This window comes from Saccharomonospora sp. NPDC046836, from assembly GCF_040645195.1.
In the GTDB taxonomy this organism is placed as follows: Bacteria; Actinomycetota; Actinomycetes; order Mycobacteriales; family Pseudonocardiaceae; genus Prauserella_A.
Genome location: NZ_JBEYXW010000032.1, coordinates 1 through 56,679, shown reverse-complemented (window position 1 = coordinate 56,679; position 56,679 = coordinate 1). Strand labels below are relative to the sequence as shown.

General features: G+C 66.4%; 53 protein-coding genes and 1 pseudogene (1 of these 54 only partly in view). 33 read left to right on the top strand and 21 right to left on the bottom strand.

All coding sequences use genetic code 11. From position 1 onward, the window contains the following. The 6 genes from ABZ863_RS27805 to fabG all read left to right on the top strand — a co-directional run. Positions 1–1,319, top strand: partial view of an AMP-binding protein gene (locus ABZ863_RS27805; protein WP_358541429.1) — the 3' portion only. 652 nt of this gene lie to the left of the window's left edge; the window shows 1,319 of its 1,971 coding nt (coding positions 653–1,971); the start codon falls outside the window, past its left edge; its stop codon occupies positions 1,317–1,319. Beyond that, positions 1,282–2,640 carry a CoA transferase gene (locus tag ABZ863_RS27800; RefSeq protein WP_358541428.1) on the top strand — a complete coding sequence of 453 codons (1,359 nt, stop codon included), beginning with the start codon at positions 1,282–1,284 and terminating at the stop codon, positions 2,638–2,640. The genes ABZ863_RS27805 and ABZ863_RS27800 overlap by 38 nt, the downstream gene beginning before the upstream one ends. Before the next feature lie 108 nt (positions 2,641–2,748). Beyond that, positions 2,749–3,405: a GntR family transcriptional regulator gene (locus ABZ863_RS27795; RefSeq protein ID WP_358541426.1), complete on the top strand. Its 657-nt coding sequence runs from the start codon at positions 2,749–2,751 to the stop codon at positions 3,403–3,405. Between the two features lie 100 nt (positions 3,406–3,505). After that, complete coding sequence (locus tag ABZ863_RS27790; RefSeq protein ID WP_358541423.1) at positions 3,506–3,925, top strand: carboxymuconolactone decarboxylase family protein; 420 nt, start codon at positions 3,506–3,508, stop codon at positions 3,923–3,925. Beyond that, positions 3,925–4,062: a hypothetical protein gene (locus ABZ863_RS27785; RefSeq protein WP_358541421.1), complete on the top strand. Its 138-nt coding sequence runs from the start codon at positions 3,925–3,927 to the stop codon at positions 4,060–4,062. Before ABZ863_RS27790 ends, ABZ863_RS27785 begins: the two co-directional genes overlap by 1 nt. A gap of 40 nt (positions 4,063–4,102) precedes the next feature. After that, the gene (gene fabG, locus ABZ863_RS27780; RefSeq protein ID WP_358541418.1) at positions 4,103–4,837 is read left to right on the top strand and encodes a 3-oxoacyl-ACP reductase FabG; all 735 of its coding nucleotides are present in this window, start codon (positions 4,103–4,105) and stop codon (positions 4,835–4,837) included. 162 nt (positions 4,838–4,999) lie between these two features. Here the strand turns inward: fabG and ABZ863_RS27775 are convergent, their stop codons facing one another. Continuing rightward, positions 5,000–6,190, bottom strand: a complete 1,191-nt coding sequence (locus tag ABZ863_RS27775; RefSeq protein ID WP_358541415.1) for an MFS transporter — start codon at positions 6,188–6,190, stop codon at positions 5,000–5,002. 821 nt (positions 6,191–7,011) lie between these two features. On the opposite strand from ABZ863_RS27775, the gene ABZ863_RS27770 reads away from it, so the two are divergent. The 3 genes and pseudogenes from ABZ863_RS27770 to ABZ863_RS27760 all read left to right on the top strand — a co-directional run bounded on the left by ABZ863_RS27770 (position 7,012) and on the right by ABZ863_RS27760 (position 8,831). Then, positions 7,012–8,202, top strand: a complete 1,191-nt coding sequence (locus ABZ863_RS27770) for a thiolase family protein (RefSeq protein WP_358541412.1) — start codon at positions 7,012–7,014, stop codon at positions 8,200–8,202. 210 nt (positions 8,203–8,412) lie between these two features. Then, a pseudogene (locus tag ABZ863_RS27765) lies at positions 8,413–8,589 on the top strand (SDR family NAD(P)-dependent oxidoreductase); the annotation flags it as partial. Further along, positions 8,562–8,831 carry an SDR family NAD(P)-dependent oxidoreductase gene (locus ABZ863_RS27760; RefSeq protein ID WP_358541409.1) on the top strand — a complete coding sequence of 90 codons (270 nt, stop codon included), beginning with the start codon at positions 8,562–8,564 and terminating at the stop codon, positions 8,829–8,831. The pseudogene ABZ863_RS27765 and the gene ABZ863_RS27760, both read left to right, overlap by 28 nt. Before the next feature lie 262 nt (positions 8,832–9,093). On the opposite strand, the gene ABZ863_RS27755 is transcribed toward ABZ863_RS27760, so the two are convergent. After that, complete coding sequence (locus tag ABZ863_RS27755) at positions 9,094–10,515, bottom strand: MmgE/PrpD family protein (protein ID WP_358541406.1); 1,422 nt, start codon at positions 10,513–10,515, stop codon at positions 9,094–9,096. A gap of 238 nt (positions 10,516–10,753) precedes the next feature. On the opposite strand from ABZ863_RS27755, the gene ABZ863_RS27750 reads away from it, so the two are divergent. After that, complete coding sequence (locus ABZ863_RS27750) at positions 10,754–11,656, top strand: NAD(P)-dependent oxidoreductase (RefSeq protein ID WP_358541403.1); 903 nt, start codon at positions 10,754–10,756, stop codon at positions 11,654–11,656. A gap of 787 nt (positions 11,657–12,443) precedes the next feature. Here the strand turns inward: ABZ863_RS27750 and ABZ863_RS27745 are convergent. The 8 genes from ABZ863_RS27745 to ABZ863_RS27710 are packed head-to-tail and all read right to left on the bottom strand — an operon-like array spanning position 12,444 to position 20,338. Continuing rightward, positions 12,444–13,040 (bottom strand): hypothetical protein, encoded by a 597-nt coding sequence (locus tag ABZ863_RS27745; RefSeq protein WP_358541400.1) that lies wholly within the window; start codon positions 13,038–13,040, stop codon positions 12,444–12,446. A gap of 6 nt (positions 13,041–13,046) precedes the next feature. Then, entirely contained in the window at positions 13,047–13,937 is an 891-nt protein-coding gene (locus ABZ863_RS27740) for a carbohydrate ABC transporter permease (protein WP_358541397.1), read from the bottom strand. Beyond that, positions 13,934–14,887: a sugar ABC transporter permease gene (locus ABZ863_RS27735; protein WP_358541394.1), complete on the bottom strand. Its 954-nt coding sequence runs from the start codon at positions 14,885–14,887 to the stop codon at positions 13,934–13,936. The genes ABZ863_RS27740 and ABZ863_RS27735 overlap by 4 nt, the downstream gene beginning before the upstream one ends. Continuing rightward, the gene (locus ABZ863_RS27730; RefSeq protein WP_358541391.1) at positions 14,884–16,182 is read right to left on the bottom strand and encodes an ABC transporter substrate-binding protein; all 1,299 of its coding nucleotides are present in this window, start codon (positions 16,180–16,182) and stop codon (positions 14,884–14,886) included. Before ABZ863_RS27730 ends, ABZ863_RS27735 begins: the two co-directional genes overlap by 4 nt. 29 nt (positions 16,183–16,211) lie before the next feature. Next, a complete protein-coding gene (locus tag ABZ863_RS27725; protein WP_358541388.1) occupies positions 16,212–17,810 on the bottom strand; it encodes a DUF4038 domain-containing protein in 1,599 nt (532 codons plus the stop codon). Next, entirely contained in the window at positions 17,803–18,504 is a 702-nt protein-coding gene (locus ABZ863_RS27720; RefSeq protein WP_358541448.1) for a GntR family transcriptional regulator, read from the bottom strand. The genes ABZ863_RS27725 and ABZ863_RS27720 overlap by 8 nt, the downstream gene beginning before the upstream one ends. A gap of 7 nt (positions 18,505–18,511) precedes the next feature. After that, complete coding sequence (locus tag ABZ863_RS27715; RefSeq protein ID WP_358541385.1) at positions 18,512–19,372, bottom strand: TIM barrel protein; 861 nt, start codon at positions 19,370–19,372, stop codon at positions 18,512–18,514. A 3-nt stretch (positions 19,373–19,375) separates the two neighbouring features. Further along, positions 19,376–20,338, bottom strand: coding sequence for a sugar phosphate isomerase/epimerase family protein (locus ABZ863_RS27710; RefSeq protein ID WP_358541382.1), 963 nt, complete (start codon positions 20,336–20,338; stop codon positions 19,376–19,378). A gap of 320 nt (positions 20,339–20,658) precedes the next feature. Here ABZ863_RS27710 and ABZ863_RS27705 point away from each other — a divergent pair, with 320 nt between their 5' ends. From ABZ863_RS27705 to ABZ863_RS27695, 3 genes are all read left to right on the top strand, one after another. Continuing rightward, positions 20,659–21,765: an alcohol dehydrogenase catalytic domain-containing protein gene (locus ABZ863_RS27705; protein ID WP_358541379.1), complete on the top strand. Its 1,107-nt coding sequence runs from the start codon at positions 20,659–20,661 to the stop codon at positions 21,763–21,765. 35 nt (positions 21,766–21,800) lie between these two features. Further along, positions 21,801–22,565: a glucose 1-dehydrogenase gene (locus tag ABZ863_RS27700; protein WP_358541376.1), complete on the top strand. Its 765-nt coding sequence runs from the start codon at positions 21,801–21,803 to the stop codon at positions 22,563–22,565. A gap of 399 nt (positions 22,566–22,964) precedes the next feature. Continuing rightward, on the top strand, positions 22,965–23,807 hold the full coding sequence (locus tag ABZ863_RS27695) for a 3-hydroxyacyl-CoA dehydrogenase family protein (protein ID WP_358541373.1): 843 nt from the start codon (positions 22,965–22,967) through the stop codon (positions 23,805–23,807). 59 nt (positions 23,808–23,866) lie between these two features. On the opposite strand, the gene ABZ863_RS27690 is transcribed toward ABZ863_RS27695, so the two are convergent. Both ABZ863_RS27690 and ABZ863_RS27685 read right to left on the bottom strand, forming a co-directional pair. After that, a complete protein-coding gene (locus tag ABZ863_RS27690; RefSeq protein ID WP_358541370.1) occupies positions 23,867–25,342 on the bottom strand; it encodes an aldehyde dehydrogenase in 1,476 nt (491 codons plus the stop codon). Positions 25,343–25,443: 101 nt separating this feature from the next. Further along, the gene (locus ABZ863_RS27685; RefSeq protein ID WP_358541368.1) at positions 25,444–25,833 is read right to left on the bottom strand and encodes a cupin domain-containing protein; all 390 of its coding nucleotides are present in this window, start codon (positions 25,831–25,833) and stop codon (positions 25,444–25,446) included. Positions 25,834–25,927: 94 nt separating this feature from the next. Between ABZ863_RS27685 and ABZ863_RS27680 the strand changes: the two genes are divergently transcribed. The 3 genes from ABZ863_RS27680 (at position 25,928) to ABZ863_RS27670 (ending at position 29,730) form a co-directional block, all read left to right on the top strand. Continuing rightward, on the top strand, positions 25,928–27,157 hold the full coding sequence (locus tag ABZ863_RS27680; protein ID WP_358541365.1) for a CoA transferase: 1,230 nt from the start codon (positions 25,928–25,930) through the stop codon (positions 27,155–27,157). Further along, positions 27,150–28,835 carry an AMP-binding protein gene (locus tag ABZ863_RS27675; protein WP_358541362.1) on the top strand — a complete coding sequence of 562 codons (1,686 nt, stop codon included), beginning with the start codon at positions 27,150–27,152 and terminating at the stop codon, positions 28,833–28,835. Before ABZ863_RS27680 ends, ABZ863_RS27675 begins: the two co-directional genes overlap by 8 nt. A gap of 118 nt (positions 28,836–28,953) precedes the next feature. Continuing rightward, positions 28,954–29,730 carry a FadR/GntR family transcriptional regulator gene (locus ABZ863_RS27670; protein ID WP_358541359.1) on the top strand — a complete coding sequence of 259 codons (777 nt, stop codon included), beginning with the start codon at positions 28,954–28,956 and terminating at the stop codon, positions 29,728–29,730. Positions 29,731–29,842: 112 nt separating this feature from the next. Here the strand turns inward: ABZ863_RS27670 and ABZ863_RS27665 are convergent, their stop codons facing one another. The 3 genes from ABZ863_RS27665 to ABZ863_RS27655 form a co-directional block, all read right to left on the bottom strand. Then, positions 29,843–30,694, bottom strand: a complete 852-nt coding sequence (locus tag ABZ863_RS27665) for an enoyl-CoA hydratase-related protein (RefSeq protein ID WP_358541356.1) — start codon at positions 30,692–30,694, stop codon at positions 29,843–29,845. Then, on the bottom strand, positions 30,691–31,479 hold the full coding sequence (locus ABZ863_RS27660) for an SDR family oxidoreductase (protein ID WP_358541353.1): 789 nt from the start codon (positions 31,477–31,479) through the stop codon (positions 30,691–30,693). Before ABZ863_RS27660 ends, ABZ863_RS27665 begins: the two co-directional genes overlap by 4 nt. 211 nt (positions 31,480–31,690) lie before the next feature. Next, a complete protein-coding gene (locus tag ABZ863_RS27655; RefSeq protein WP_358541350.1) occupies positions 31,691–32,425 on the bottom strand; it encodes an enoyl-CoA hydratase/isomerase family protein in 735 nt (244 codons plus the stop codon). A 70-nt stretch (positions 32,426–32,495) separates the two neighbouring features. On the opposite strand from ABZ863_RS27655, the gene ABZ863_RS27650 reads away from it, so the two are divergent. The 8 genes from ABZ863_RS27650 (at position 32,496) to ABZ863_RS27615 (ending at position 40,267) form a co-directional block, all read left to right on the top strand. Continuing rightward, positions 32,496–33,851: an acyl-CoA dehydrogenase family protein gene (locus ABZ863_RS27650; RefSeq protein WP_358541347.1), complete on the top strand. Its 1,356-nt coding sequence runs from the start codon at positions 32,496–32,498 to the stop codon at positions 33,849–33,851. A 40-nt stretch (positions 33,852–33,891) separates the two neighbouring features. Continuing rightward, positions 33,892–34,470: a hypothetical protein gene (locus tag ABZ863_RS27645; RefSeq protein WP_358541344.1), complete on the top strand. Its 579-nt coding sequence runs from the start codon at positions 33,892–33,894 to the stop codon at positions 34,468–34,470. 66 nt (positions 34,471–34,536) lie between these two features. Continuing rightward, a complete protein-coding gene (locus ABZ863_RS27640; RefSeq protein ID WP_358541341.1) occupies positions 34,537–35,706 on the top strand; it encodes a thiolase family protein in 1,170 nt (389 codons plus the stop codon). Positions 35,707–35,719: 13 nt separating this feature from the next. Beyond that, a complete protein-coding gene (locus tag ABZ863_RS27635; protein WP_358541338.1) occupies positions 35,720–36,139 on the top strand; it encodes a Zn-ribbon domain-containing OB-fold protein in 420 nt (139 codons plus the stop codon). Then, positions 36,136–37,416 carry a CoA transferase gene (locus ABZ863_RS27630; protein ID WP_358541335.1) on the top strand — a complete coding sequence of 427 codons (1,281 nt, stop codon included), beginning with the start codon at positions 36,136–36,138 and terminating at the stop codon, positions 37,414–37,416. Before ABZ863_RS27635 ends, ABZ863_RS27630 begins: the two co-directional genes overlap by 4 nt. 3 nt (positions 37,417–37,419) lie before the next feature. Then, positions 37,420–37,872 carry a MaoC/PaaZ C-terminal domain-containing protein gene (locus ABZ863_RS27625; protein ID WP_358541332.1) on the top strand — a complete coding sequence of 151 codons (453 nt, stop codon included), beginning with the start codon at positions 37,420–37,422 and terminating at the stop codon, positions 37,870–37,872. Between the two features lie 41 nt (positions 37,873–37,913). Then, on the top strand, positions 37,914–38,915 hold the full coding sequence (locus ABZ863_RS27620; RefSeq protein ID WP_358541329.1) for a DUF6282 family protein: 1,002 nt from the start codon (positions 37,914–37,916) through the stop codon (positions 38,913–38,915). An 89-nt stretch (positions 38,916–39,004) separates the two neighbouring features. Next, positions 39,005–40,267: an MFS transporter gene (locus ABZ863_RS27615; protein ID WP_358541326.1), complete on the top strand. Its 1,263-nt coding sequence runs from the start codon at positions 39,005–39,007 to the stop codon at positions 40,265–40,267. Between the two features lie 89 nt (positions 40,268–40,356). Here the strand turns inward: ABZ863_RS27615 and ABZ863_RS27610 are convergent, their stop codons facing one another. From ABZ863_RS27610 to ABZ863_RS27600, 3 genes are all read right to left on the bottom strand, one after another. Next, positions 40,357–41,754 (bottom strand): MFS transporter, encoded by a 1,398-nt coding sequence (locus tag ABZ863_RS27610; RefSeq protein ID WP_358541323.1) that lies wholly within the window; start codon positions 41,752–41,754, stop codon positions 40,357–40,359. Next, positions 41,751–42,203, bottom strand: a complete 453-nt coding sequence (locus ABZ863_RS27605; RefSeq protein WP_358541320.1) for a MarR family transcriptional regulator — start codon at positions 42,201–42,203, stop codon at positions 41,751–41,753. Before ABZ863_RS27605 ends, ABZ863_RS27610 begins: the two co-directional genes overlap by 4 nt. A gap of 119 nt (positions 42,204–42,322) precedes the next feature. Beyond that, on the bottom strand, positions 42,323–43,453 hold the full coding sequence (locus ABZ863_RS27600) for an alcohol dehydrogenase catalytic domain-containing protein (RefSeq protein ID WP_358541317.1): 1,131 nt from the start codon (positions 43,451–43,453) through the stop codon (positions 42,323–42,325). A gap of 83 nt (positions 43,454–43,536) precedes the next feature. On the opposite strand from ABZ863_RS27600, the gene ABZ863_RS27595 reads away from it, so the two are divergent. From ABZ863_RS27595 to ABZ863_RS27565, 7 genes are read left to right on the top strand one after another with little or no spacing between them, the layout of a single operon-like run. Further along, positions 43,537–44,352: an enoyl-CoA hydratase/isomerase family protein gene (locus ABZ863_RS27595; protein ID WP_358541314.1), complete on the top strand. Its 816-nt coding sequence runs from the start codon at positions 43,537–43,539 to the stop codon at positions 44,350–44,352. Beyond that, on the top strand, positions 44,349–45,569 hold the full coding sequence (locus ABZ863_RS27590; protein ID WP_358541311.1) for an acyl-CoA dehydrogenase family protein: 1,221 nt from the start codon (positions 44,349–44,351) through the stop codon (positions 45,567–45,569). The genes ABZ863_RS27595 and ABZ863_RS27590 overlap by 4 nt, the downstream gene beginning before the upstream one ends. Continuing rightward, entirely contained in the window at positions 45,566–46,318 is a 753-nt protein-coding gene (locus tag ABZ863_RS27585) for a 3-oxoacyl-ACP reductase family protein (protein WP_358541308.1), read from the top strand. The genes ABZ863_RS27590 and ABZ863_RS27585 overlap by 4 nt, the downstream gene beginning before the upstream one ends. A 17-nt stretch (positions 46,319–46,335) precedes the next feature. Then, positions 46,336–47,214, top strand: a complete 879-nt coding sequence (locus ABZ863_RS27580; protein WP_358541305.1) for a 3-hydroxyacyl-CoA dehydrogenase family protein — start codon at positions 46,336–46,338, stop codon at positions 47,212–47,214. Positions 47,215–47,231: 17 nt separating this feature from the next. Then, the gene (locus ABZ863_RS27575) at positions 47,232–48,095 is read left to right on the top strand and encodes a 3-hydroxyacyl-CoA dehydrogenase family protein (RefSeq protein WP_358541302.1); all 864 of its coding nucleotides are present in this window, start codon (positions 47,232–47,234) and stop codon (positions 48,093–48,095) included. Next, positions 48,092–48,868, top strand: a complete 777-nt coding sequence (locus ABZ863_RS27570; protein ID WP_358541299.1) for an enoyl-CoA hydratase-related protein — start codon at positions 48,092–48,094, stop codon at positions 48,866–48,868. The genes ABZ863_RS27575 and ABZ863_RS27570 overlap by 4 nt, the downstream gene beginning before the upstream one ends. Continuing rightward, complete coding sequence (locus tag ABZ863_RS27565; RefSeq protein WP_358541296.1) at positions 48,865–49,878, top strand: acyl-CoA dehydrogenase family protein; 1,014 nt, start codon at positions 48,865–48,867, stop codon at positions 49,876–49,878. Before ABZ863_RS27570 ends, ABZ863_RS27565 begins: the two co-directional genes overlap by 4 nt. 735 nt (positions 49,879–50,613) lie before the next feature. Here the strand turns inward: ABZ863_RS27565 and ABZ863_RS27560 are convergent. Both ABZ863_RS27560 and ABZ863_RS27555 read right to left on the bottom strand, forming a co-directional pair. Next, on the bottom strand, positions 50,614–51,420 hold the full coding sequence (locus tag ABZ863_RS27560) for a TIM barrel protein (protein WP_358541293.1): 807 nt from the start codon (positions 51,418–51,420) through the stop codon (positions 50,614–50,616). A 37-nt stretch (positions 51,421–51,457) separates the two neighbouring features. Further along, on the bottom strand, positions 51,458–52,456 hold the full coding sequence (locus ABZ863_RS27555) for a D-2-hydroxyacid dehydrogenase (protein WP_358541290.1): 999 nt from the start codon (positions 52,454–52,456) through the stop codon (positions 51,458–51,460). A gap of 167 nt (positions 52,457–52,623) precedes the next feature. Here ABZ863_RS27555 and ABZ863_RS27550 point away from each other — a divergent pair, with 167 nt between their 5' ends. Together ABZ863_RS27550 and ABZ863_RS27545 are read left to right on the top strand one after the other, a co-directional pair. Continuing rightward, on the top strand, positions 52,624–53,709 hold the full coding sequence (locus ABZ863_RS27550) for an amidohydrolase family protein (RefSeq protein ID WP_358541288.1): 1,086 nt from the start codon (positions 52,624–52,626) through the stop codon (positions 53,707–53,709). Between the two features lie 17 nt (positions 53,710–53,726). Continuing rightward, entirely contained in the window at positions 53,727–54,647 is a 921-nt protein-coding gene (locus tag ABZ863_RS27545; RefSeq protein ID WP_358541285.1) for an NAD(P)-dependent oxidoreductase, read from the top strand. Positions 54,648–55,496: 849 nt separating this feature from the next. On the opposite strand, the gene ABZ863_RS27540 is transcribed toward ABZ863_RS27545, so the two are convergent. Beyond that, positions 55,497–56,597 carry a hypothetical protein gene (locus ABZ863_RS27540; protein ID WP_358541282.1) on the bottom strand — a complete coding sequence of 367 codons (1,101 nt, stop codon included), beginning with the start codon at positions 56,595–56,597 and terminating at the stop codon, positions 55,497–55,499. Between the last annotated feature and the right edge of the window lie 82 nt (positions 56,598–56,679).

Here is a 56,679-nt window from a genome sequence, read left to right as displayed (position 1 = left end):
CAGCAGCACAGTGCCCGAAGTTGCGCCTCGTGGTGCGAGTCGCCTCCGAGCGAGACGTCCCCGAGATGCCTGAGCACACGATCACTGTGCCGTGGAGTCACCTGGTGGCCGACGAGGCGGACCTTGATTACACCGATGTCGAGTCCGACCATCCGATGCTCGTGATGTTCACGTCTGGCACGACTGGCGAGCCCAAGGGCGTGGTCTTGACGCACGCCGGTTTCCTGACGAAGGTCGCCACGGAGTTCGGCATCGTATTCGCCTGGGACGAGACGGACTCGGTCCTGTGGCTCGGAGACATCGGTTGGATGGTCGGGCCTCTCCTCATGACCAGCGCTCTCCTGCTCGGGGCAACTGCCATCCTGTACGGCGGCGCGCTCGACCGTCCCGACGACGGGCGACTCTGGGACTTGGTGCAGAAGCACCGGGTCACTGTGCTGGGAGTGTCGCCGACCGCCGTGCGTGCGCTGCAGGCAGCCGGGGACGAATGGCCCCGCAGAGCTGATCTGGCCTCGGTGCGAGCCGTCATCAGCACGGGGGAGGCCTGGAACGAGAAACCGTGGTGGTGGTTATTCGACACCGTCTTCGAGCGTCAGGTTCCCCTCCACAACTACACGGGTGGCACGGAGACGGGCGGAGGCATTCTGTCGACCTACGCGGATCGGCCGCTGCGATCGTGTGCCTTCTTCGGCCCGGTGCTCGGTATGGACGCCGACGTTGTCGACGACAACGGGAACTCGGTGCGTGGTGTCCCGGGCGAGCTCGTCGTACGGCGTGGTTGGCCCGGCATGACGCGCGGGCTCTGGGGCTCCGAAGGGCGTGAGCGGTACCTGAAGACTTACTGGAATCGCTATGAGGGCATGTGGGCCCACGGCGATCTCGCTCGGATCGACGACGACGGCCACTGGATGATCTTGGGCCGCGCGGACGACACCCTGAAGGTCGCCGGCAAGCGGGTCGGGCCCTCTGAGGTCGAGACAGCGCTTCTGTCACACCCGGCTGCCGTGTCTGCCGCGGCCATTGGCGTACCGGACCCGGACCGCGGTCAGGTCGTCGTGTGTTTCGTCGTGTCCTCGGCACCCGATGCAGACGGACTGGTGTCAGAACTGCGCCAGCGTGTCATCGACCGGCTGGGGCGGTCACTGGCCCCGGCCGAAATTCATCTTGTACCGACCTTGCCAGTCACCAAGACAGGCAAGATCATGCGGCGCCTTGTGCGCGCGGCTCATCTGGGCGAACCCACCGGTGACGTTGCCGGTCTGGAGAATCCGGACTCCCTCGATGAGATCCCGCGACTGGCAGGTGCCGACGAGTCGTGACGACATTGTTCGAAGCACGTCAGGAGGCAGGTGCATGACTGAGCAACACATCTCGGACACGGGCGCGAGGCCATCAGACTCGCCAGCAGAGCCGCTGCTCGCAGGCCTCCGTGTGCTTGACCTGACGACGGCACTTTCGGGGCCTTGGGCCACTTTGACTCTCGCTGGACTCGGCGCGGACGTCGTCAAGGTCGAGCCTCCCGGCGGGAGGGATAACGCTCGAGGGAACCCACCGTTCCTCGGACCAGATGGCTTGCATTTCGGTGCGCCGAGTGACGAGGACGTGTCCGTCACGGTGATGAACCGACACCGCGACAAGAAGAGCGTCACGCTTGATCTGAAGTCCGACCGGGGGCGCAAGATCTTCCACGACCTCGTCTCTTGGGCTGACGTCTTGGTCGAGAATTACAGCGACGGCGTCACGAAGCGCTTGGGGATCGATTACGAGACGCTTCGCGCGGTGAACCCCCGCCTGATCTACTGCTCCATCACCGGGTTCGGCGACGGGAGCCCCTACAAGCACATCAAGGCGATGGACATCGTCATCCAAGCGATGAGCGGAATCGTTGAGGTCACCGGCTTCGAGGACGGCCCGCCAACCCGTGTGGGTCTTCCCCTGGCTGACATGATTGCCCCGCTGTATGCCGTCATCGGCATTCTCGGCGCTGTGGTGAACCGGCAGCAGACGGGTGTCGGCCAGCGGATCGAAGTCAGCATGATTGATGCGCTGGCAACGCTCGTGGCCGAGGAGCATTTCGATGTGCTCCATGCGGCAGGCATGCCGTACCGCAGCGGCAACCACCTGCCACGTCTGGCTCCGTTCGGTGTCTACCCGACCAGCGACGGACACGTAGCCATCACCGGGCTTGTCGACGACTGGGCACATGCGCTCTTCAGGGCCATGGGCGCCGAGGAAATGATGACCGACCCGGCATTTGCGACACGGGGCGCGCGAGCTGCCAACTCTTACGTCCTCAACGATGCGATCGAGAAGTGGACTTCCAAGCACACGACCGACCACGTCGTGTCGCTTCTCGCGGAGTCCGCGGTCCCTGCAGTCCCCGTGCGTACCCCGCGCGAGGTCGTGGACGATCCCTACCTGCGTGCTCGAGAGAGCGTGGTCCCGCTCCAGCATCCCGACGCGGATTTGCGGCACCAGGAGCTTATGGGGAGTGGTATCCCTATCCAGTTCTCAGGTGCGGGACGGATCGTCCCGGGGCGCCCCTCGCATGTCGGGGCAGACACCGAGACGGTTCTGAAGAGCATTGCGCGCCTCAGCGATGCCGACTTGCAGCTCTTGCGTGAGGAAGGCATCGTGTGAAGCTCAGATTTGCTACTTGCTACGATATAATTCATCATTATGCTTCCGCCACAGGACAACTCCATCCTCCACTCGGCCGCGCGCGGCCCTCGCGAACTGGCCTCGCGTGTGGCGACACCGCGAACCCGCAGCAACCTCAAGGAGGACGCCGCTGCGCTGATCCGCGAGATGATCTTCGCGTCGGAGTTCAAGCCCGGCATGCGAGTGGACCAGGACCTCGTGGCCGATCACTTAGGTACCAGCAAGCTTCCCGTGAGAGAGGCGCTCATTCTTCTCGAGGGGGAGGGGCTGGTCTCGAATATTCCGCGACGGGGCGCATTCGTCGCGAACCTAACGGCGGAAGATATCCAGGACAGCTATCACGCGATCGGACAGCTCTCGGCGATCGCCACCGCCCGGGCAGCGGTTCGGTTGACGGACGAGGACCTGAAGCGGCTTCGCGAGCTCGTCGAGCGGATGGACGACCATGACTTGTCCGCCGACTCGTACAGCGAGTTCAACCACGAGTTCCACCGTGCGATACACCGTGCTGGTGCGTCTGCGAGGCTCCGGAGAGCCCTGCGTTCACTCACGAACGCGGTCCCCGATCGACTGCACACCTCTATCCGCCACCACAGCCCGGAGATTCAGGCCGAGCACTGGGAGATCCTCCAGGCACTTGAGCACCGGGATCCGGATCGAGCCGTTAGTGCGACGGTGGGCCACTTCCTCAGCGGCGCGAAGCACGCGATCGACCTGCTGGTCGACCGCGGATTCTGGGACTGACCTGTATAAGGGTCGCGAATCGACACTGAGAACTCGCGCCGGGAGCCTTGCCGTCGTTGACTGCATGGAGGTCGAGTGATGGCGCGCTTTCCTTTCGTCGATGCGCACGAGGTGGCCGAAGAATTCCAACAACCTCGCCGTGTCTCGGTTCGGTCACCTCTTGAACTCGCGACGCGTGTTGCTCAACCACCCGGAACTGCTCGATTTGTTCGCTGCCACGCCGCAGTGGTTCAAGAGCCGTTCCCGCTTGCCCGCCCGCCTTCGGGAGCTCGTGCTTCTCCAGATCGGTTGCCTCACTGGAAGCGCCTACGAGTTCAGTCATCATATCGTAATCGCTGCGGCGCATGGGGTCGATGGCGAGGACATTCGCGCAGTTATCGCTGAGACAGAGGGCAACGAGACCGATCTGTCTCTCGTCGAACGAGCCTCCTTGTCTGCGGCTCGTCGACTTACCACCGAACTGGACGTCGAAGATGTGACCTGGGCGCAGCCGAAGGCAATCTCGGGCGACAGCAACTGATGGAGCTCGTTGTCCTCATCGGGCACTACAACTTCTTCATTAGAGTGCTCTGCGCGCTCGGGGTGGAGGTCGAACCCGAGTACAACCATCACCTCGAACGCTTCGCTCCGTCCGACTCCGAACGTGGCTGGCGTTAAGGCATCCGTTTTACCGCACCTACGAGCTTGAGGATTCGTAATGCTGTTGAAGGAGAAAGTCGCGGTCGTGACGGGCGCTGCCCAAGGCATTGGCCTGGCGATCGCACGAACGTTCACCGAACACGGGGCACGCGTGGTGGTCGCAGATCTCTCGGAAGAGGGCGCTGCTGGCGCCGCGCGCGAGCTCGGCGACTCGGCGTGGGGAATCGCCTGCGATGTGAGCGACGAGGATTCAGTGCGCGCGGCCTTTTCGGGTGCCGTCGATCGTTACGGCCGCGTTGACGTTCTGGTGAACAACGCCGGCATAACGCGGGACGGGATGATGCACCGCATGTCGGTGGAGGACTTCAGGTTTGTCGTGGACGTGCATCTCCAGGGCACGTGGCTCTGCTCCCGCGAGGCGCTTCTGCACATGCGCAGTCGCGAAGGCGGGGGTTCGATCGTGAACCTCTCCTCGATCTCAGGCAAGGTCGGCAATCTCGGACAGTCGAACTACGCTGCCGCGAAGGCGGGAGTCATCGGCATGACGAAGTCCGTCGCGCGTGAAGGGGCCCGCTTCGGTGTGCGCGTGAACGCCATCCAACCCGGACTGATTCGTACGGCCATGACGGCAGCGATGCCGAAGGATGTCTTGGCCGCGAGCCTCGAGAGTGTGCCGCTCGGCCGCCCAGGGGAGCCCGTCGAGGTCGCGAGTTCGGCGCTCTTCCTCGCGAGTGACCTAGCGAGCTACGTTACGGGCGTCACCTTGGAGGTGGCTGGCGGGCGCCACATGTGAGCGGTGCCTTCCAGCCTCTAGGACAGACCCCAATTCGGTAAGGCGCCTCAGGTGGCTCGGATCCGAGACGTGACTTGGTGGCGACGTAGGCGTGCTCGGGCCTCGGCTGTGCTCGGAACCGATGGAGAGCGTCGGAGTCTGCGTCCGTGCTGTTGGCCGCGCTCAGTTCTCGCGTCGAAGCTGTCTCGGTCTGCAGTACGCAGCGATGACCAAGAGCGTAACGGCGACAGCGCCCATTGCGAGGTCAACTGACCACGCGTCGGACACTGCACCAGTCAGCGCAGCCGAGGCCGGTCGCGAACCAACGAACCCCATCATCCACATGGCCATGACTCGGCCACGAAACGGGGCAGGAACTCGTTGCTGGATCAAGCTTCCGGCGGACGCCATCGCCATCGTGAACCCGACTCCAGCGACCGTGAAGCCGACCGTGACCAGCCCCTCCGACGGAACCACTGATGATCCCGCCACGATTCCCAGTATCATCGCTGCCAATCCGAGCCCTGTCACACGGTCCTCGTGGAGCCATCGACGAGCCACAGCGGTGGCAATCATTCCGAGCATTGCCCCAGCTCCAAAGCCCGCGGCAAGTACACCAACAACGCCAGGGCCGGATCCAAGCCTCGACGCCACGGCCGGGGCGAGAGTCAGCAACGGCTCGGACGCCATGCCCAGCGCCGCGACTGCGACGAGCAACCTGAGGACGGTCCGTTCCTTGCGGACGAACTGAACCGCGGCAAGCATCGAAAGGTCGCCGTGTGTTTCAGGAGGTGCAGACGGTACGCGTATGCAGAAGACCAACAGTAGGACGAAGATGAAGTGGCCAAGCGCCGCCAACATGAACGATGGCGCTGCGCCGAGCTGAGTGAACCCGATCGCGCCGATCACCGGACCTACAACGCGTCCGATGGAGAGCGGCGCGGTGTTGAGCGTCATCGCCGTTGGCAGTTCTTCAGTCGTTACCATGCTCGGGACGACTGACTGCATCGCGGCCCCGCCGGTGACAAAGCCTAGCCCGACGATTCCGGAGAAGAACAACACTGATGCTGCTGCATCCCAGCCGTCGAGCTCGGGTCCAATAGACCACCACACGGCCAAACCGCCGGTGCCGATCGTGCAGAGAAGGCGTCCCACCAGTAGCTGGATCGCTGCATGGCCTTTGTCGGCCAAGATGCCGCTGAGAGGGCTGAGGAGCACTTGCGGCAGAAACTGCACTGCGGATACCAGCGATACGGCGAGCGCGGAGCCCGTGGCGTCGAAGACGACGATAGCTGCCACGACGCCATGGACCCAGACGCTGACGTTCGATGTCACCTTGCCCCAGAACAGGCCGCCGAAGTCGCGGTCGACCATCAAGCGCCAGATACCGCGGGCCGTTGGCGCCTTCCGTAGCGCGCTCACATCCGACTGCCGTTGCGAGTCATGAGCAACGTTCGACCAATCCGTAAGGCAAGAATATTATATATGATCTGACGGTGTACTGGCAGGTCCGGAACTGAAGGAGACGTGGTCTCTGACCATGCACCGTGCGCAGCAAGCGAGTCGACCAGCCGCTCCGCCGCGCCAGAGACGTGAGCAGGCATGAGCTCACGGGCCAGCTCAGCGGCGCAGTCGAATGGCCGCCGTGACGGCCGGGTGATCGTCGTGGACCACCGGAGTGTGGCCCTCCGGATAGTGCCGATTCGGCAACTTTCTCACCAAGTTGCCCGAGAGTGGCGCGGAACGACGAGAGCCCGCTGCGAGGTCCAGCCGCATCCCCCGCGAACTGGGCTTGGGCCCGGAAGAGGTCTCGGACGTCATCGGCGGTGAAGGTCGCTATCACGTCTCCACGGCGCGAAACGAAATCTGCGAGCCCTTCGCTTCTCGACGCAAACAGTGCTTTTCGTGCCGGACTAATGCTGGCTCCGGTCGCATTGGCGATGGGCTCCGTGCGGTTGAATTCGTCAGGTTTCAGCGCTCCTCCATGATCTGCTCTCGTGTACAGGAATGACCTCCTCTGGCAACTGGACCCCGCCGAGGTCGTCGACTGACGGGGTCAGAGCAGGTGATGTCTGTCTGGTCCTCAAGATCCACTTTGGCCCTCGCGTTCTCCCCTCTGTCGTGCGTGCCCAGGTGTCCCGACCCTGAGTACTATCTGCTACTCTAGCAGTATATTTTATATTAGGAAGGATCTTATGCGATCTGCCTTCGTGTACGCCGCAGCGCGAACCCACTTCGGACGAATCAACGGCGCCTTCGCCGGAACTCGGCCTGACGACCTCGCGGCCGTTGCGCTCGCCGGCACGCTTGCCAAGGTGCCGGAGCTCGAGGCGGCGCGCATCGACGATGTGGTCTGGGGATTGGCGAACGGAGCCGGCGAGGACAACCGCAACGTTGGTCGAATGGCTGTGCTCTTGGCCGGGCTGCCGACATCCGTGCCGGCAACCACGGTCAACCGGCTCTGCGGATCCGGCCTGGACGCCGCAATGATCGGCTCGCGCGCCATCGAGACCGGAGACGCCGAGGTGGTGGTCGCCGGTGGCGTCGAATCGATGACCCGGGCGCCTTGGGTTCTTCCGAAGCCGAATCGGGCGTTCCCAGTCGACAACATAACCGCGGTCTCGACGACGCTGGGGTGGCGGCTCGTGAACCCGGCGATGCCGAAAGGGTGGACGATCTCACTCGGCGAGTGCAACGAGATCCTTCAGTCGAAGTTCTCCATCACGAGGGAACGCCAGGACGCCTTCGCCGCGGAGTCCCACGCCAAGGCTTCGGCGGCCTGGTCTGAGGGGTTCTACGACGACTTGGTCGTTCCTACGCCGGACGTCGGCCTAACCTGTGACGAAACGATTCGGCCCGACACCACGGTCGAGAAGCTCGCGACGCTGAAGCCGGCATTCCGACCCGATGGCACAATTACCGGAGGAAACGCCTCCCCTCTCAACGATGGAGCCTCTGCGGTAGTGCTCGGGTCCGAATCCGCGTCGTCGATCATCGGCGCGTCAGCCATCGCACGTGTCGCAGGACGTGCAACGACGGCACTCGACCCCGATCTGTTCGGGTATGCGCCTGTCGAGGCCGCGAACGCTGCCCTATCGCGTGCAGGGATCAGTTGGTCGCAGGTCGGTGTAGTGGAGTTGAACGAAGCATTCGCTGTGCAATCGATCGCGTGCATCGATGCTTGGGATATCGACCCTGCGATCGTAAATATCAAGGGCGGCGCTATCGCTATTGGACATCCCCTTGGCGCTTCGGGCGGGCGGATTCTCGGTACCCTCGCCCACGTTCTCCACGAGCGTAAGGAGCGCTGGGGGGTCGCCGCGATCTGCATTGGCGTGGGCCAGGGACTCGCTGTGGTCCTGGAGAACATTCAAAGCGCACGCTGAGGCCGCTTGGAGGCCACGGATGAGCAGCGGCCACGCGCAGGTATTCGGGACGCGCGTCAGCATCGTCACGGGGTCGGCGGTGTCATCGACGCCGAGATCTCCCGGGTCCTGGTGGAGCGCGGGGGATCATGTGATCTTCACCGACCGAGACGGCAGCTCCGCTAAGGCAGACTGCTGCGTCGATCACACGAGCGGAAACTCGCTGGGACAGTGGAAGCGGTCAGCGTGGGTGTCGTCGACGATGGGGCGAACCGAGATCTGGTGCAATCGGCCGTTGTACGGTACGGCGGGCTGGACCTCGTGGTGAATAGCGCAGGCGTGCGTCAGTATCCGCCTTCCGGGGAGGTCAGTTTCGACCAGTGGTGGCGGGTCATGACGGTGAACGTCTGGGGGTGCCACGTCCCTCATACAGGCGGCCACCGGCTCATTGGAGGACACGTCCCAGCGGGGCCGTGGTCAACATGGCGACGCGAACCTGGTTGGCGGGCGGAACGACGTCGTACGCCACTTCCAAGGCCGGCGTCGTCGAACTCACGCGAGCGTTAGCCGTCGACCTGGCGCCGTGCCGCGTGAGGGTTAGCGCGGTGCCGCCGAGCTATGTCCTCGCCCCGAGCATCGAGGGGATGTAAATGCCGGCGCAGCACAATAAGCACGCTTCCCGCTCGCCGAGGCTTCGGGTGTCACGCACGCAAGGGCGTTCATCGGCGCCGCGGCAGCGCGCTTCATCACGGGCGAGGTGCTGCATGTATGTGGTGGCGGGCAGCTGGCGACCCCGGCGTTCTGACGGTGAGGCTGCCAGCTCCCTTGGAGACCGCATTCGGGATCGTAGACTGATCTGACGGGTTCTCCGCGAGCCAGCGGTGCAAGGGATGCGAACCGCCACTGAACAAGTCAACGCCTTGCGAGCCTCCCAAGGACTGCCGACACGTCGTCGACCGATTCGAGGTTCAGGATCGAATTGGCCACGCCCACCGCGTCATCGTCCGTGAGAACACCACGCGCATTGCGGAAGAACTTGTCGACGAGCTCGTCGGTGGTCATCCTGGTCACTGGGTCGTCGGACGGAGTTCCCTTGGGCACCAGGCCGTCGCCGCGGAACACCCTGCCGCGGGCATGGACCTCAATCCGGGAAGGACGGCTGCCGGGAGACTGCGCGACGATACGGGCATAGTCTGGGTGCGGCGCGAACTCGACGCGCTTCATGAGAGAGAGGACACTTTCCGAAAACACCAAGTCGGGATCGAGCCACGCAGTGCTTGGTTCGATCCGGTGCGCGCCCACAGCGAGGCCATGGGCAATGCTGTACTGCGCGTCGTGCGTCCGCTCGATTTCCGTGGCCAACCACAGCGGCTGTTGTATGACGCCCTCGCCCCACGCCCTGATCTCATCGATCTCATCAACTGCGATGTCGTGGGTGGTTACAACATCGATGAGGACATCCAGCAGCCCGTGGAGCACTCGGCAGTGTGGATAAGGCTTGTACGACTGTTCGGCGACGAACCGCCAGTCCTCTCCGAGGCGGTCCCTGATCGCGTCCGGCTCCCAGCGTTGGCTGCCGATGAAGCGCCGATACCCTACGTCGGCGTCGTCGAGAACCTGGAGGTCGCCACGGTGGCCGAGCTCGGCCATATATGCAGCCGTGTACGCGGACTGCGTCAAGGCGCCGGCAAGAAGTGCTTTGATCGTGGCGCTCGGAGCGTGGGCAATGAAGGAGCGATGCGAGTTTACGAGAGAGATGTTCGCGGCAATTGCGATCGCATCCGCCATGACGCGCGTTGAGAACGCCTTCAGGTGGCCCACTGCGGCGGTCGCGCCGAAGATCGTGGCGCTGTAGCCAAGGACCTTCGACAGTGCCACTTCACCGTTCTCCACATCCCGGAAGTAGTCCATGGCCTTACCTACCCGATACGTGAGCTCATGTGCGACAGCCAGAGCGGAGATCAGCTTCGGTCCGGAGCTCTTGAGTTGCTCGGCGGTCGCTAAGGCAGCTGGGATCACGTATGTCGAGACGTGCCCTGGTGGAAGGACAGGGTCGAAGTTCGTGGCGTTCATGAGCTCGCCGTTCGCGAAGGCGGCTCCGAAGACGGAACTCCGATCGGAGTGACCGATGATGGTGGCAGTCGTGTCAGTTCCCCCAAGAATCCGACCGTAGTTTACCCCGGCGCGCCCCTTCGGCTCGTCGCCCGCGCCAAGAGCGCAGCCGATGGTGTCGAGAAGCTGTCGCTTGACCTCGTCAGCAACTGCCAGCGGGAGATCGTCGGAGGACGCCTCCACAGCGAGGTTCGCTATCGACTCCACCAAGGTTCCAGCCATCCCATACCCTTCTAGAAAGATCCGATTCGGCGGATCGAACCTTGCTCGCCGCAGCAGCACTGCGACGGCCTTCGTGATATTATATATAGCATGATGCTAGGCGTGCCCTCTAGCGCTGTCAATGTCAGTGATGAGCGAGCTTGACGATCGGTCGGTCATCGGCGGAACGACGCGCGGGACACCCGCGTAGCAAACCTCTTCGCTGCCGTGGCAACGACCCCACGTCCAAGGAGAAAAGATGGAAATCGGCTACATCGGACTCGGCGTGATGGGCGAGCCGCTGGTTCGACGGCTGCTAGCCCACCACCGCGTACGCGTGTTCGACCTCGATCGAGGCGCCGTCGATCGACTTGTGGAACATGGCGCGGTGGCGAGTGACGGAGTAGCTGACCTGTCGCAGTCGGTCGATCTCGTCTTCCTCTGCGTACCCACCTCAGATCACGTGCGTTCAATCGTCCTCGGCGAGCACGGCGTGCTCGCTCATGCGCGACGAGGCACAGTGATCATCGATCAGACCACTGGTGATCCCACGGTTACTCGTGAACTCGCCCGAATGGCCGAGGACCATGGCCTTGGGCTGATTGATGCACCCATCAGCGGCCGGCCGGAAGAGATTCTCGAAGGAAACGTCACCATCATGGTGGGCGCGGATTCCAAGAGCTTCGAACGGACCCGCTCTGCCCTCGAATCAATCACCGACCGGATCTTCCATCTCGGTGATGTCGGAACCGGGCAAGTCATGAAGCTATCTAATAACATGTTGTCCGCGATTCAGCGCGTTGTGACCCTCGAAGCTGTCGCACTCGCTACGAAGAACGGGATCGAACCCGCGACGGCGGTCGAGGTGATGCTTGCAAGTTCCGGGCGCAACTTCTTCATGGAGAAATTCCTCAAGCCCCACATCATCACAGGTCATCTCGCTTCGGGATTCACCCTTGGACTTCAGCACAAGGACATGCGCCTCGCATGCCAGCTCGGACTCGACTCCAGTGTCGTACTTCCGTTCGGCAATCTTGTTCGCGAGTTCCTTCAGATGTGCATTAACGAGCACGGACGCGATACCCAGGTGAACGCAGCGGCCTTGGTCATGGACCGCATTCAAGGGACGCACGTTGTCCCGGAGGACTACTCGCTTGAATAGCTCGGTCGACGGGAATCTCCGGGCCGCGCCAACAATGGAGGCGAATTCCGCCCTGCAGTACGAGTCAGGCAGGTCCGGCGTCTCGAAAATCACTTGCGCCGTGTCGGTGCTGCTCGGGCGGCCGCACGGCCATGAGCTTGTCGTTCGGGCGCGCGGAGAGTGTCCCTGCGTCTGCCCGCTCCGACAGCCGCCGCGGGATTGTCCTGCACATGTACGCCGTCGTCGTACACGAGTTCGTCGAGCTGTGGGTGTCCGTTTCGGAGGATCACGTCGCTTGGACCGGCACCATACGACAGGGATTGCACCTTGTTAGTGCCGACAGGATCATCGTGCTCAACCGCCCGCGGTTGATCTGCGCCGAGCCGGTCCTGGTGACGACCGGCGGGGATTCGCTCGCCCCGGTGCCGCGTCTCACGGATCGGCGTCGGCGACCACGTCGCGATGGAGTCCGCGCGCCAACAGGTGGTGTTGACATCGGCCGCAGCTTGAATCGTCCTCCAGTTATGGTTCCGTCCCAGGCGCGGGCCCAGTGCGCCATCGAAGAGATCCGCCACTATGCCCCGCCAGGGCTACGAGTTGGGCTTCGAAGGTGACATCGTCGCCGGATTCGAAGAGATCGACCACACAGCCCGTAGATAGTTCACATAGGAAATAGGTCACCGACGAGCGCGGCTCTACACCCCCCGCACCTGAGGTACGGGGGTGGATGCACGCGAATCATCTGGTAGTCGGGCCGCGCCAGGCTTCTCTCGACACGCCCCGAGTCGCGACCCCGCCGGGCGTCGGCTTATCCGTTCCGGTCGTCCGTCGGCAGAATCGGTACGACCCGTAGCCTCCACGCCAATGCGGTGGCATGAGCAGCAAGTGCCGGGGCCGCCAGAATGGCGACCGGTGCGATCAGCACGGAGCCGACAGCCAGAGCGCCGGCGAGCGCCGCCTGCACCGTGGCGCCCGGACAGGCGACTGCGATCATTCCGGAGAGCCGCACGAGGGTGAACGGGCGCGACGCCGGGGTGTTCGCCACGACACATGGGAGCCACACCGTTGTCGCGAGGAACAATAGAACGATGGCGAGCAGGCCGACCGCCAGCACCTGCCGCCACGACTGGATCTCTGTGACGAACATCAGATCCAGCGTGAGCACGCCTCCCACCCCCAACCAAAGACAGCCGATCCGGATTGTGGCTCGGGCAGTCCGAACGAGGTGGGTGCGAAAGGTCCCACTGACGGAGGACCCAAGTCCGTCTTGAAGATCCTTCGCTGTGGCGACCATCGCTACGGTGGCGGCGGGAGCGCCCACGACGGTGACTGCCACGCCGAGCCACAGTATGTTCAACCACAGTACGTCCGTCACATGACGCAGGTACTCCGCGAGTTTGGTCACCGCGTCTCATCCCTTCAGACCGGACGTCGCGATGCCTTCCACGATCTGCCGCTGGAAGAATACGAAGATTGCAATCATCGGGACGACCGACAACGTGCTCATCGCGAGCATCGGCCCCCAAGCGGAATCGCCGGTCGTGTCGAGCAGGGTGCGAAGCGCGAGCGGCACCGTGTAGAGGCCGGTGTCGCTGATGTAGACCAGTTGAGGAAAGAAGTCGTTGTAAGTCCACAAGAAGCTGAAAAGCGCTCCCGTTACCAGAGCCGGCCGCAGGAGCGGCAGGATAATGGTCAGATAGATGCGCAGCGAACCGGCACCATCGACTCGAGCAGCCTCTTCGAGCTCAATCGGGATGCCGCGAATGAACTGAACGAACAGGAAGACAAAAAACCCATCGGTTGCGAGTAGCTTGGGTACGATCAAAGGGAGGTAGGTGTCGACCCATCCAAGATTGAAGAAAAGTGTGTACTGCGGAATCAGGGTGACGTGGTATGGCAGCATGATCGTGCCCAACATGATCGCGAACCAGAACCCGCTCGCCCTAAATCGCAATCGAGCGAAGGCGTACGCTGCCATGGAGCACGATACCAAATTCCCGGCTACCACTGCGGTGCAGAGCAGCAGTGAATTGAGGAAGAACCCGGTGAACGGCTGTCCCAGGCTGAACCAACCTTCGATGTAGTTCTGGATCTCGATGTAGCTAGGCACCAAGCCCGGATCGGCGAAGATCTCGTTCTCCGCCTTCAACGAGCTGGCGATCATCCATGCAATCGGATACAGCATTAGCAGCGCGCCGGCCGATAGTGAGAGGTGGAGCAGCAGGCGCTTCCCCGGTACGGCTCGAGTACGTGACCAGATTGATGTCGCGTGTCGTGAGGTCCACATGGGTGTGGTGCTCACCTGCCTCCGTCGTCGTAATGCACCCAATATCTACTGGTCAGGAAACTCACTGCGGTGAACAGTGCGATGACGGCAAGCAGCACCCAGGCCAGCGCTGAGGCGTAACCCATTCTGAAGTTGGTGAAGGCCTCTTGGTAGAGATAGAGAGTGAAGAAAAGCGTGGAATCTAGCGGTCCGCCGGTTCCCTCCGAAACGATAAATGCAGAATTGAATGCCTGGAAGGCATTGATGAGCTGCAAGATCAAGTTCAGGAATATAATCGGCGTCAGCAAGGGGAGCGTGATTTTGAAGAACTGTCCGAACTTCCCCGCTCCGTCGAGCGCCGATGCTTCATAGTATTCGGCCGGGATCTGGCGCAGCCCGGCAAGGAAGATTACCATAGGCGATCCGAACTCCCACACGCGCAGCAGAATCAGCGTGTAGAGGGCGGTGTCGGGATTGCCGATCCAGTTCGGGGGCGCGTCGAAACCGATACCGGTGAGAACCACGTTGAACGCGCCTTCGAGCCCGAACACCTGACGCCAGAGGACAGCGATCGCCACACTGCCGGCGAGGAGGCTCGGCAGATAGTACAGTGCGCGGTAGGCGGTCAGCCCCCGTATTCCGCGGTTGAGCAGTAGCGCTACGGCCAGGGCGAAGGCAAGCTGTAGCGGCACACCGATCACGACGTAGCGCAGCGTCACGCCCATCGACGCCCAGAAGCGATCATCGGCGAGAATCATTCGCTCGTAGTTCCGCAGTCCGACCCACTGCGGATCGGTGAGTAGCGAGTACTCCGTCATCGAGTAGTAGAGCGAGACCAACATCGGTCCCGCGGTCAACACGATGAGACCGATGAACCAGGGAGCAAGGAACAGATGGGCGGGGAGATTCTGCCGGCGGTCCCGGTACGAGATCTTGCTATGGGGCGTCGTCACATCAGCGCGCTCGATCGTTCGGCCGGTTCTCATTGCAACGTCTCCAGAGCCCGGTCCGCCGTTCGGAAGAACCAGTCAGCTGCCTCTGACGAGGAACGCCGCCCGAAGCGAACCTCCTCCACCGCGGTTTCGAACGCGGCGTTGACGTCGTTGAAGGCCGGCGGGATGTCGATGGACAAAGGAACGGGCGCGTCCCGAAGCGGACCTTGGGACATGAAGTCGATGTAGTCGATGAAATGCTGCTGCGGTGGCGGATAGGTCAGTATTGCGCGCAGTTCACGATTCGGCGGCGCCCCGAGCTCCGCGCCGAGGATCGTCGCACCCTCGGGATCGTTGAAGACAAAGTTGAGAAAGTCGGCGGCGACGCCCAGTTCGTCGGCGAGCGCGAACAGGCCTACCCAGTTGGACCCGCGTACCGACTGGCCGCTTCTCTGCGCTCCTCCGTGTACCGGCAACGGGAGGATGCGCAAACGACTCGTGGTGAGTCGCTGCATCGAGACGATGGCGTTCGAATAAGTGATGTAATTAGGTGCGAAACCCCGGATGAGGGCGGACCGCTCGAAGGAGCCGCTCGCCTCGGCCGTCACGGGTGCAGGTGTGGTGCCCCCTTCGTCGCGCATTAGCTGCCAGTAGTCCAACCAGCCGATGAGGTCTGCTTCATCGAACCCGAGTGTGCCGTCGTCCGTGAACGTCGTCTTTCCCTGCTGCAGCAGCCAGATCTTGAACATCGAGTCGAACGAGGCCGACCGGTCTTCGGTGCCCCAAAAGTCGCCACCGACCGCGCGAGTCAAGTCGACGCTGAAAGCCAGAAAGTCATCCCAGGAGTATCCCGGTTCAAGAGGTGTCTTTCCTGCAGCTGCCAGGCGATCTTCGTCGTAAACGATCCCGAACGCATTGTCGCCGTAGCTCAGGCCGGTGAGTCGATCGCCGTCCACTCCGATGCTCAGGTAATCTGGAGGAAAAGCCGAAGTGTCGAGGGCGTTCCCGACGAACTGTCTGAGGTCGGCAAGGGCATTCTGACGTGCGAAGGTCGGAAGGCTGGAGTACTGAAGGCCGAGCACCGTGGGAGCGTTGCCGCTGCTGACCTGTGTCGCGAGCTTGTCGACATAGGCGGAGTTGCTGGCTGACTCCAGCGCAAGCACGACTTCGGGATGTCGCGCGGTGAATGCACTGAAGAGGTCGCGGAAGATCCGCATGCGGCCTGCCGAACCGAACTGTGCGACGCGCACCGCTCCCTCCGGCGTGCTACTTCGAGCGCACGCCGTCATCGGCAACGTCATCATGCCGAGCGATGCGAGGCCGAGACGCAAGAAATCTCTGCGATCCATGACATCTCCTTTGATGGCAAGGTCGGGAATCAGGCTCGTAGCCGCAGCACTGTGGCCGACTGGCGCTCGGGCTCGAAGACGGTGGGGCCAGGGCCCACGGCGATCTCCGCAGCGGAGCGCTCGCCGGTGTAGGGATCGAACCAGGTTCCGGTGAACATGCCGTCCGGCAGATCCAGCTCGAACGTGGCGCCATGCTCTGAATAGACGACGTACTCGCGCGATCGGTCGGTACGCAGGTAAACCTTGCCGTCGGCGCGCAGGAGATGGTCGGCGGGATGGAGTCGCCAGTACGGAACATCCGACCAGAAGTCGGCGAGCGCAGCAAAAGCGCGATATCCAGGTGGCTCGGGAAAAGGGATGAAAAGGCTCCAGGCGGTGTTTCGGTAGTAGTAGTTCGGATATCCGCCGCCCATAATTATCTGCCATGCTCGCCGGGTGACTTCTTGCCAGTCCTGGTCGTGTGAAGGATTGTCCGAGGGCAGGTCGTCGATTCCGCTCTCGTAGCCGAACTCGACATTTATGTAGGGCCGTGCAAATCGCCGATAGCGGCTGACGGCGTCATCGTGGCAATCTGTCTCGTGGACCTGGTCCGAGATGACGTCTACAAGCGCGTCGGTAAAGTTCTTCTTTGTGGAGTGCAGTTCAAGTGCCCAGCGGGACGACGGCTCGAGCTGCAGCTCGGGATTCGCATCGTGCACGGTGATGAGGCGGCGATATCCATCATGCCCCCGAATGAGCCCTATCCGCGACCAGATGTACTCAGCCTCCTGGTACCAGGATTCCTTGGCGGTGTCCCAGAGCACGTTCGGGAATGCCTGGTACCGGGCGACGATGTAGTGCCAGTACCGGTCGTCGTCCGAGCTGGCCAGCTCTGGCCAGTTCACGTCCTTATTGTAGGTGTGAATCATCAGGTGGACGATGACGCCACGATGATGGAGCTCGAGCATCACTGCGTCCATGTGGTCGAAGAACGCAGGGTTGAGCGAGGCGTAGTTCGGTTCGTCGTTTCCGCCGACCCAGGGGGCGAGTGCCGGGACGATCCACCGCGGGTCGCCCTCCAGGTCGAGTGGCACGTACCGCCGGAACGAGTGGGCGTAGACGTTGGTGGTGACCAAGTTGAAGCCAGTTCCGGTGATCGAGTCGAGGAACTGGCGAACTCGGGCGAGTGTGTCATCGAGCTGATCGATCATGAACAACCAGTCGACCTCGTATCCCAGGGGGAAGATCCGGGTGCCATCGGCATAGCGAAAATGCCGGGGATGTTGCGGATCGACGCTCAACGCGCCGTGCGAACGATCGTGCGCTCGGTTGGAAGCGGTGAGCTTCCACGGAGTTGAATCGGTTGTCACGTCCGGTCCTGCTGGCGCCTCGACGAGCCAGGACCCTGATGCCGGAAGCGAGACCCGGGTGACGTGCCCGCGGCGCGGATCGTAGAAGGCGGGAACGGAGATCACCGAGTCGTCCGGACCGTACAGGGTGGTTCGGAGGTCGGTATCGAATGGATTAGTGCCGACCGTCCGTTCCCCCAGTTCCAGGTCAACGACCTCGTCCACTGCGACTTCGGCAGCTGACCCGGCTTCGATGCAACGAATGCGATTGCTTCCGGTCGGTGAAGGGGTCTTAGCCACGATGGTCTCCTCGGTGAGCCAGCGGGTGAGGCGTGGAGGGGGACGGCAGCGCACCTACGCGGAAGCTGGTCTGCAGGAAGGACACGGTTTTCTCTCGTACGCGGTCGAGGTGCGCTTCGTGCCTCTGCTGGGCAAGCTGTGGGTCCCCGGCGCTCATGGCCTCGAAGACGGCACGATGCTCTGCGGCGGAGATCGCGGCTCCTTCGGGGAGCACGTTGAGCGAGAGAAATCGCACGCGGTCGATGACGGTGCCGACGCGGTCGAGCATCGACGAGATTAGCTCTCGTCCGGCGAGCTCGTGCAGGAGCCGGTGGAACTTTTGGTCGCCGGCCACCCAGAGATCATCGTCACGGTGTTCGGCGGCGCGCTCCATGGTGACGACTGCCTCTTCGATCAGACGAAGATGTTCGGGAGTGATCGAGCGTGCGATCTTGCGGATGAGCAGCGGCTCCAATGCGCCTGCGATCTCGTATGCCTCCTCGACCGCGGAGACGGTCAGCGGGGGGATCCACGCCGCACGCCCGTCCTCGTAGTCGACCAGGCCGTCGGTCTTCAGGCGTGCGAGCGCAGCGCGTACCGGGGTCCGGCTCACGCCGAGATCGCGAGCCAGGCGAACACTCGTGAGCCGCTCTCCTGGATGGTATTCACCGTGTAGAACTGCATGCCGTAGCTGGTTGTAGACCTGCTCGGACACAGGTGGTTCAGTGGGCGACACGCTTCGCCTCCCCCGGAGGGCCGGGCCTGCATAGTTGACGTCGCGCTTCGGCCATCGAATCCTCCCTCCACGCTGTCTCTGTTGCGAGGGTTTTTGACTCGGTTGTCGCCCGTGGGCACCACAGCTCGAGCACGATCCCGAGCCGTCCGTCATCGACGGGCGAGACGGCGTCGAGCACGGCTGCGACGTCGGTCCGGCCTCGACCGAGCGGAGTACCGATGACTCGGGCGCCGACACCGTCGAGTTCGGGGACCAGGTCGTAGTCCTTCAGATGAACGCCCTTGGTGTGCCGGGCAAGCCGGGCGACCGTGTACTCTGGCCATTCTCCGCAGACGATCGAGTTGGCGACGTCGAGCACGGCGCCGACGGCACGACTGCCTACGCGGTCGAGGATCACCTCCAGCCGCGGGCTCGTCACGCGAAAATGGTTCTCCACGCCCAATGTCACCCCAGCTCGTTCGTAGTGTGTCGCGACGGTGCTCAGCCACTCGATTGCAGTGCTGTCCTGGGTCGCAGCGTCGCACCCGGTGTTGTCGTCCAACACGACCCGCACAAGATCTGCGCCTGTCGCGACGGCGACGTCGAGGTAGCGCATGAGAACCTCCACCGAGGAGCCGGTCGCTCCGACCTGCAGCGCGATACCCCGACGTAGCGCGTGCTCTCGCAGTGCTGTCAGGTCGTCGTCATCGGCCCCATCGAGCTCGGCGTTGTCAGATATCTGGAGCAGCCCGCACCCCAGACGTGCGGCCTCGTCGACCATGTCCGCGCACGTCATCGGACGGGTTGGGCGGAAGTCGGTCGTGCCGACCGCCCAGCGGAACGCGTAACTCCCGACACCCAGCCGCACGTCTCACTCCGCCAGCGCAGTCAGCAGGGCAGCCGTCGTCTCGGCCGGAGATCCGTTGTCGATCAGATCGCCGACCCGGTCGCGTCCGAGTTTGTCGAGCATGCGCTGTAGCGCTTCCATGGCACGGAGCGTGGAGTCGAAGGCACGTACCGGATCCCCGTGTTTGGTGAAGACGTCGTAGGCCAGCCAACCCTCCCAGCCTGTCCGCTCGAGGTAGAACAATGTCTCGACCATCTCCCAGAGGTTCACTGCACCCGGGACGATGTCCCAGTCCCAACTCCGGTTGTTGTCGTTGAAGTGCACGTAGAACAGTCGCTCTGCGTCGTGCGCCATCGTCACGCTCATCGCTGGCGTCTCCCCTGCAATGAGGGCGTGCCCCACGTCGAGCGTCACACCCAAATTGTCGGCACCGACGCGGTCACACAAGTGGAGGGTCGTTCCTACATCAGGAACCGTGATCGCCGTACGCGACTCGAACGCCTTGTATTCGATCCCCACCCGGACGTCGTCACGATGGCTGACTGCCGCCCGGAGGCCGTCGACCATCCAGCGCCAATGGGAGGCGTAGTCGACCTGAAAGCTGTAATCCCAGCCGTCCATCAGCGGACACACCGTGACGAGGTGGGCGCCGAGGTCGGCTGCCAGGTCCATCGACGTCGTCAGGTCGGAGACCGCCCGCAGACGTACCTCCGGGTCCGGATTGGTGAAGGAGCCATTGCGCCACATGGCGTCTGACTTGACATTCAGATTCACGGCCGAGACCGACAGGCCCGCGTTCTCCACCTGGGTGGCGACCTTCTGCCAATCGGTCAGGTCGCCGGGATACACCAGCTCGACCCCCTCGGCGCCGTGCAGGCTGGCCGCTTGATTGATCCGCACGTCGAGGGGTGTCGAGGGTTGGAACTCGGTGAAGCGGTCTGCATATCTGTCGAGGATGCCGACCATGATCGAGTGGTGTAACTTCATCTGGATTCCTAACTGGATCCACTTGTGAGTCCAGTTGATCATAGAGTCGAATGTCGCCCATGACAAGCAGTTCTGAAGTTTCTAGTCGCCGAACTCACGTCGGCCCACAAAGCTGGAGAAGGTTGCGTCGGCTCACTTCGCGGTCGAGACCGGCGCGGTGAGACCAACGCGGAGACGCGTCGGTGAATTGACTGACATTAAGCGAGGTGTCAATATGTTGGGGCCGGGCGGGCGTGCCCCGTCCCGGCTTCGCCCGTGGCGTCGTCCCGGATCCCCGCGAGTCGAGACCGCCACGTCGACCTCGACCGACGGGAGAGCTAGTGGTAGCGACGACCAGCCGAGCGTGGATCCTCCGGGGCGCCCGCGACCTGACGCTCGACGAGATCGAGCTGCCGGACACCCCGCCGGATGATGGCGCGGTGGTCCGGGTCGAGGGCTGCGGTCTCTGCGGTACCGATTACGAGCAGTACGCCGGACATCTCGACGCCCTCGGGCTCGCCGTGTACCCGCTCGTCATCGGGCACGAGCCGCTGGTACGAATCGAGCGCATCGCACCGGCTGCTGCGGAGCGGTGGCAGGTTTCGGAGGGCGACCGTGTCGCCGTCGAGATCCGTGCCGGGTGCGGGGTCTGTCGCCGGTGCATGGCTGGGGAACAAATCCTGTGCGCCCGCAAGCTCCAGTACGGTTTCACCCCGCTGTCGGTCGGCTCGGGGCTGTGGGGCGGCCTCGCCGAGTACATGGTGCTCCGCGGCAACACTGTCCTGCACACGATCCGCGAGGACATCCCGACCGAGGATGCCCTGATGTTCAACCCGCTCTCGGCTGGCATCGAGTGGGCCGTGCTCCGTGGCGGGGTCGGTCTCGGTGACCACGTGCTGATCCTCGGGGCCGGGCAGCGGGGGCTCGCCTGCGTGGCGGCCTCGGTGGCGGCCGGGGCCGAACGCATCATCGTGACCGGACTCGCCTCGGACCGGGACAAGCTCGAGCTGGCTCGTCGCGCCGGCGCAACCGACACGCTGGTGGTCGACCCCAACGACCCGGACAGCCTGCTCGACGTGATCGGTGCCGACTCGGTGGACCGAGTGGTCGAGGTCGTCCCACTCGCGACCCGGCCGGTGCTTGACGCCATGGAGGCCGTGCGGCCCGGTGGGCGCATCGCCCTGGGCGGCCTCAAGGGCGGCCGAGAGATCCCTGGCTTCGTCTCCGACACGATCGTGAAGAAATCGATCGACGTCGTCGGTGCATTCGGGGCGACATCAGAGGCGTACCGTCTGGCCGTGCGCGCGATCGAACGAGGTCGAGTGGATTTCACCGGGTGGCACACGCACACGCTTCCGCTGGCCGATGCCGAACATGCCGTCCAGATCCTCGGTGGAGAGCATCCCGACGAGCGCGCGCCGGTCCATGTCACCGTCCTCGGACGGTGACCGCTTCCAGAATCCACTTCTGAAGGGAGCTCCCCATGAACATCGACTACACAGGCAAAGTTGCCATCGTGACCGGCGCAGGTGCGGGAATGGGTCTCGCGAGCGCGCGGGCGTTCGCCGAGTCCGGCGCGGCGGTCGCGCTTGCCGACGTCGATGAGACGGCTGCGCAGCGAGAGGCGGGGCGGCTCGTCGAGGAGGGCCACCGGGCGATCGGGCTGCGCTGTGATGTGGCCGACGAGCAGCAGGTGGCCGACATGGTCGCGCGCACCGTCGCCGAGTTCGGCCGTCTCGATGCGGCCTACAACAATGCGGGTGTGCAGACCCCGAACGTCGAGACCGCCGATGCCGACGGCGCAGAGTTCGACCGTGTCACCGGGATCAACCTGCGCGGCGTGTGGAACTGTATGAAGTACGAGCTGGCGCAGATGCGCACCCAGGAGGAGGGGGGCGCGATCGTGAACTGTGCCTCGATCGGCGGGATGATCGGCATCGCCGGCCTCGCTATCTACCACGGGTCCAAGCACGGTGTGATCGGTCTGACCCGCAGCGCGGCACTCGAATACGCCCCGCGCGGGATCCGGATCAACGCGGTCTGCCCGGGTGTTATCGAGACGCCGATGGTGGCCCGGATGATGGAGGAGGACCCCGAGGGCATGCAGGGCTACCTGCGTGACCAGCCGATCGGCCGGCTCGGGCGTCCGGAGGAGGTTGCCAACGCCGTGCTCTGGTTGTGCAGTCCGGCCGCCGAGTTCGTGATCGGCCACCCGCTGGCCGTCGATGGCGGTTACACCGCGCGCTGACGTCGAAGGTCCCGGCCCGCACTGCGGTCGGCGGACACCCCGGTAGCAAGCCCCGGTCATGGCCGATGGGAAGCACGGGTTACCACCAATGCCCTGCGGGAGTACGCGGCACCGGACGGCCGTCGCGTGGCACGTTCCCCTGAGTGAGGGGCCTCAATGCGTCCGTCACGGCCGCTCGACATCTGGCAGGAATGCCCTGGCTCGGTGCGGGTGACGGCCAAGGCCCGGTGACATGCGCCCGCCATACCGCATACCGGCGCGACAAGTAGTTACCCTCAGTATAATGTCTGACCTTATGGTAAGGTGAATGCCTCCCGCTCGTCCAACCGGACGGTGCGTCGCGCACCGCGGGGACGTGCCGGCCGGTCCGGCCGCGCGTAGCCGCAGGAAGGAGATCCGTTGAGCCTGCCCGAACGCGTCGGAGTCGTCGGTGGTGGTCGCATGGGTGCAGGTATCGCCCATGCGTTCCTCGTCGCCGGCAGCCACGTCACCGTTCTCGAGGCCGATTCCGCCCTGGTTGGCCCGGCGGTGGAACGTGTGAACCGCTCGCTTCGTGCCTCGGCGGAGCGTGGGGCGCTCTCCTGCCCTGCCGAGGCGATCGCAACGCGGTTCGCAGTCACCGTGGAGGACCGTCAGCTGGCGGCTTGCGACCTGGTGGTTGAGGCCGTGCCCGAGGACCTGGACCTCAAACGCACCGTGCTTCGCCGCATCGAGGGGCTGTGTCCGCACGCGGACCTGGCCACCAATACCTCGAGCCTGTCGGTCGGCGGGATCGCGACAGCGCTGAAGCAGCCCGAACGGCTGGTCGGACTGCATTTCTTCAACCCGGTCCCGGCTAGCGAGCTGGTCGAGGTCGTTGTGGGCCCGCGCACGTCCGGCGAGCTGACGAAACGGGCGGGCGATTGGGTCGAGGGCTTGGGCAAGACTGGGATCACGGTCACCGACTCGCCCGGTTTCGCCAGCAGCCGGCTGGGGGTCGCCATCGCACTGGAAGCCATGCGGATGGTCGAGGACGGGGTCGCCTCAGCGGCGGACATCGACACCGCCATGACGCTTGGTTACCGGCATCCGGTCGGGCCGCTGCGTACCACCGACATCGTGGGACTCGACGTCCGTCTGGCGATCGCCGAGCACCTGGAGCGGGAGGTCGGCCCGCGGTTCGCGCCGCCGGAGATCCTGCGACGCAAGGTCGCTGCCGGCGAGTTCGGGCGGAAGACCAACCGGGGCTTCTTCGACTGGTGAGGCTGGTTGTCCGGTGGCCGCGTGCCCGACCACCGGACAGTGGGGCCTGCCGGCCGGTCTCAGGGCAGAGCGGCCAGTTCGCCCGCCAGGCCCTCGGGCAATCCGATCGACTTGAGCTCGACGAACGCGTCGAAGCCCTCCGGGCCGAACTCCCGTCCGATCCCGCTGCCCTTGAAACCGCCCATCGGGGCGTGCTGTCCCGCCGGATTGCCGTTCAGCTCGACCGTGCCGGTGCGGATCCGGCGGGCGATCGACAGGCCTCGATCCAGGTCCGTGGTGAACACCGCTCCGTTCAGGCCGTACTCGGAGTCGTTGGCCATCGCGACCGCCTCCTCCTCGTCGTCGTAGGTCAGCACCGCGAGCACCGGCCCGAAGATCTCCTCCTGGGCGATCCGCATACCGGGTCTCACTCCGGTCATGACGGTCGGCTCGACGAACCAGCCCCGGGCGAGCCCGTGCGGCCGGCCGCCGCCGAGGGCGATCTCAGCACCCTCGGCCAGGCCAATGCGGACGTAGTCCTCGACCCGATGCCGCTGGCGGCTGCTGACCAGCGGCCCGATCTGGGTGCTCTCATCCGTAGGGTCACCCACGGGCATCGACGCGATGAGGTCGCGCAGTCCGTCGACCAGCTCGGCCTCGCGCCGGCGTGAGACGAGCAACCGTGTCTTCAAGCTGCAGATCTGGCCGTTGTTGCGCAGGGAGCCGAACCGCAACGACTCGACCGTGGCATCGAGATCGGCGTCGTCGAGGATGATCGCGGCCGACTTCCCGCCCAGTTCGAGCGTGACCCGGCGCAAGTCGTTCCCGCACAATGACGCGATCCGCCGCCCGGCCGCAGTCGAACCGGTGAAGGCGACCTTGTCCACTTCGGGGCGGGTCACGAGGTGCTCGCCGGCCTCGCGGTCGGCGGGCACGATGTTGACCACTCCGGGCGGCAGCCCGGCCTCGAGCAGCATCTCGGCGAGCAGGTAGGAATCCAACGGAGTCTCGGGCGAGGGCTTCAGCACGGCCGTGCAGCCTGCGAGCAGGGCCGGGGCGAGCTTGAGCACTGCGATCATCAGCGGGACGTTCCACGGCACGATGGCTGCGACCACGCCGACCGGCTCCCGGGTCACGAGGGCGTGGCCCGTGGCGGAGGACCGGACCGCGCTGAACGGGTACTGCTCGCTCAGTTCGAGGAACGTGCGCACCGCGCGAGCCGGACCAGTCGCCTGGATGCGTCGGGACAGCGTGATCGGACATCCCATCTCGGCAGTGACGAGCGCTGCGATCTCGTCACGCCGCTGCTCGAGCTGCTCGGCGAGCCGGGTCAGGACCTCCTGCCGCTCCGACAGTGACATGCGCGGCCACGGCCCACGGTCGAACGCGGCACGTGCGGCGGCCACGGCCCGGTCGACGTCGGCGGGCGCCCCGGATGGCACGGTGGCGACCACCTCCTCGGTGTAGGGCGACACCACGTCGAGTGTGTCCGTCGTCGCCGGTTCGACCCACTCGCCACCGACGAACAGGCGGTCGTACCTGCCGTGCCACAGCATTACTCCTCCTCGCTTCCGCCGCCCCAGGGGCGACGTTGCTCGATGTCTGCGATCGTTCGCTGCGCTCGTCATCTGCGGTCCGATGGTCCCGTGATGGTCGGTCAGCCGCCCAGCGCGGCGCTGAACTGCTCCTCACTCACTGGCTCGGCCCACTCCACGCCGCCGACGGTCACCGCGGTGTGCACCAGCGGCTGCGTGTCGCACGCGCCGTGCCAATGCCGCACTCCCGGCGGCGTCCACACGGTGTCACCGGTGGTGACTCGCACCGGACCGTCGGCGTCGGCCACGAAGCCCTCTCCGGCGACGACGATCAACAGCTGGCCGCCGGGATGACTGTGCCAATGTGTTCGGGCACACGGGCTGAACACGACGCTTCCGACTGAGATGCCATCGGTTTCGGGGAGCACGGGCGACCGCAGCACGGTGCCCGTGAAGGTGTCACCCCCGCCCGCGGCGGGTCGGCCGGCGTTGCCACGGATCACGGTCAGCATTGCCGCATCATGCGGCTCGGGCGGCGATCGGTCAAGTAGTTCTCGATTGGAGCCCATCTTGACATTGGCGTTTACTGTCAGACAGTATCGGCTAATGGTCGCTCCTTCCGAAACATCCGGCTCGACGGCCGGTGGTCCGTTGGCCGGACTCCGCGTCGTCGACCTGACCACCTCCTATGCCGGACCGACGGCGTCGATGTACCTGGCCGATCTCGGTGCCGACGTGATCAAGGTCGAACGGCCGCGCTTCGGCGACGACGCCCGCGCGTGGGGGCCGCCCTTCGCCGACGGATCGTCGGCGTGGTTCGCCTCGGTCAACCGGAACAAGCGCTCGGTGGTGATCAACCTCAGGGCCCCGGAGGGGCTGGAGATCCTCTACTCCCTGCTCGCGGGCGCACACGTGTTCATGGAGAACCTGAACCCGGCCAAGCTCGGGGATCTCGGTCTCGACCCCGCCGGGCTGCGGTCGCGGTTCCCCCAGCTGATCTACTGCGCGATGTCCGGGTTCGGCCTGGACGGGCCCGATCACGACCTGCCCGGCTACGACCTCACCGCCCAAGCCCGCTCGGGACTGATGTCGGTCACCGGCGCCAGAGGCGGGTCCCCGCAGCGGGTGTCCACAGCGCTGTCGGACGTCGTGACGGGAATGTGCGCCGCGCTGGCGATCAGTGCGGCGGCGGTGCACCAGGCCAGTACGGGTGAAGGCGACCTCATCGATGTTTCGCTGCTTGACACCGACATCGCGCTGATGGCTCCCCGCATCGCGGCCTATCTCGCCGGCGAACCCGAGCCCGCGCCCAGCGGAGGCACCGACTCGGTACTGGCGTTGTACCAGTCGTTCTCCACCGCGGATCGGGATATCGTGGTCGCCGTCGGCAACGACGCGCAGTGGCGGCGCTTCTGCAAGCTCGTCGACCTGCCCGAGCTCGCCGAGAACCCGGCCCTCTCGGACAACGCGGGCCGCCGCGAGCACCGGTCCTGGCTGACCGAGATCGTCGCCGCCAAGCTGATTGAGCGTCCGGCCGAGCAGTGGCGCAAGATGCTGGGTGAAGCCGGGATCCCCTGCTCGCTCGTGCAGACACTGTCCGAGGTCGTCGAGGACCCCCAGGTCGAGGCGCGTGGCGGCATCATGCGGGTCCCCGGCAGCGCGAGCCTGTCCACCGTGCACAGCCCCTTCCGGCTCGGGTCGATTCCGCGGGCGCGGAACGAGCGGTTCCCCGCTCTGGGCAGTCACACCCGGGAGATCCTCGAGGAGTTGGGGATCGAACCGTCGCGGATCGAGGCACTGGCCGGCATCGGCGCGATTGAGTTTGGCGATGTGTGAGCACAACTGCCGGGACCACACCGAAATCCCTGAGTTCACCGAACCGGCCGGTCCCAGTCCGACGACCGACCCGGAGTTGACGGAGCGGTTCCGGGGCGAGGGGAGGTGGCAGCGACGCACAATCCGGGACGTTCTCGACCAAGCGGCCGCGGAACACCCCGATCGCGAAGCCCTGGTCGGTCACCGCACCGTCGGCGGCACTGTTCGATGGTCCTACCGGGACCTCGATCGAGAGGCCACGAAGGCGGCTTCGGCACTGGTCAGCGTCGGTGTTCGTCCGGGCGACGCCGTGGCCGTCATGCTGCCCAACTGGGTGGAGTACGTCGCGCTGATCTTCGGGACCGCTGAGCTTGGCGCGGTGTACACCGGCATCCCGGTGGCATACGGAGAGATGCAGGCGCTGGCGATCCTGCGCCGCAGCCGGGCGCGCGTCCTGGTGATACCGCGGCGCTGGCGTAGCAACTCCCACCTCGAGCTGTCCCGCAGGCTGCGCCGACAGGTGCCCACCCTCGAGCGGGTGCTGGTGGTGGACGACGACGGTGACGGTCTCGCGGACGCGGAGATCCTCTGGTCCTCGCTCGCCGGCGCACCGCGGCACGATCTGCCCCGGCCGGGCCCCGACGACCTATGCTACTTGGGGTTCACCTCCGGGACCACCGGGGAGCCGAAGGGCGCCATGCACACGCACGAGACCTTGATGCACAGCGTGCGGCAGTTCGGTGAACATCTTGGGTCCGAGGTCTTCGGCGGACCGATGCGCCAGCTGGTGGTGTCCCCGACCGGACACCACACCGGGTTCGTGTGGGGAGTGCTGTTCACCGTCCACCTGCATGGCACGGGGGTGCACGTCGATCGCTGGGACCCCGCCTGGGGTATCGATGTCATCCGGCGCGAGGCGGTCACCGCATTCTTCGGCGCACCGACCTTCCTGCAGGACATGATGCGGACCGATCTCGCTGGCGATCCCGACTGCCCGCTGCGGTGTGTGGTGATCGCGGGTTCCTCGGTGCCGAGGAACCTTCCGGAGACCGCAGCCCGCTCGCTGGGTGCGTACGTGGCTCCGGCCTGGGGGATGACCGAGTGCAGCATCATCGTGTCCTGCACCCCCGCCGAGTCGGACGAGATCCTCCGAACCGATGGGTCGGTGTTCGACGGGTCTGAGGCCCGGGTCGTGGATGCGGAGGGCTCGGACGTCGCGACCGGGCGGATCGGTGAGCTTGTCGTCCGCGGTCCTTCACTGTTCCTGGGATACCTCGACCGACCGGACGCCACCCAGGAGTCCTTCCTGCCGGGCGGCTGGTTCCGCACCGGTGATTCGGCGAGCGTCGACGAGCACGGGTGGGTTTCGCTGCGCGGTCGTACCAAGGACATCGTGATCCGCGGGGGTGAGAACATTCCGGTCACCGATGTCGAGACCGTCTTGTTCGATCATCCCGATGTGCTGAGTGCGGCAGTCGTCGGGGTCCCGGACGACCGTCTCGGCGAACGGGCCTGTGCCGTGGTCGTGTTACGGCCGGGCAGCAGCGTCGATCTCCCGTCGATGTGTGACTTCCTGGTCGGCCGGGGGCTGTCGCGGCATTACCTGCCTGAACGGCTACTCGTACTCCCGGAGATGCCGATGACGCAGAGCGGGAAGATCCAGAAGTTTCGGCTGCGCGAGATGGCCGCCGGACAATAAGCCGCTCGACAGCCGTAATCGATCGGTACGACTCCCGTAACACGCGACGGTGATGAAGTCATACAATAAACAGCGGGGCGAACCGATCGCCGATCATATGCGGGGCGTGGAGGGCAGGATGACAGCAGTTGCCGGTGACGACGACAGCCGGACCGAAGGCGCGGTGTTGGGGCAGCGTGTGCTGCGCCCCCGTCAGCAGGTGGAACAGGTGTTGCGCAAGGCAGTCCTGGGAGGACAGCTGCGTACCGGTGAACGCCTGCCGTCCGAGGCGGAGCTAAGCCGGCAGTTCAGCGTTAGCCGACCGACGATCCGGGAGGCGCTCTCGACACTGGAGAGTCAGGGGCTGATCCGCAAGATCCCGGGTGCCGGGGGCGGTAGTTTCGTGCAAACCGTCGATCACCATGCCCTCGGCTCGCTCGTGCAGGAGTCGATGCACAACATGATGCGGCTGGGGACGGTCGACTTCGAGGAGGTCGCCATGGTCCGGCAGTTCCTCGAGGTGCCCTCGGCCTCACTGGCCGCAGCGAACCGGACCGCCGCCGATCTCGACGAGCTGCGGGCCATCATCCACCAGCAGAAGACCCGGTCAGTGGACGACCCGAGCGTCCCCGAGCTGGACGCGCAGTTCCACACCGCAATCGCCCGGATGTCGGGTAATCGGGTTCTCGCGTCGCTGGTGTTCGCGCTGCACCGGGAATCCGAACCGGTGAGCTATCTCGAGCTCTCCCCGGAAGTGGGTCGGAACGCCGTCACCCAGCACCAGCGGATCTTCAAGGCGATCGAGGCCGGCGACGGTGTTGCCGCGGAGGCCGAGATCGCCGCTCACCTGACCTATCTTCGGGATCATTTCCGCGCCGCGACCGCCTCCTCGGCGACAGACGGGCAAGACGGCTGACCGCGTCGCACAGCACGGTGGACTGATGACTGGAGCCCCGTCACGACAGTTGTCGTGACGGGGCTCCAGTCATCATGAGAATCGGGGGAGGGAAGGGGAGGGCCGGGTCCGGTCAGTCTCGTTTGTGCCGACCGCGAGCCGCCCGCACGGCGGGCTCTCGCTCCGAGGCAGCGACAAAGTCCGCGGCGCGCTTCTCACGGAGCGCGCTGAGCCCCTCGCGCATCGACTCGGTGGTGTAGGCGAGCGACTGACCCAGGTTCTCGTAGGTCATCATCTCGTCGAGCGAGGACTCCAAGCTCCGGCCCATCAGCCACTTCGAGAGACCAAAACCTTCCAGCGGGAGTTCGGCCATCGCTCTGGCCTGTTCGAGGCCGCGTGCCTCGAGCTCCGCGTCCGGGACTGCTGCCGTCACCAGGCCGGCCTGCTCGGCGTCGCTCGCGCTCCAGGTGGCGTTGCCGTAGACGAACGCCTTGGTCCGGGCGAGGCCGATCAGGCGCGGCATCGTGTACATGACGCCGATGTCAGGCAGGAGGCCAAGCCGCAGGAATCCGGACACGAACGACGCCCGTTCCTGGCCCGCGAGGATCACGTCCCCTACCAGCGCGATGCCGATCCCGCCCCCGACGGCGGGGCCGTTGACCCCGACGACCACGGGCTTGGGGAAGCGGATCATGTCAGTCAGCCACCGCGCGGCGCGGCGGAACCGCTGATGCGACGACCAGGCGTCGCCCTCGTCCCGCATCATCCGCAGGTCACCGCCGCCGCAGAAAGCGCGACCGCGGCCGGTCAGGTAGACCGCCCGTACCTCGGGGTCGTCCTCCAGGTCGGCGAAGGTCGATGCCAGGCCCTGGCGCATATCGTTCGACAAGGCGTTGCGGTTGTCCTCGTCGGCCAGCCGCACCACGGCCACGCGGTTTTCGACCGACGTCTCGATCACGAAGTCCTGTCCCATCGTGGTGGTCACGCCTTTCCGAAGGAGAACTGTCGGCCACCGTCCACGACCAGGTCGGTGCCATTGACGTAGCGACCTGCGGGCGAAGCGAGGTAGGCCACGGCGGTCGCGATGTCGTGGCGCGAACCGAAGCGGCCCACCGGCACCCGCGACAGTTCGTGATCAGTCCGCCCCGCGTCCTCGTGGATGCGCTTGGCCCCCTCGGTGTCACCGATCGCGCCCGGCGCGATCGAGTTGCAGAGGATGTTGCGGTCACCCCACTCGACCGCCAGAGTCCGCATCAGCGACTGGATTCCCGCCTTCGCCGCCGCCGCGGGTGCGCAGCCAGGCCAGCCGCTCCAAGCGTACGACGTGATGATGCTGATGATCCGGCCCACGTGAGGTGACGCCGAGAGCGCGGCGAACGCGGCGCGACTGCAGTTGAAGGTGCCGTTGAGATCGATGTCGACGATCGTGCGCCAACCGTTGGGCGAGAGGTCCTCGGTTTTGCACCGGAAGTTGCCGGCAGCGTTGTTCACGAGGATGTCCAGCCCACCGTGCTGGTCCACGACCTGCGCCACGACCGACTCGACCTCGGAGAAATCGCGGACGTCGAGCTGGTAGGCCGAGGCCGAGCCTCCCGCGGCGAGGATCGATGCGGCCGCCTCGCGCGCGACCTCGAGCCGTCGGCCGCCGATCACGACGTGGGCTCCAAGGCGGGCCAGCAACGTCGCCGTCTCCAGTCCGAGCCCTGTTCCGCCGCCGGTCACGACCGCGACGCGGCCGTCGAGGAGATCCGGTCTGAAGATCTCGTTCACGCCTACTCCTGGGATTGTCGTAGTCGGTTCGCCGACCAGCGGCCCGATTCTGCCAGAATACTGTCTGCTTTTTTCCTTATAGTCAACAGCCAGACATTAAGCAGTTGGGCTAGAAGCTGGCCGAGCCCGCGCGATGACGCGCCGGGCTCGGCCTGAAGGTCCGTCGCGCCACCGGGCCGACGGTGCGTGGGTCGCTCTCGTTCCGCGTGGGTCAGCCGCGTTTGAGGGAGTAGTCGCGGAACCGGTCGGCCCACGCTGCTGCCTCGCTGCTCATCTCCCATCCGGTCACCAGTGCGTTCTTGGTGAGCAGGAGGCTCTGCGGCGGGAGCTCGAGCAGCGTTCGGATGATCGAGTCGACATGCGCGCGCAGGGTGTGGGGGTCAGGACTCACGTCCTGGACCAGGCCGCAGTGCAGCGCGTCCTCGGCGGTGAGTTCTGAGCCGAGCAGCGACATCTGCATCGCTCTGCCATGACCGATGTGACGTGCAAGCCTGATGGTCGTGCCGTACGGCGGCATGAGCCCGAGCCGGACCTGGGGGAGCGTGAAGCGTGCCCCGGCGGACGCGTAGATCAGGTCGGAGAAGAGCGCGAGTTGCAGGCCGCCTCCTACCGCCCAACCGTTGACCTCGGAGACGATCACCTGCCGGCAACGCCGCATCTCGTCAAACAATCCGGGCTGGTCGTGCAGGTAGTCGGCGAGATTAGAGTACGCATGCCGGCCCGGTTCCTTCATGTCGGCTCCGGCGCAGAAGGCCCGCTCCCCGCTGGCGCGCACTAGAATCACTCGCACGTCTCGGTCGTCTGCCAGTTGGGCGAACGACCGGCGCATCTGCTCCTGGAGTCCGCGGCTCAGCGTGTTCATCCGGTGTGGTCTGTTGATCGTCAGGCGGGCCAGTCCGTCGTGGGTCTCGCAGAGCAGTTCCGGCTCGCCGCCGTCGTCGGCCATCGTGTCTCCCGTCGTGGTGGTCGATGCTGCGGGGGCGCAGCGCCCGCACAGCATAGTTCAAAGCAGACTTTTGACAGTCGCGATGTTGTCAGATATTTTACCGATGTTCAGCCCCGGCAGGCGCGCCCGAGGGCACGGCGAAGTGGCCGAATCGATCCGATTCCGGTCCGACACGGATGAGGAAGAGTTTATGGAAGCAGCGACTTCGGATGAGATCGACGCAGTTCGCGACACGGTTATCCGATTCATGACGACCGAGGTCGCGCCCGTGATGGACGACTTCGAGAAGCGCGGCGAGTTCCCGCGCGAGCTGGTCCGTCGCGCGGGTGCGCTTGGGCTCTACGGCTCGGTCTTCCCCGAGTCGGTGGGCGGCAGCAACATGGGCTTCCTGGTGGCCTCGGTGATTCAGGAGGAGATGGCCCGGCACGACCCGCGGTTCTCCTCCTGCAACAACCAGCAGGGCTCGACCTGCCCCATGTCGATCTACGCTGCGGCCAGCGCGGAGCAAGTGATGCGGTACGTGCCGCCGATCCTGGCCGGCGAGACGATCGGCATGATGTCACTGACGGAGTCCGGCAGCGGCTCGGACGCGGCGGGCGCGATGCGGACCACCGCCCGTCGGGACGGCGACGTCTACAAGATCAACGGCGAGAAGATGTGGGCGTCGATCGCCAACGAGACCGACGTCGGCATCCTGCTCGCCAAGACCGACCCTGAGGCAGGTGCGCGGGGGGTCTCCGCGTTCATCGTCGAGCCGAAGAAGTACCCCGGGTTCACGGCGGAACCGATCGACACGATGCTGTCAAAGTCCTTCCGGACGAACGCGGTGTTCCTGGACGACTTCACGGTTCCGGTGGAGAACCGGCTGGGCGAGGAGGGCCACGGCTTCAAGGTCATCATGCAGGTCCTACAGCTGGGACGGGTGATGGTGGCCGGCAAGGCGCTCGGCACGGCGCGGGCGTGTTTCGACGAGGCGGTCCGCTACTCCAACGAGCGCATCGTGCGGGGCCAGCCGATCGGCCGCTTCCAGATGATCCAATCCGACATTGCCGAGATGGCCGTCGCCATCGAGGCCAGCCGCTCGCTCGTCTACCGCGCCGCCTCGGCGATGGACAATTCGGAGCCGTCGAACCGCCTCGCTTCCCTGGCGAAGTACCACGCCTCCCAGACTGCCAAGTTCTGCGCGGACAAGGCCGGCCAGATCTTCGGCGGTTACGGGCTGGCGCGAGAGTACCGGATCTCCTGGCTCAAGGCCTACGCCGACCACTTCTTCAACGGTGAGGGCAGCGCGAACGTCCAGCGGATCCTTATCGCCGAGGACGCGCTCGGGTACAAGGAGGCCGACCGGCACCACGGCCGGACCGGGCTGCGGGACGTGCGACGCGACGACGTAGCCCACGAGCTGCCCGCGCCGGTCGGTGGCTGATGGCCTGGCCACGGCCGGATGTGGACGCTGGGTGGTTCCGATGACCTTTTTCCCGTCACTGCCAGAGGGTGCGGGACCGCCGGCGGTCTTCGCGCAGTATCCGGAGATCTACCGGCCCTGGTCAGAGATGAGCGAGGCGCTCATGAACGGGCCCTCGTCGATCGACCGCGGCGAGCGTGAGCTCCTCCTGGCGTTCGCTGCGGGCGTCGTCGGTTGCGACTTCGTCGCGGTGGCGCATGCCGAGGTCGCGTACGCGTGGGGGATCGAGCACGGCCTGGTCGAGCGGCTTCTCGACGATCCGGACCTGGCAGCCGCAGGAGCGCGGCTGCAACCGGTGCTGCGTTACCTCCGCACTCTGATGCTCGCCCCGGACGCGCTCGACCAGAGCAGCGCCGACGCGGTGTTCGATCAGGGTTGGGACGAACAGGCGCTGCACGACGCGATCGCGATCGCCGGTCGGGCCGCTTTCATGCGGTGTCTGACGCAGGGACACGGCTTCGTCCCGCCCAGCCGGGAGGTCGCGGCGCGGCACGCCCGTCGCCGTGTCGAGCGCGGCTACGTGAATCTCTACTCCGTGTTCCGCCCCGGCACGTCCACGGTTGGCCCCGACGCCCGCTGAGGCCGTCCTACCAGCAATTCTTCCCGGTCGAGTTCTCGTCCGGTCACTTCGAGAGGTGAGATAACAATGGAGCCGCTCGCATCCGTCGTCGGCATCGGTGCGTTGCCGGTCGGCAAGCATAAGGACACGCTGGAACACGAGATGATGCTGCGCGCCCTCGTGGATGCGGTGACCGACGCCGGGATTAGCAAGAACGACATCGATGCGCTCTCGTTCTGCCTGCCACGGCCCTACGCCGAGCAGCGCTACTTCGGCACTTTCATGGCCGGCTATCTGGAGATCCCCGTCGACGACATCCTGCTCGAGGTGCTCGGCAACGGCATGACCGGAGGACTGGCTTTCGACATTGCGGTGGACCGTGTCGCCACTGGTAAGGCCAAGGTCGCGGTGGCGCTCGGGGTCAACCGCGAGTTGCATGTCCCGACCGGGGAGCACATGCACCTGTCGATGCGGGCCGTCGGCGATGTCGACTTCCACGTGCCCTTCGGCGTCACCCCCATCTCGTGGTATGCACTGAACGCTACGCGCTACATGCACGACTACGGCCTGACCCGCGAGCAGCTCGCCGCCATCCCGGTCAAGAACCGTCGCCACGCCTCGATGAACCCCATCGCACAGATGCGCGAGGAGATCACCGTGGAGGACGTCCTGGCGGCACGCCCGATCGTGCGCCCGCTGGGGCTGCTCGACGTCCCGCCCCGCTCCGACGGGGCCGTCGCGATCGTCGTCGCGAGGCCCGACATCGCCCGTTCGCTCGGCCGCTACGTCGACGTCGTCGGCCGCGGCTTCTACCACGAGGGCATCCACCAGGTCTCGAGCCGGCCCCGTGACCTTACGACGTTCGAGTCCGCGGAGATCGCCTCGGCGAAGGCGTACAAGTCCTGCGGGATCACCGCCGCCGACCTCGACTTCCTCGAGGTCTACGCACCGTGCTCGATCGTGGAGCTGATCCTGACCGAGTCGGTCGGGCTGTTCGAGCGGGGTACCGGTGGGATCGCGGCCGTCGACGGTCAGACCGCGATCGGCGGACGCGTGCCGGTCTCGCCGTCGGGAGGGCTGGCGAGCCGTGGACACCCGCCGCACGTGACCCCGCTCTACAACGTCTTCGAGGCGGTGCAGCAGTTGCGCGGCGAGGCCGGGCAGCGCCAGGTGGCGGGTGCGGGGATCGGCGCCGTGACCGCCGAACTCGGTGACTACAACGCGACGATGATGCACGTCCTGTCGGCCGGCGAGTGAGCGGAGACCAACGATGACCATGAGCGAACTCGCCTACCCGCCCCGCATCACTACGTTCACCGCGCCGTTCTGGGACGCCCTGCGCAGCGGGACGTTCACGACGACCCGGTGCAACCGGTGCGAGCACATCACCTTCCCGCCCAAGCCCGTCTGCCCGGACTGCTGGTCGGATGACGTGAGCTGGATCGAGCTGAGCGGGCGGGGCACCCTTCGCAGCTACACCGAGGTCGTCATCGCCCCGGCGATGTTCGCCCACGAAGCGCCGTACGTGCTGTGTCTCGTCGACCTCGACGAGGGTGTCCGCTGCGTGAGCCGTGTCCTGGCGTCCTGGGACGACCTGCGGCCTGACATGCGGGTTCGGGTCACCATGCGCGAGGCCGAGCCGGCCCATCTTTTCGAATTCGTTCTCGACGGTGAGGAAGTGACCCCATGACCGCGACGGAGCACGCACCTACCCGGACCGCCGAGAAGGGGGTGCTGCACGGCCTCAAGGTCGTGGAGCTGACTCATCTGATCGCCGGGCCCTACTGCGGCATGTTGCTAGCCGACGAGGGCGCCGAGGTGATCAAGATCGAGCCGCCGATCGGCGAGCAGAGCCGTGCCCGCGAGCCCATCCGGTCCAGCGACCAGGGGACCGTCTCCGGTTACTACGGCTCGCTGAACCGCCGCAAGAAGAGCGTCGTGCTGGACCTCAAAACCTCCGCCGGGACCCAGGTGTTCGAGCGGGTACTGGCCGAGGCCGACGTGTTCGTCACGAACATGCGGGCGCAGGCGCTGGGGCGACTCGGCATCCACCCGGTCGCGCTGCGCGAGCGGTTCCCCTCGCTGATCATCGCCAACATCTCCGGCTTCGGGCTGTTCGACTCCGGGCCCGACGAGGACCGTGCGGGCCTGGCCATGGTGGCCGAGGCGCTGTCCGGGTCGACCGGGCTGACCCGGGACCGCAGCGGCTCGCCGGTGTGGTGCGGCTTCGCCCTCGGTGACGTCGCGGCGGCGATGACGGCGCACTCCTCGATCCTGCTGGCGCTGCGGCGCAGGGACGAGACCGGGGAGGGCCGGCTCATCGACCTGGCGCTGCCCGAGTGCACGCTACCGTTCATGACGGTGGCGTTGGCCAGGATCCAGTCGGCCGACCAGGAGGCCACTGAGGCCGCCGGGTCGAACAATTTCCACGGCGTCCCGTACGGGGTCTTCCCGGCCCGCGACGGGTACTTCAACATCGGTGTCAACCGCGACGAGTTGTGGGTCCGGCTCTGCCGTGCCATGGGGCGCCCCGAGCTCGGGCGCGACGAGCGGTACGCCACCTACCTGGAGCGGGCCCGCCGCAAGCACGAGGTCCACGAGCTGGTCGAGTCCTGGAGCCGCGAGTTGGGCCGCGACGAGGCCGTCGAGCTGATCACCAAGGCCGACGTCCCGGTGGCGCCCGTGCTCTCGATGCCCGAGGTGTTCGAGCTGGAGCACTTCCACCGGCGTGGGATCTACATCGAGGTCGACGACGGCATCGGCGGCACGTTCGTGCAGCCGACCGACCCGACCGGGTTCGCGGTGACCGAACCGGCCCGCATCTCGCGTCTGGGAGAGGACCGCGACGGGGTGCTGCGCGAGCGCTTCGGCCTCTCCGCGGACGAGGTGCAGGAGCTGGCCCGCAACGGCGCCTTCGGACCCATCGAGGCGTCCGAGGAAAAGCGCCCGGCGACGGGCGGGGTGTGAGCGATGCTGCGCCCGTCCCTGTACTTCGAGGACTTCGAGGTCGGTCAGCAGTTCGTGACGCCCGCACGCACCATCGGTGAGGCGGAGATCGCGACGTTCGCGGGCCTGTCCGGAGATTTCAATCCGATCCACACCGACGCCGCGTTCGCCTCGAACACCCCGTTCGGGCAGCGTCTCGCGCACGGTCTGCTCGGGCTCAGCGTGATGACGGGCCTGTCGAACCGTCTCGGGCTGTGGGAGTCGTGCACCGTGGCCCTGCTCGGGATCGAGGAGTGGCGGTTCATCCAGCCGATCTTCGCGGGTGACACCGTGCACGCGACGATTGAGATCACCGAGACCCGCGCGACGCGGGACGGCCTCCGTGGAGTGATCGGCCGGCGGTACTCGCTGGTGAACCAGCGGGACGCGACCGTCCAGCAAGGGTCCCTCCCGTTGATGGTGACGCGGCGCCCCTGATCGGGTGGCGTCGCACGAGATGCTTGGGAGACGGCGACATCGTGGTTGCTGACCAGTCGACCCCGCGTGGGGACCGCGACATCCTGACCGCCGGCGACAACCGGATCCTGCGTGGGGCGGTGGACATGCACGTCCACGGCTACCCCGATGCCGATCCGCAGTGGCGCGCTCGCCTCGACGACCGGGAGCTCTGCCGGATCGCTCGCGACTGCGGCATGCGCGGGCTGGTACTGAAATCGCACTTCTGGCCGACGATGGATCGAGCTCGAATCCTGACCGAGCAGCTGGCCGATCCGGACTTCACGGTGTTCTCGTCGATCACGCTGAACCCGCTGGTCGGAGGGCTGCAGCCGTCGACGGTCGAGGCGGCCGCTCGCCATGGGGCTCGTGTCGTCTACCTGCCGACCTGGGGATCGGTGAACGACTCGCGGCACCCGGGCCTGGTTCGCAGGGAGATCGTCGATCCGCTGTACCCTCGGTTGCGGGCGGACCTGGAGCACTCCGCGGTGTCCGTCCTCGACGGCAACGCGGTTCTGCGGCCTGAAGCCCGGGAGATACTCGTGATCGCCGCCGAACTCGGGCTCGTGGTGTCCACCGGCCACCTGGCGGTCGCCGAGAGCCTCGCCCTCGCCCGCGAGTCCGCGTCCATTGGGTTCGATCGACTCGTGTTCGGCCACCCGTTCTCCCCCTCCATCGAGGCAGACCTGGACGTCATCAAGGAGATGGCGGACCTGGGCGCGACGATCGAGATGACAGCGATCCACACCCTCCTGCCCCGGTCGCCGGTCGATCTGGTCCGCATCCACGAAGCGGTCGTCGCGGTCGGTGCCGAGAACGTTGTCCTCAGCTCGGACGTCTACCTGGACTGGATGCCACCGCATGTGGAGATGCTGCGCCTGTTCTGTGGGCAGCTGCGGCAGTTCGGTCTCGGGGACGACGCACTGCGCACGATGCTCGTCGACAAACCCCGTGCCCTGCTGGGAGTCCCACCCCCACAGCTCGCCGGACCCAAGGACCGGCCGTACCCCGAGGAGCTCGCATGACAAGAGACAACAGTCCGGCGCCTGCACACGTCGCGCCGGCCCCGTCTGCAGGACCTGACCCCGAGCCGTCGGGCCGGATGAGGCGGCGGGTGGCCTTCGCCAGTTTCAGCGGCACGCTCGTCGAGTTTTATGACTTCCAGATCTATGCCATCGCGGCCGCGCTGGTGTTCCCGCACGTGCTGTTCCCGGGGCTGGGAACCGCGGCCGGGACCCTCGCTTCGGTCGCGACGTTCGGCGTGGCCTTCCTCGCACGTCCCATCGGCAGCATTGTGTTCGGACACTTCGGCGACCGCCTCGGTCGCAAGCGGATGCTGGTGATCACCCTCCTCATGATGGGGACCGCAACTGTCCTGATCGGACTCATGCCCGGGGCCGACCAGATCGGAGTGGCGGCTCCTGTCATCGTGACCCTGCTGCGGGTAGTCCAGGGCTTCGCGGCGGGAGGTGAATGGGCGGGTGCAGCCCTGTTCGCTGGGGAGTACGCCCCGCCTGCCCGGCGCGGCTTCTGGACCATGTTCCCCCAGCTCGGTAACCACGCTGCGATCGTGCTCGTCAACCTCACGTTCCTGAGCACGGCGCTGTTCATGTCGACCGAGGCATTCCTGAGCTGGGGCTGGCGGTTGCCGTTCCTCGGGAGCGCGGTGCTGGTCGGCATCGGCCTGTTCGTCCGGCTGACAATCGCCGAGACGCCCGTGTTCCGGAAGGCCGGCGTGACCGAAGCCCGGGCACGACTGCCGTTCGTCGAGGCGTTCCGTGCGCAGACACGGGAGATCCTGCTGGTGGCGGGTTCGGTGTTGACGACCTACGTCTTCTACTACCTGTGGACGGTGTACCTGGCCGGCTACGCCGTGAACGAACTCGGGAAGACCCGGATCTTCGTCCTGACCGTGGGGCTCACTGGTGGACTGGTCATGGCCGCCGCCACTATCGTCAGCGCCACCCTCTCCGACCGGGTCGGTCGTCGGGTGCTCATCGCGGCCGCCAACGCGTTCGCTGTGGTGTGGGCGCTGGTGACCTTCCCGCTGTTGGCCACCGGAACGACTGGCGCACTCGTCACCGTCATGCTCGGGATGGCGCTCATCGTCGGATTCCAGTTCGGACCGCTGGGTGCCTTCGTCATGGAGATGTTCGCGACCCGGTATCGGTACACGGCGTCGGGTGTCGCAGCCGGGATCCCGACCATCGTAGGCGGCACCGTGGTACCGCTGCTCTCGCCGGTCATCGTCTCGCACTTCGGCGGGATCGGGCTCGGCATATTCGTCGCGGCCCTGAGCGGCGCCGCCACGATGTGCGCTCTCTCGTTGCCCGAGACCCGCAACTCCGATCTGGACGTCGCCGGCCGCCGAGCCTGAGACGATCCGTTCGATCCGTGTCCAGGAGGAGTTCGTCGGGCGGTGGCCGCACCGGCCCCCGTCCGACGAACCTCCTCTTCGGACGGACTTCAGCGCGCGGGCAATAATCGGGTCGGGGACAGGCTGCGGGCGGCGAGGGTTGACACGAGCAGCAGGGCTCCGAGGCCGGCGATCAGCCATCCCAGTCGTCCGAACCCTGCGTCGGTCATCGTCGGGCCGGAGACTATCTCCAACGCGACCGCCGCGAAGTTCGCGCCGATGTACTGGGTCGTCCGGTAGAGGCCCATCGCTGTTCCGATGTCGTCGTCCGGCGTGGCCAGATCGACCACCGTCTGGTTGCCGATGTTGTTGAAACCGTTCGGGATGCCGGCGACGACCGCCACCAGCAGGATGAGCTCCGGGATCCCGGACGCGGCCGCGACCGCGATGATGCCGCCGCCGACGGCCAACGCCGATGTGCCCCACAGCAACGAGCGGCGCGGGCCTGCCACCCTGCAGGTCCTGGTTGCCAGCAGGACGCAGAAGACGCCGACCGCGGCCAGAGGGAACATCATCATTCCCGCCTCGGCGGGAGTGAGGCCACGTGCGGACTGCAGCCATTGCGGGAAGCCGAAGTAGACGGCGTAGAAGGCCGTCCAGGTCAGCACCGTCCTGGCCAGTGTTCCGGAGAGCGCGCGGTTGCGCAGGAGTGTCGACACGTTCAGGAACGGCGACCGGGCGTGCCGTTCCCGGACCACGAAAAGCGCCAGCGCGACCGCGAAGATCGCGAGCAGCCACCACCGGGGGTGCTCCACGACCGAGAGCAGGAAGACCATCAGGGAGACGACCCACGCCAGGAACAGCCCGACTCCCGGCAGATCGAGGGCGGGGAGTAGCTCCCGCCGGGTGGCCGTCACGGGATCGTCCCGGTCCACGCACGTCCACACCATCGCCGCGCAGGCGATGACAACCGGGACGTTGACCCACATCACCGCCCGCCAGCCGAGCAGGCCCACCAGGAGGCCGCCCACCGTCGGGCCGAAGGCGACCGTCACCTGCCCGCCGATGGCGAGGAGGCTCAATACCCCCCTGGTGCGCACGTTGTGCCGGCGGGCGTAGCGCCGGATCAGTGCCACTGCGTTTGGGTACTGGGCCGCCGTGCCGAGGCCGACGACGACGCGCGACAAGACCACCCACACGAGGTCAGGCGCGGCGAGCCCGATGAACGAACCGGCGAGGATCAGCCACAGGCCGGCGAGGTAGATCCGCCGTGCACCGAGCAGGGCCCCGAGCCGGCCGGACACCGGGGCCGCCACCGCCGTCGCGATGTACATCGCGGACAGTACCCACGGCATCAGGTCCGACGGACCGAAGTTGGCCGTCAGGCTCACGACCGCCAGTGCGATCATGGAGGAGTTCAGCGGTTGCAGGACGTTTCCGGAGACGATGGCTCCGCCCGTACTCCACCGCATGCGCTCGGTCGGCAGCGGCTCCGCGGTGGCGGTCACGTGAGACCGTTCTCGGTGTCGTCCGGTGCCGCCGCCCTGTCGGAGAGTTCCCGGAGAATCCGGCCCGCGATGTAGAGCAGCTCCCGTTCGGCCTCGGTGCAGTGGTGGGCGAGCGCGGACTCGAGCCACTCGTTCCGCGCCGCACGGTCGCTGACGAGCGTGCTGCGGCCGTCATCGGTGATCTCGATCAGTACCGCGCGGGCGTCGTCGGGATCCGGACGGCGCGAGACCATGCCGGTCGCCTCGAGCGCCTTGATGGTCTTGGCCACCGACTGCGGGGCGACCCGCTCCCGGTCGGACAGATCCCGAGCAGTCATCGCCCCGTCGATGTCCAGGTGTCCCAGCACCTGCAGTTGCGACGCCGTCAGGCCGCGACTCCGCCGGTGGGACCGGATGTTGCGAGCGAACAAGCCCAGGTCCCGCCGTAACTGGTCGACCCGTGCATCCACAGCCTCTCACCTCACTCGAATAGACAGCCTGTCTGTCATTTTAGCAGTGTCGATGAGCGATTAAGTAGCAGGATTGCGTGACCAAACCGACAGTGAGGCTGTCTAATGTGCGGCGGCCTTCATGCGGTGGCGTCTGGTTCCTGGTCGAGCGTGATGATCTGGCGCAGGACGTCGCCGCGGTGCAGAGCGTCCATTCCCTCGTTGATCTGGTCCAGCCCGATGTGGCCGGAGATGAGCCGGTCGAGCGGCAGGTCACCGGCCTGGAACATCCGGGCGTAGGCCTGGATGTCGGCCCGTGGTACCCCGGATCCGACGTAGGAGCCGATCAGTGAGCGCCCTTCGGTGACCAGGCTCAGGGGGGACACCGACAGGTTGGCCCCGGCGGCGGGAAGGCCGACGGTTACCGTCCGTCCGCCCGGTCCGGTGAGCGCGATGGCGGTCTCCAGGGCGGCGCGGTTGCCAACGCACTCGACGACGAGGTCGTACCGGGTGCCGGCCATCGTGGCCTCGTCTGGTGTGGCGACGGCGGTCGCCCCGAAGCCGGGGGCCATTGCGAGCTTGTCCTGCAGCATGTCGACGGCGAGGATCGCGGCGGGCGAGCGGCCGGCCGCGACGAGCATGGCGGCGAAGCCGACGCCTCCCAGTCCGACGATCGCTACGGTCTGGCCGGGCAGTAGCCGCCCGGCGTTCGACACGGCTCCGCCGCCGGTGAGTACGGCGCATCCGAGGACGGCGGCGACGTCGGCCGGGACTGACCGCGGGACGACGACCAGCGCGGAGGCGTCGACGACGGTGCGAGTCGCGAATGCGGACACGCCGGCGTTGTGGTGCACCGGTGTCGCGTCGTCGCGGCGGAATCGCAGCCCGCCGCGGAGCAGCTCACCTCGCTTGTTGGCCCGGGTGCCGTTGCCGCACACCGACCATCCCGGCCCGGTGCATTGTAGGCACGTGCCGCAGCGGGGGAGGAAGGTCGTCACGACCCGGTCCCCGACCCGGATCCCGTGCGTGTCGGGTCCGCACCGCACGACGGTCCCGCTGCCCTCGTGTCCCAGCACCATGGGCAGGACCGCGGCACGCGTGCCGTTGACGCGGGAGAGGTCCGAGTGGCAGATGCCTGCCGCCTCCATGCGGACCTCGACCTCGCCGGCGCCCGGGGCGTCCAGCTCCAAGGTCTCGATGGACAGGGGCCGTTCGGTCGCGAACGGCCCGCCTGTGGTCCGCCGTAGAACTGCGGCACGGGCTCGGCTCATCGGTGATGTCCCTCCTTGGCCCGCGATGGTGGCACCGTCGGCCAGTCATTGACGATAAGCTTAATGTACGACATTATGTCGCCGTGACGCCAGTAGACAGCGAGGTGAGGACGGAGCGGCGCGGTTCCGTCCTGGTGGTAACGATCGATCGGCTACGGGCGCACAACGCGCTCAACGGCGCGGTCATTAGCGGACTGGTCGACGCGATTGGGTCGGCGGCCGGTGATCCCGCGATCGCGGCCGTGGTGGTGACAGGTGCGGGCACGAAGGCGTTCTGTGCTGGAGCGGACCTGTCCGAGTTGGCCGGACTGGACATCGACGGGGCCCGCGAGACGATGCGCCGCGGACAGCTGGCGTTCCGCGCCGTTGAGACGAGTGAGGTCCCCGTCATCGCCGCGGTCAACGGCCTGGCGCTTGGCGGCGGGTTCGAGCTGGTGCTCGCGTCGACGTTCGCGGTCACCTCCGAACGGGCGTCGTTCGGCCTGCCCGAGACCTCGCTCGGCCTGATTCCGGGCTACGGCGGGACCCAACGCCTTCCCCGGCGCATCGGCACAGCAGCGGCCGCGCACCTCATGCTCACCGGAGCTCGGATGGACGCGACCCGGGCCTACGAGCTGGGGCTGACACCGCTGCCGCCCGTTCCGCCCGACGATGTCGTCACTGCCGCTGTGGATCTCGGCGACCGGATCGCCGCGCAGGGACCGGAGGCGGTCCGTGCCGTCCTGAGCGCTCTCGGGCACGCCCGCGACGTCGGTGTCGAATCCGGGCTGGCGGTCGAGTCCGGACTCGCTGCGATGGCGGTGGCCGGGGCCGAGTCCACCGAAGGGGTCCGGGCCTTCCTCGAGAAGAGGCGCCCGGACTTCCCACCGCGCCGTGCCCGATCACAGGAGGATGCGTGATCAGTATTGACCCGCTCGAGGCCGCACCGAAGACCTATCTCTCGGTGCACGACGTGCTCGACGAGCCGGCCGCCGACGCGCTGCTGACCGACCGCGAGCGTGAGGTGCGCGCGACGGCCCGCGCGGTGGTCGCCGAGTCCGTGGCTCCGCGCGCCGAGCACGCTGACCGCACGCACGGGTTCGTGGCCGAGAGCGTGCGGGCGCTGGCCGACGCGCAGCTGATGGGCCTGGTCTTTCCGCCCGCGCTCGGCGGCACGGGGGACACCAACGTGGCCTACGCCGTGGCCATGGAGGAGATCACGGCCGGGTGCGCCGCGACCAGCCTGGTGTTCATGACTCAGATGCATACGGCGTTCCCGATCATGCTGGCGGGCGGCGACGCGCTCGCGCGGAGGTACGTGCCCGGCCTGCTGGACGGATCACGATGGGGGTCGCTCGGGATCACCGAGCCCAACGCCGGCAGCGACGTGGCGAGCATGCGGACGGTCGCGACGGAGTCAGCCGGCGGCTTCCGGCTCAGCGGCAGCAAGACCTTCATCACCACTGGCGACCGGGCCGACGTGATCGTGTGCTTCGCTGTCACCGACAGGTCCCGGGGCCGGAAGGGGATCTCGGCCTTCGTGGTCGAGGGGGACTGGGACGGTGTCCGGCGCGGAACGCCGTTCGACAAGATGGGGATGCACGGGTCCTCGACTGCGGAGCTGTTCTTCGACGACGTCGCCGTCCCGGCCGGCAACCTCCTCGGCGGTGCGGGCGAGGGATGGTCGGTCGTCATGCGCTCGGTGGTGAAGTCGAGGATCAGCGCCGCCGCGCAGGGCGTCGGGCTGGCGCGCGCCGCGTACGCCCGCACCCTGTACGCGCTGACTCGGCGGCACGGCGCGCGCCTGCCCGACGAGCAGACGTTCGCCCTCGCCACGCTGCGCGGGCGCATCCTGCAGGGCCGGCTGCTGCTACTCGCAGTGGCCCGTCGCGCCGACGAGGACTCCGAGGTCGCGCCCGGCCAGATTGGGATGATGAAGCAGTCCTGCACCGATCTCGGCTGGGAGACCGCCGTCGAGTGCACGCGGCTCCTCGGACCGCTCGGCGATCTTGAGTCGGTCGGTGTCGAGCGGTGCCTGCGCGACGCGAAGGTCACCCAGATCTACGACGGCACCAACGAGGTGCAACGACTGTTGATCGGACGCGAGACGAGCCGGTCGGTGGAGGCGTTCTCATGACGTACTTGCACGGCAAGGTGGCGATCGTGACCGGCGCCGGACGTGGACTCGGCCGGGCGATGGCGCACGCGCTGGTCGAGGCCGGCGCGGCGGTGACGGTGGCGGCACGTACCGGCGAGGAACTGGACTCTTTCGTCGAGGAGGCGAAGGCATGCGGTGGGCGCGCGCTCGCCTGTCGGACCGATATCACCGACGAGGACTCGGTCGCCCGGATGGTGGAGGCGACCGTCGAGACCTTCGGGCGGGTCGACGTGCTCGTCAACAACGGGGGGATCGTCGCGTCGACGCCGCTGGCCGAGCAGAGCGCGCAGGAGTGGGACCGGGTCGTCGCGACGAACCTGCGCGGCGTGTTCTTGTGCACCCGCGCGGTCTCCCGGCATCTGCTGGCCCAGCGGTCGGGGAAGGTCGTCAACATCGCGTCCAACTTCGCCCTGCAGGGCGTCCCGAACCACGCCGCCTACTCCGCGTCCAAGGCCGGGGTGATCGCGTTCACCCGCTCGATGGCGATGGAATGGGCGCGGGACGGGATCCAGGTCAACGCGATCGCACCGGGCTACTTCGCCACCGACCTCAACGCGGAGATGCGCAAGGACGAGGAGCTGACCTCGAAGGTCGTGCGATCGATTCCGCTCAAACGGATGGGGCATCCCGACGAGCTGCGGCCGTGGCTGCTGCTGCTCGCCGGTCCCGCCTCCGACTTCGTGACCGGTGAGGTCGTCGTCCTCGACGGCGGCCAGTCGGTGCGCTAGCTGGCAAGGAGCCTCTGATGAACACCACCTCCCACACCGTCGCCGTCCTCGGCGCGGGCACGATGGGGTCGGGCATCGCCTGCGTAATGGCGCGCGCCGGCCACCGCACACTGCTGTTCGACGTCGACGAAACGAACCTCGGCCGGGGTCTGGACACAGTCCGCGGGTTCTTCGACAATGGCGTCCGTAAGGGCAAGATCGACGCCGCGCAGGCCGACAGCGCGGTCGCGAACCTCAGCGGCACGACCGACCTCGGCGACCTCGCCCCCGCCGACGTGGTGGTCGAGGCGATCTTCGAGGACCTCGACCTGAAGAAGGAGACCTTCGGCAGGCTCGACGGGATCGTCTCCGAGCGCACGCTGTTCCACACCAACACCTCGACGCTGTCGGTCACCGGCATCGCGTCCGGGAGCCGGCTGCCGGGACGGGTCGTGGGTACGCACTACTGCAACCCGGCCCCGCTGATGAAGCTGGTGGAGGTCGCGGACGGCCGGCATACCGAGGGATGGGCGCACGACGCGACCCTGGAGTTCCTCGACACACTCGGCAAGACCTCGGTCGTCACCAAGGACCGTCCCGGCTTCATCGTGAACCGGTTCCTGATCCCGTGGGAGAACAGCTGCATCGACGCGCTGGAGTCCGGAGTCGGCACCAAGGAGTCGATCGACGCCGCGGTCCGCGGTGCGCTCGGACACCCGATGGGGCCGTTCCGGTTGCTGGACATCGTCGGGATGGACATCCACAAGCAGGTCGCGATGCGCCTCTACGAGCAGCTGCGCGAGCCGCGGTTCTTCCCGCCGCCGATGGTCGAGCGCATGGTCGCCGCGGGCGACCTCGGTCGCAAGACCGGTCGCGGGTTCTACGAGTACGACGACAACCGGCTGTTCGGATCGTGAGAGGAGCGCAGGGAGCTGTGTCGGATATCGATCACGTGGCGGTGCTGGGACTCGGGCCCGTCGGAGTGGAGTTCGTGGAGGCGGCGACCCGGGCGGGCCGTACCGTCACCGTCGTCGAGACCGACGGCGAGCAGCTGCGGCGCGGGCTCGAGGCCCTCGCCGATTCGATGGCCGCCGCGGTGTCCGCGGGTGCGCTCACCGAGCAGGCGCGCAGTGAGGCTCTCGACCGGGTCGTGAGCTCGACTGAGCCCAGTGAGCTCGGCAAGGCCACGCTGGTCCTGGAGGCGGTCGCGGCGGGCGGCGATGCGAAGCGGGCGGCTCTGCGTGAGGCGGCCGCCGTCGTGGGTGCCGACGTCGCGATCATCACGGTGACCTCCGGGCAGTCGGTGACCGAGCTGGCCGCCGCGGTGCCCGACCCGGCGCGCGTCGTGGGGCTGCACGTCCCGAGCACGGGATCGTCGTCGCGGATTGTCGAGGTCGTCCGCGGCCTGGCCTCCGGCGACGCGGTCGTCGGCGCGGCCGCCGATTTCGTCGGCTCGGTGGAGCGGGAGCCCGTCGTCGTCGATGACCGCCCCGGTTTCCTCGTCGACAGCATGCTGCTGCCCTATCTCAACGACGTCGTGCAGGCCTACGACGACGAGCTCGCCTCCGCGGAGGACATCGACGTCGCGATCCGACTCGGTCTCGGCCACCCGGTCGGGCCACTGGAGATGCTCGACCGGATTGGCCTGGACACTCATCGGGACACCACTGCACTGGTCCACGAGGCCACCGGCGACGCCCGGTTCGCCCCGCCGCCGTTGGTGAACCGGATGGTCGCGGCCGGTCGGCTCGGCGACAAGAACGGCCGGGGTTTCCGGTCGACAGAGGAGACGGCATGAGCTACGACGACGTCACGACGACCCGGGACGGGGCGGTCCTGACCATCACGATCGACCGGCCCGAGGCGGGCAACAAGTTCCGCCACCAGACCTGCCTTGAGCTCTTCGACGCACTGCAGCGGTTCCGGCTCGATCCCGAGCTGCGGGCCGCGGTGCTGACCGGAACCGGCGACAAGTTCTTCTGCATCGGTGGCGAGCACGACCCCGTGACCTCGCTCGACCAGTCGCAGGTCCTGCCGATCATCGACGTCTACCAGGCCATCGACACTATCCCCAAGCCGGTGATCGCCGCGGTGAACGGCTTCGCCGTGGGCGGCGGTAACGTCCTGCACAACGTGTGCGACCTCAGCATCGCCGCGGAGAACGCGGTCTTCCGGCAGGTTGGACCGATGGTGGGCAGCTTCGACGCCGGATACGGGACCTGGTACCTCGAGGACACCATTGGGCGCAAGCGCGCCAAGGAGATGTGGTACCTCAACAACAAGTACGGCGCGACCGAGGCTCTCGCCATGGGGCTGGTCAACGAGGTGGTCCCGACGGGGGAGGCGGTGACGCGTGCAGCCGAGGTGGCACGGACAATCTGCTCGCGCAGCCCGATGGCCGTCGGCGCGTTGAAAGGTGCGTTCTCCGCCCGGCACAACGGGGTCTCTGGCCAGGCCCGGATGGCCCACGACCAGCAGCTCTCGCTGTACCTGCGGACCGCGGAGGCGCACGAGCTCTCCGAGTCGTTCGGGGAGCGTCGGGACTCCAAGCCCGAGAGGTTCTGGCAGTGACTTGGCGGGGCCCCGTCCTCGACGACGACCAGCGGGACGTGCTCGCCCTGCTCGACGACCTGCTCGGCGGGCGTGAGCCGCTCGACGACCGGGACACCGAAACCGTGGCCGGGGCCCGGGCCGAACTCGCCGACCTGGGCCTGTGGACGGTCGGTGTCCCGGAGGCGCTGGGCGGCGGTGGCGCCACCCTGCCCGTGCATCTGCTGGTCCTGGAGCGCCTGGGCCGGATCTGGCCCGCACTAGGGTGGGCGTCCGCCCAGGCGCACGCCGCCGTCGAGGTTCTTGGCACGGACGAACGGTTCGCCGATCTCGTGGCCGGTGTGCACGCGGGAACCGCGGCCGTCGCCGTCGTGGAGTTCTCCGGCGACCACGTCGACCTGCAGGTCGACGGGTCGACTGTGACCGGTGTCATCGAACGGGTCGACCCGGCAGGCGCCGATCCCGTTGTCCTCGTTCTCGACGAGGACAACATGCTCGTCCTGCCAGCCGGTGGTGCGGTGGAGCCGGTCCGGCGGACGGGCCTCGGCGGCGCACGGACCTGCCGCATGACGGTGGACACCGATCGCGCGATCCGCGTGCCGGGTGCCCCGCACGGTGCCCGGGCGCGCCTGGCGCTGGGCGCCGCGGCCACGGCCGCCGGACTGGCCGGGGCGGCCGCCGACGGCGCGCTCACCTACGCGGGGGAACGGCAGCAGTTCGGCGGGCCGCTGACGGCCCTGCCGACCGTACGGGCGGCGTTGCACGAGCAGGTGCGGGCCTCGACCGCGGCTCTGGCGACCGTGCTGGGCGCGGATCCGCGCGATCCGGTCCAGACCGCGTCCTCCCTGATGGGGGCCTGCGACACGGCCGTCGTCGTCGCGGGTCTCGCCGTTCAGTCGCACGGCGGGTACGGGTACCTCAGCGAGTACCCGGCCGAGCGGCTGCTGCGCGACGCGGTGTCGTTGCGAGCAGCTGTGGGCTCCACCGGAGTCGCGCGAGCGACCGCCCTGGCGCTCGTGGCGAGCGGCTGAGACGTGTGAGCCACGACGGTCACCGGTCCGCTGCCTCGGCCACATCTCGCCTCCGGTGATCGTCGAGGCGGAGGAATACGGGTGCTGACTGGCTGGCTCGCGCGCTCGGCCGCTCCTGATTCTCCCGGGCGGACGCGGGAGGGGACCGCGTTCACGCCCTCATCGCGGCGCTGTGTCGGTAGTCGTCCCGCTGTCGGGTTGCGGAGTGCGTGCGTACGTACGTCCGGCGATCTGCCGCGCCACCAGACAGGCCGATTGACTCATGGGCGACAACAAGACGTGCAGGAGGCCCCGAGCGCCCGCACCGGTGGGAGAGCGTGGCAAGAGCTGCGCCGGCGCTGCCCGGCAACTGACTTCGTCTATGCGCCCGGACCTGCTGCTTCACACCGTGACGATGACGCTTTCGGACGGTTCGGGTAATGGTTTCGGTGCGGGGCTTGTCGCGGCCGATGACGAACCCAGTGGTCTTGTCGAGCTCTGTCAGGGTGTATCTGAGTCTGCCTGGTGCGTAAGCATGCCTGTGGATGGGGGCCGCAGGTAGGGCTTGCGCCGGACGTGGTGGGACACCTCGCAGCGGCTACTGCAAGACCTGATCTCGTTCATCGGGCCACCATTGCGGCCGGGCCGGCGTCGGCAGCAATGGGCTAGACTGTTGCGCGACAGGCACCTCGCCAGTCGAGGTTGCGGTAGACAGCGGTCACACCCACCGCTGCCGGTTCATGTCCGCCCGCATGGTCAGTCGACCCAACCGAGGGAATCCTCGGAGTGGGAGGTGCTGGCCCGGTATTCCACTCCGATCCAATCGTCGTATCCGGCGGCGGCCAGCGTGTCCACGCATTCCGCCAGTGGCAGTGCTCCGGAGCTGGGCTCCGCCCGGCCGGGGTCGTCGGCGATCTGGACGTGCCCGGTTACAGGACCGTGCTGTCGGGCCAGCACGATCAGATCGTCTTCGTTGTGTCCGAGGTGGAACGTGTCGAACAGCAGTGCCGCATTCGATCCCCGATCGATATCTGCTACCAGGCTGGCGGCATCCTGCGCTGTCTCCAGCGGGTAATCGCCGTTGAGCTCCCGCGCGAGGGGCTCCACCAGGACTTTACCCGCGCCTGAGACGGCGTCGACGGCCTCGCGGTAGACATCCACGATGGCGCGGTGTCTGTCCTCCGACCGTTCCTGCGGTGGGATGGCACCGTGCAGCAGGTTGAATTTGGCACAACCGGTGCGTTCACCGATCATTGCGACTCGAGCGATGTTGGCTCGGAGCTCGTCGTGGCGGTCGGGGTGAGAAACCATCCCGCGGTCGCCGGCTGCCATGTCTCCGGCCCAGAAGTTCAGTCCGGTCAGGCGGACACCGTTGACGTCCAATAGCGCCAGGAACTCGTCGACCTTCTCTTCGTCCGGGTCCGGTTCTCCGAAGGGCCACCATGTCTCGACCGCGGTGAACCCCGCGGCCCGGGCAGCCGTGAATCGCTGTGCGTAGGGCATCTCGGCGAACAGGATCGAGACATTGGCGCTCAGGGGCAGACCGCGGTATTGCAGTGTCATGTGTGTCCTTGCTCGGTGGCTGGGGAAGTGGGCGGACTCAGTAGCCGGCGGCGAGATCGACCACGTTTCGCAACGGTCGTCCAGTGACGAAGCGCTCGATGTTGTCGATCAGGATCAGCTCGCCGCGGCGGGTCGTCGCTTCCGTGGTGGCCCCGTTGTGGGGGGTTACCACGACGTTCGGCATGGCCCACAACGGGGAGTCCGCGGGTAAGGGTTCGGTCTCGAACGCGTCCAGCCCGGCTCCGGCCAGACGTCCGTCCTGCAGCCGTGCGACCAGTGCCTGCTCGTCGACGATGCCGCCCCGGGAGACGCACACGACATGGGCATGGCTGGGGAGCGCGTCGAGAATGGTCGTTCCGACGAGTCCCTGTGTCGCGGTCGTCGACGGTGCGGCTACGACGAGGAAGTCGGCTGTTGCGGCTTCGATCGCGAGCTGGTTGGCCCGGACGTTGCGCTCGACGCCCGGGATCTCCCGGCCGCCGGTACGGGTGATGGCTATGACTCGCATCTGGCAAGCAGCGGCCATCGCAGCGAGTGCCTGACCTGCAGCTCCCATCCCGACGATCACGACGGACCGTCCGGCGAGCTCGCCGTGTCGATAGCGGTCCCATCGCCGGTCGCGCTGCGCGCGCATCCATCGGGGGGCGTCGCGATCCAGCATCAGCATCAGCATCAGGGCGTGCTCGGCGAGCGGCACACCTCCGTTGCCGGCCGACGATGTGAGGGTCGCTCCGCTGGCGGCCATCTCCGCGGTGACCAGTTTGTCGACTCCCGCTGCTGCGGCGTGCACCCAGCGCAGCCTGGGCCAGGGGCGCGGGTCGAATGGCGATCGCACACCGACCAATGCCTCGACGTGCTCTGGTGCCTCGTCGATGGACTCGAGGTCGCGGTACACCTGCACGGTTGCCGCGTCGGCCGCGCTCCTGATGCGAGTGACGAGAGACGCGTCCGCCGTCAGGGCGACCAGCACGCCGCCGCCGTCGTCACCACGCTGTTGCGCGGGGCCGGAGCCACGACTTCGATCCGAGATAGTCATCTGAACACCCCTCAACTGGCATTTGACTGGCGGACCGGCGTCATAGACCGGCAGCACGCGTCGTCACGGCGCACACCCGAGCGGCGCGGGGTTGACACTCACGCAGGGCACTAGTGTATGACATTAGCTCAACTGTAGTTCGCATAAGGGCCGGGAGCGGTAGAGGTATGACGACGAGGCAAGGGACCGACTTCGGGCGCACGCAGCGACCGGACCACGGCTTTCTCGCGCGAGCACTCGACGAGCCACCACTCCGTCCCGGGGTGCCGATCGTCGACGCTCACACCCACCTGTGGATGCACAAGTCCGGGTATCGATACTTCGTCGAGGAGTACGCCGCCGATGTCGAGGCCTCCGGGCATGACATCGAGTCCGCCGTCTTCGTCGAGTGCGGAGCGATGTATCGGCGTTCCGGACCGGAGTGGTTGCGCAGCCTGGGGGAGACCGAGTTTGCGGTCGGGATGGCTGCGATCGCGGAGAGCGGCTGCTTCACCGACACGCGGGCTGCCGCGGCCATTGTGGGCAACGTCGACCTGACGCGTGGAGCGGCCGCCGGTGAGGTTCTCGACGCCCATCTGGAACTCGCCAACGGCAGGTTCAGGGGGGTCCGACACCGTGCCAAGTGGGATCCCGACCCCGCGGTGAAGGGAGCGGTGAGCGCCGACCGTCCCGGGCTCTACCTGGAGCCCGCTCTGCAGCGTGGGCTGGTGGAGGTCGCTGCTCGCGGACTCGTGTTCCAGGCCAGCATCTTTCACCCTCAGATCTCCGACGTGGTCGAACTCGCGCGGGCGGTCCCCGAGGCGCAGATCGTCGTGATCCACACAGCGAGTCCGGTCACACGTTCCAGTTATGCCGATCGGTTGGCGGAGGTGCACAGAGACTTCGTCGCCGGCCTGCAGCGCCTGGCCGCCTGCCCGAACGTCACGATCAAACTGGGCGGCTTGCTGATGTCGCTGGGAACCTTCGATTTCCAGCTTGCGGACCGGCCTCCGACCTCGTTCGAGCTGGTCGATCTGTGGCGGCCTTACCTCGAGCCATGCCTGGAATTGTTCGGGCCAGAACGGTGCATGGTCTCGTCCAACTTCCCAGTCGACAAGGCAGGGATCCCGTACCGCACGATCTGGAACATGTTCAGCCGTCTCACCGAAGGTTTCTCGCCCGAGGAGCGGCGCCAAGTTTTTGCGGGCACCGCGCAACGGGTGTACCGCATCGACGACCCGGTGCGTGTCGGGTCTCAGGTCACGACGCCCTGACAACCGGAGGATCAATGATGACAGACGGTGCTCGCCCCGCGACGGTTGGTTTTATCGGACTGGGGGCCATGGGCAGCGGCATGGCCGCGAACATCCTCCGGTCGGGGCAGCCGGTCGTCGGCTACGACATCGACGACGCTCGCATCCAACAGCTGCTCGAGCAGGGTGGACAGGTCGCAGAGGATCCAGCTGACGTTGCCGAACAGGCCGAGGTGGTGATCACAATGGTCGACACGACGGCGCAGACCGAGGACGTCGTCCTGGGCGAGCGTGGTGTCGCACGCGGTGCCCGGGCCGGCGATGTGCTGGTCTGCATGAGCACCATCGATCCCACTGCTGTCATTCGCATGCAGGAGCAGCTCGCGGGAGACGGGGTGCGCATGATCGACGCCCCCGTCTCGGGCATGATCAAGGGCGCAACGGAGGGCACCCTGCGCGCGTTTGTCGGCGGTGACGCCGACGCACTGGACCGAGCTCGTACGGCGCTCGACGCGATGACCAGTGAGATTCTGCATGTCGGCCCCATCGGGCGCGGCGTCGTACTCAAGCTGATCAACAACATGCTGTACAAGATCAATTCAGTCGCTGCGATGGAAGGCATGGTCCTCGGCGTCAAGGCCGGCCTGGACCCAGCCATGATGCGCGACGTCATCGCTGCCTCGACTGGCGCCAGCGTGGCCTTCGACTACCGCGCACGCCGCATGATCGAACGCGACTTCGACGGTGTACGGCTCGACATCTCGTGCAAGGATCTCGAACTCGAGGGCGCCCTCGGACGTGCGTACTCAGTCCCGTTGTTCCTGCACGCCGCGTGCACCCAGGTCTATGAGATGGGGCGCGCTGCAGGGCTGGGGGACCAGGACGCGACCGCCATCGTGACCATTTACGAGCAGCTGACAGGGGTGTCGGTCGGTGACGTTCAGACCCCGGGCTCATGAGGGGCCGGCAACCAGTCTCATGACAGCGTGACAGCTTCGGCGGGGCGCGGGAGAGTTCGGCTCACACGGATTACGACGCCGTGCCCCGCCGGGTCCAACAGCAACGGATCGACCGACAGGTGCTGGGCGAGCTGCGCGTCTGCGGTCCGCCCGGAGCCTCGAGGCCGATGAGATCAAGCTCGCGCTGGTCCTGGCTCCTGTGGTGGTGTGACCAGTCCTGGAGTGGTTTGTCATAGGCCACGGCGGAACCTTCGGCTCGAGACTGGTCATGGCTCGACTCCGAATGCAGACAACCGATCTGTGCGACTGGTAACAGATTTCGTCGCGACGCCTCCGGTTGAATCGTGAGTACCTCCGACGAAGGCTTGCGCAGACTCGGCCACGTCGAGACCTGTAGCCGGCATGGTGGGTTCGGTCGGAACACAAGCCGAAGCGCGGCTCCCGTGGCGTTGGCCCCATCGTCCGGCAGCCATGCGCCTGGTATGAGGAACAACGTTGCTTCCATGTCGACCAGGGCGTAGAGCGTGATCGGTCACGACCACCGGTACCGAGGCGACGGCGCTTTCCACATGCACTGACGGCGAGCGGAGCGTCTCGGCGTCTGGGACACGAGCGACCGCGGAGACAATGATGGCCCGAGACGGAAGGCTGTCTCTGCCCGCTTCACGCAGTGACAAGAGCGAAAGACCCCGGCTCTCAGGGACCGCGGCGTCATCTCATACGCACTGCCTGATGTACAAGCAAGAAAGCAGCTCCGGTTCGCGCAGACGACATTGTTGTCGACACCGGTCCGAATGGTGACCCGTCTGTTCCGGGTGAGCGGTGACTCACCCGGTTGGCTGTTGGTTTTTAGTCCACCAGTGCGATCACTTCATGAACACCCATCTGCGGTACATCGATGACAACGGCATCCTCGTCGTTCTCGACCGGTAGCTCCCGATTCGCAACCAGGGCACGAGCGGTCGAGATGGCCGCGCGGTGTCGGATCCGTATACGTAACGGTCCGACCGGCAAAGGTTCGTCGTGGGTGCCGGGTACAGGACTCGTGGTCCCGATGCTGACCAGATGCAGGACCAGACCGCCCGGCGTGGTGTAAAGACGACAATCCACCAGGCCTGGCCCGGTCACATCGAGGGTTGGGTTCTCCCCGACAGCCCAGCGGACGATATTGGTGAGGAGACGAACGTGATCGGGCAGTCCTTCACGGCCGGCGAGCCGATCGATGTCGGCCGCCGAGTAGGCGATCCGAGCACCACCCACGGCTCGGCGAGCCACAAGTACAGGTTTGGTGGTCGGGCTTGGTCGCAACCAAGCCAACTCCGGGGGATACGCCGGGAACGGCTCGACATGCGTACCCACCACGGCCGCGCTAAACGCTTCCACACCTTCCAACCGGCCCCCCAGGGGGAGCAGGTCGGTGTCCTCGAACCCCGCCAGCAGCGCGGCGAGATCACCCGTATCGATGCCGTGCCCGACACCTCCCGTGCGGTCGATTCGCACGTAATCATGTCGACTGTAGTCGTCGATCTGGAACTGGAGCGGCGCCACGCTTCCGGATGCCATGCCGGTCGCTGCGATACCCAAAGTCGCGCCCAGCCGATGGGGGCCTCGCTCAAAGACGCCGTCGGCATCCTTGAGCGCCGTCGAGCCGGTCGCTACCAATGAGGTGCCGTTCTCCACCAGTTCAGCGACCGAGGCGCACTGCTCATCTGTCATGACTGCGATATCGGGCAAAACGATCGCCTGCACCGTCGGCGCAACGTCCCGTAGATCTTCGAGGTGCACCGGAACGTAGGTGATGCGGGCGCGGGTCAAGGCCGCCGTGACACCTCGATAGGGCGCCACGGCGGTGTTGTCCGGATCTTCACGGCCGTGGAAACGAGTGTTCTGTTCCGTCCACACTACGGCGACATCTGCCACAGGTCGCCGATCCAGAATGTCAATGGCCATTCTTTTCTCCCCGTGGGCGGCCTGGGGTTTTCCCCGCTGGTGGCCACCTGGATCTCCCCGACGACGGCCAGATAATTCCCCG

Excerpts from the sequence above, each read along its gene's own strand:
- ABZ863_RS27750 (WP_358541403.1), top strand. The coding sequence starts at position 10,754 with ATGGAAATCGGCTACATCGGACTCGGCGTGATGGGCGAGCCGCTGGTT.
- ABZ863_RS27730 (WP_358541391.1), bottom strand. The coding sequence starts at position 16,182 with ATGGATCGCAGAGATTTCTTGCGTCTCGGCCTCGCATCGCTCGGCATG.
- ABZ863_RS27710 (WP_358541382.1), bottom strand. The coding sequence starts at position 20,338 with ATGAAGTTACACCACTCGATCATGGTCGGCATCCTCGACAGATATGCA.
- ABZ863_RS27635 (WP_358541338.1), top strand. The coding sequence starts at position 35,720 with ATGACCATGAGCGAACTCGCCTACCCGCCCCGCATCACTACGTTCACC.
- ABZ863_RS27540 (WP_358541282.1), bottom strand. The coding sequence starts at position 56,597 with ATGGCCATTGACATTCTGGATCGGCGACCTGTGGCAGATGTCGCCGTA.
- ABZ863_RS27630 (WP_358541335.1), top strand. The coding sequence starts at position 36,136 with ATGACCGCGACGGAGCACGCACCTACCCGGACCGCCGAGAAGGGGGTG.
- ABZ863_RS27600 (WP_358541317.1), bottom strand. The coding sequence starts at position 43,453 with ATGAGCCGAGCCCGTGCCGCAGTTCTACGGCGGACCACAGGCGGGCCG.
- ABZ863_RS27585 (WP_358541308.1), top strand. The coding sequence starts at position 45,566 with ATGACGTACTTGCACGGCAAGGTGGCGATCGTGACCGGCGCCGGACGT.
- ABZ863_RS27670 (WP_358541359.1), top strand. The coding sequence starts at position 28,954 with ATGACAGCAGTTGCCGGTGACGACGACAGCCGGACCGAAGGCGCGGTG.
- ABZ863_RS27790 (WP_358541423.1), top strand. The coding sequence starts at position 3,506 with ATGCGCACGAGGTGGCCGAAGAATTCCAACAACCTCGCCGTGTCTCGG.
- ABZ863_RS27640 (WP_358541341.1), top strand. The coding sequence starts at position 34,537 with ATGGAGCCGCTCGCATCCGTCGTCGGCATCGGTGCGTTGCCGGTCGGC.
- ABZ863_RS27680 (WP_358541365.1), top strand. The coding sequence starts at position 25,928 with ATGGTCGCTCCTTCCGAAACATCCGGCTCGACGGCCGGTGGTCCGTTG.
- ABZ863_RS27645 (WP_358541344.1), top strand. The coding sequence starts at position 33,892 with ATGACCTTTTTCCCGTCACTGCCAGAGGGTGCGGGACCGCCGGCGGTC.
- fabG (WP_358541418.1), top strand. The coding sequence starts at position 4,103 with ATGCTGTTGAAGGAGAAAGTCGCGGTCGTGACGGGCGCTGCCCAAGGC.
- ABZ863_RS27580 (WP_358541305.1), top strand. The coding sequence starts at position 46,336 with ATGAACACCACCTCCCACACCGTCGCCGTCCTCGGCGCGGGCACGATG.
- ABZ863_RS27785 (WP_358541421.1), top strand. The coding sequence starts at position 3,925 with ATGGAGCTCGTTGTCCTCATCGGGCACTACAACTTCTTCATTAGAGTG.
- ABZ863_RS27625 (WP_358541332.1), top strand. The coding sequence starts at position 37,420 with ATGCTGCGCCCGTCCCTGTACTTCGAGGACTTCGAGGTCGGTCAGCAG.
- ABZ863_RS27655 (WP_358541350.1), bottom strand. The coding sequence starts at position 32,425 with ATGGCCGACGACGGCGGCGAGCCGGAACTGCTCTGCGAGACCCACGAC.
- ABZ863_RS27690 (WP_358541370.1), bottom strand. The coding sequence starts at position 25,342 with ATGCTGTGGCACGGCAGGTACGACCGCCTGTTCGTCGGTGGCGAGTGG.
- ABZ863_RS27545 (WP_358541285.1), top strand. The coding sequence starts at position 53,727 with ATGACAGACGGTGCTCGCCCCGCGACGGTTGGTTTTATCGGACTGGGG.
- ABZ863_RS27755 (WP_358541406.1), bottom strand. The coding sequence starts at position 10,515 with ATGGCTGGAACCTTGGTGGAGTCGATAGCGAACCTCGCTGTGGAGGCG.
- ABZ863_RS27735 (WP_358541394.1), bottom strand. The coding sequence starts at position 14,887 with ATGAGAACCGGCCGAACGATCGAGCGCGCTGATGTGACGACGCCCCAT.
- ABZ863_RS27700 (WP_358541376.1), top strand. The coding sequence starts at position 21,801 with ATGAACATCGACTACACAGGCAAAGTTGCCATCGTGACCGGCGCAGGT.
- ABZ863_RS27675 (WP_358541362.1), top strand. The coding sequence starts at position 27,150 with ATGTGTGAGCACAACTGCCGGGACCACACCGAAATCCCTGAGTTCACC.
- ABZ863_RS27770 (WP_358541412.1), top strand. The coding sequence starts at position 7,012 with ATGCGATCTGCCTTCGTGTACGCCGCAGCGCGAACCCACTTCGGACGA.
- ABZ863_RS27800 (WP_358541428.1), top strand. The coding sequence starts at position 1,282 with ATGAGATCCCGCGACTGGCAGGTGCCGACGAGTCGTGACGACATTGTT.
- ABZ863_RS27570 (WP_358541299.1), top strand. The coding sequence starts at position 48,092 with ATGAGCTACGACGACGTCACGACGACCCGGGACGGGGCGGTCCTGACC.
- ABZ863_RS27550 (WP_358541288.1), top strand. The coding sequence starts at position 52,624 with ATGACGACGAGGCAAGGGACCGACTTCGGGCGCACGCAGCGACCGGAC.
- ABZ863_RS27775 (WP_358541415.1), bottom strand. The coding sequence starts at position 6,190 with ATGGTCGACCGCGACTTCGGCGGCCTGTTCTGGGGCAAGGTGACATCG.
- ABZ863_RS27555 (WP_358541290.1), bottom strand. The coding sequence starts at position 52,456 with ATGACTATCTCGGATCGAAGTCGTGGCTCCGGCCCCGCGCAACAGCGT.
- ABZ863_RS27685 (WP_358541368.1), bottom strand. The coding sequence starts at position 25,833 with ATGCTGACCGTGATCCGTGGCAACGCCGGCCGACCCGCCGCGGGCGGG.
- ABZ863_RS27560 (WP_358541293.1), bottom strand. The coding sequence starts at position 51,420 with ATGACACTGCAATACCGCGGTCTGCCCCTGAGCGCCAATGTCTCGATC.